The sequence below is a fragment of the Amycolatopsis sp. NPDC114478 genome (assembly GCF_055633805.1).
Genome location: NZ_JBVKDO010000027.1, coordinates 1 through 57,671, shown reverse-complemented (window position 1 = coordinate 57,671; position 57,671 = coordinate 1). Strand labels below are relative to the sequence as shown.

Annotated in this window: 28 protein-coding genes and 4 pseudogenes (1 of these 32 running past the window's edge); 23 read left to right on the top strand and 9 right to left on the bottom strand. The window is 71.7% G+C overall.

The features are described from left to right. Positions 1-3,544: pseudogene (locus ACZ7OH_RS44685) on the top strand (SDR family NAD(P)-dependent oxidoreductase); its annotated part reaches 4,910 nt to the left of the window's first position; the annotation flags it as partial. A 59-nt stretch (positions 3,545-3,603) separates the two neighbouring features. Here the strand turns inward: ACZ7OH_RS44685 and ACZ7OH_RS44680 are convergent. Further along, positions 3,604-4,341 carry a TetR family transcriptional regulator gene (locus ACZ7OH_RS44680; RefSeq protein ID WP_470286470.1) on the bottom strand — a complete coding sequence of 246 codons (738 nt, stop codon included), beginning with the start codon at positions 4,339-4,341 and terminating at the stop codon, positions 3,604-3,606. A 70-nt stretch (positions 4,342-4,411) separates the two neighbouring features. On the opposite strand from ACZ7OH_RS44680, the gene ACZ7OH_RS44675 reads away from it, so the two are divergent. From ACZ7OH_RS44675 to ACZ7OH_RS44620, 12 genes and pseudogenes are all read left to right on the top strand, one after another. Next, the gene (locus ACZ7OH_RS44675) at positions 4,412-4,819 is read left to right on the top strand and encodes a hypothetical protein (RefSeq protein ID WP_400902572.1); all 408 of its coding nucleotides are present in this window, start codon (positions 4,412-4,414) and stop codon (positions 4,817-4,819) included. Positions 4,820-4,917: 98 nt separating this feature from the next. Further along, complete coding sequence (locus ACZ7OH_RS44670; RefSeq protein WP_470286469.1) at positions 4,918-5,151, top strand: hypothetical protein; 234 nt, start codon at positions 4,918-4,920, stop codon at positions 5,149-5,151. A gap of 14 nt (positions 5,152-5,165) precedes the next feature. Further along, positions 5,166-5,924: an ABC transporter ATP-binding protein gene (locus tag ACZ7OH_RS44665; protein ID WP_470286468.1), complete on the top strand. Its 759-nt coding sequence runs from the start codon at positions 5,166-5,168 to the stop codon at positions 5,922-5,924. Then, entirely contained in the window at positions 5,921-8,470 is a 2,550-nt protein-coding gene (locus tag ACZ7OH_RS44660) for an ABC transporter permease (protein WP_470286467.1), read from the top strand. Before ACZ7OH_RS44665 ends, ACZ7OH_RS44660 begins: the two co-directional genes overlap by 4 nt. 196 nt (positions 8,471-8,666) lie before the next feature. Then, a complete protein-coding gene (locus ACZ7OH_RS44655; protein ID WP_470286466.1) occupies positions 8,667-9,488 on the top strand; it encodes a nucleotide disphospho-sugar-binding domain-containing protein in 822 nt (273 codons plus the stop codon). Between the two features lie 266 nt (positions 9,489-9,754). Continuing rightward, positions 9,755-13,234, top strand: a pseudogene (locus ACZ7OH_RS44650) (type I polyketide synthase); the annotation flags it as partial. 21 nt (positions 13,235-13,255) lie between these two features. After that, positions 13,256-14,101: pseudogene (locus tag ACZ7OH_RS44645) on the top strand (beta-ketoacyl reductase); the annotation flags it as partial. A gap of 384 nt (positions 14,102-14,485) precedes the next feature. After that, a pseudogene (locus ACZ7OH_RS44640) lies at positions 14,486-19,548 on the top strand (type I polyketide synthase); the annotation flags it as partial. 14 nt (positions 19,549-19,562) lie between these two features. Continuing rightward, positions 19,563-29,816 (top strand): SDR family NAD(P)-dependent oxidoreductase, encoded by a 10,254-nt coding sequence (locus ACZ7OH_RS44635; RefSeq protein WP_470286465.1) that lies wholly within the window; start codon positions 19,563-19,565, stop codon positions 29,814-29,816. A 183-nt stretch (positions 29,817-29,999) separates the two neighbouring features. Beyond that, the gene (locus ACZ7OH_RS44630; RefSeq protein ID WP_470286464.1) at positions 30,000-30,926 is read left to right on the top strand and encodes an ATP-binding cassette domain-containing protein; all 927 of its coding nucleotides are present in this window, start codon (positions 30,000-30,002) and stop codon (positions 30,924-30,926) included. Continuing rightward, positions 30,923-31,750 carry an ABC transporter permease gene (locus ACZ7OH_RS44625; RefSeq protein WP_400902589.1) on the top strand — a complete coding sequence of 276 codons (828 nt, stop codon included), beginning with the start codon at positions 30,923-30,925 and terminating at the stop codon, positions 31,748-31,750. Before ACZ7OH_RS44630 ends, ACZ7OH_RS44625 begins: the two co-directional genes overlap by 4 nt. A gap of 131 nt (positions 31,751-31,881) precedes the next feature. Further along, entirely contained in the window at positions 31,882-32,460 is a 579-nt protein-coding gene (locus ACZ7OH_RS44620) for a methyltransferase domain-containing protein (protein ID WP_470286463.1), read from the top strand. Positions 32,461-32,527: 67 nt separating this feature from the next. On the opposite strand, the gene ACZ7OH_RS44615 is transcribed toward ACZ7OH_RS44620, so the two are convergent. Further along, positions 32,528-33,244, bottom strand: a complete 717-nt coding sequence (locus ACZ7OH_RS44615) for an AfsR/SARP family transcriptional regulator (RefSeq protein ID WP_470286462.1) — start codon at positions 33,242-33,244, stop codon at positions 32,528-32,530. Positions 33,245-33,585: 341 nt separating this feature from the next. Here ACZ7OH_RS44615 and ACZ7OH_RS44610 point away from each other — a divergent pair, with 341 nt between their 5' ends. Continuing rightward, positions 33,586-34,206, top strand: a complete 621-nt coding sequence (locus tag ACZ7OH_RS44610; protein ID WP_470286461.1) for a ScbR family autoregulator-binding transcription factor — start codon at positions 33,586-33,588, stop codon at positions 34,204-34,206. A 122-nt stretch (positions 34,207-34,328) separates the two neighbouring features. Here the strand turns inward: ACZ7OH_RS44610 and ACZ7OH_RS44605 are convergent, their stop codons facing one another. Continuing rightward, positions 34,329-34,958, bottom strand: coding sequence for a ScbR family autoregulator-binding transcription factor (locus ACZ7OH_RS44605; protein ID WP_470286460.1), 630 nt, complete (start codon positions 34,956-34,958; stop codon positions 34,329-34,331). A gap of 230 nt (positions 34,959-35,188) precedes the next feature. Here ACZ7OH_RS44605 and ACZ7OH_RS44600 point away from each other — a divergent pair, with 230 nt between their 5' ends. Continuing rightward, positions 35,189-36,130: a ScbA/BarX family gamma-butyrolactone biosynthesis protein gene (locus ACZ7OH_RS44600; RefSeq protein ID WP_470286459.1), complete on the top strand. Its 942-nt coding sequence runs from the start codon at positions 35,189-35,191 to the stop codon at positions 36,128-36,130. Then, positions 36,127-37,347: an NAD-dependent epimerase/dehydratase family protein gene (locus tag ACZ7OH_RS44595; RefSeq protein WP_470286458.1), complete on the top strand. Its 1,221-nt coding sequence runs from the start codon at positions 36,127-36,129 to the stop codon at positions 37,345-37,347. Before ACZ7OH_RS44600 ends, ACZ7OH_RS44595 begins: the two co-directional genes overlap by 4 nt. Positions 37,348-37,392: 45 nt before the next feature. Here ACZ7OH_RS44595 and ACZ7OH_RS44590 read toward each other — a convergent pair whose 3' ends face one another. After that, the gene (locus ACZ7OH_RS44590) at positions 37,393-39,321 is read right to left on the bottom strand and encodes a putative Ig domain-containing protein (protein WP_470286457.1); all 1,929 of its coding nucleotides are present in this window, start codon (positions 39,319-39,321) and stop codon (positions 37,393-37,395) included. Between the two features lie 310 nt (positions 39,322-39,631). On the opposite strand from ACZ7OH_RS44590, the gene ACZ7OH_RS44585 reads away from it, so the two are divergent. Together ACZ7OH_RS44585 and ACZ7OH_RS44580 are read left to right on the top strand one after the other, a co-directional pair. After that, positions 39,632-40,624 (top strand): permease, encoded by a 993-nt coding sequence (locus tag ACZ7OH_RS44585; RefSeq protein ID WP_470286456.1) that lies wholly within the window; start codon positions 39,632-39,634, stop codon positions 40,622-40,624. Beyond that, positions 40,621-41,310: a TIGR03943 family putative permease subunit gene (locus ACZ7OH_RS44580; RefSeq protein ID WP_470286455.1), complete on the top strand. Its 690-nt coding sequence runs from the start codon at positions 40,621-40,623 to the stop codon at positions 41,308-41,310. Before ACZ7OH_RS44585 ends, ACZ7OH_RS44580 begins: the two co-directional genes overlap by 4 nt. Here the strand turns inward: ACZ7OH_RS44580 and ACZ7OH_RS44575 are convergent. Beyond that, the gene (locus ACZ7OH_RS44575) at positions 41,307-41,642 is read right to left on the bottom strand and encodes a helix-turn-helix domain-containing protein (RefSeq protein ID WP_470286454.1); all 336 of its coding nucleotides are present in this window, start codon (positions 41,640-41,642) and stop codon (positions 41,307-41,309) included. The two genes, ACZ7OH_RS44580 and ACZ7OH_RS44575, sit on opposite strands and share 4 nt — an antisense overlap. A gap of 69 nt (positions 41,643-41,711) precedes the next feature. Beyond that, positions 41,712-42,395: a TetR/AcrR family transcriptional regulator gene (locus ACZ7OH_RS44570; RefSeq protein ID WP_470286453.1), complete on the bottom strand. Its 684-nt coding sequence runs from the start codon at positions 42,393-42,395 to the stop codon at positions 41,712-41,714. 117 nt (positions 42,396-42,512) lie between these two features. Between ACZ7OH_RS44570 and ACZ7OH_RS44565 the strand changes: the two genes are divergently transcribed. Then, positions 42,513-43,235, top strand: a complete 723-nt coding sequence (locus ACZ7OH_RS44565) for a hypothetical protein (RefSeq protein WP_470286452.1) — start codon at positions 42,513-42,515, stop codon at positions 43,233-43,235. Between the two features lie 221 nt (positions 43,236-43,456). Here the strand turns inward: ACZ7OH_RS44565 and ACZ7OH_RS44560 are convergent, their stop codons facing one another. Further along, on the bottom strand, positions 43,457-44,347 hold the full coding sequence (locus ACZ7OH_RS44560) for a glycosyltransferase family 2 protein (protein WP_470286451.1): 891 nt from the start codon (positions 44,345-44,347) through the stop codon (positions 43,457-43,459). Between the two features lie 154 nt (positions 44,348-44,501). Next, a complete protein-coding gene (locus ACZ7OH_RS44555; protein ID WP_470286450.1) occupies positions 44,502-44,954 on the bottom strand; it encodes a hypothetical protein in 453 nt (150 codons plus the stop codon). Positions 44,955-45,230: 276 nt separating this feature from the next. Between ACZ7OH_RS44555 and ACZ7OH_RS44550 the strand changes: the two genes are divergently transcribed. Genes ACZ7OH_RS44550 through ACZ7OH_RS44540 form a run of 3 tightly spaced genes read left to right on the top strand, consistent with a single transcriptional unit; the run spans position 45,231 to position 56,492 of the window. Beyond that, positions 45,231-49,559, top strand: coding sequence for a LamG-like jellyroll fold domain-containing protein (locus tag ACZ7OH_RS44550; protein ID WP_470286449.1), 4,329 nt, complete (start codon positions 45,231-45,233; stop codon positions 49,557-49,559). A 37-nt stretch (positions 49,560-49,596) separates the two neighbouring features. Further along, positions 49,597-56,124 (top strand): RHS repeat-associated core domain-containing protein, encoded by a 6,528-nt coding sequence (locus ACZ7OH_RS44545; protein WP_470286448.1) that lies wholly within the window; start codon positions 49,597-49,599, stop codon positions 56,122-56,124. Continuing rightward, complete coding sequence (locus tag ACZ7OH_RS44540; protein WP_470286447.1) at positions 56,121-56,492, top strand: SCO4402 family protein; 372 nt, start codon at positions 56,121-56,123, stop codon at positions 56,490-56,492. The genes ACZ7OH_RS44545 and ACZ7OH_RS44540 overlap by 4 nt, the downstream gene beginning before the upstream one ends. A gap of 125 nt (positions 56,493-56,617) precedes the next feature. Here ACZ7OH_RS44540 and ACZ7OH_RS44535 read toward each other — a convergent pair whose 3' ends face one another. Beyond that, positions 56,618-57,229: an 8-oxoguanine DNA glycosylase OGG fold protein gene (locus ACZ7OH_RS44535; RefSeq protein ID WP_470286492.1), complete on the bottom strand. Its 612-nt coding sequence runs from the start codon at positions 57,227-57,229 to the stop codon at positions 56,618-56,620. Between the two features lie 158 nt (positions 57,230-57,387). Here ACZ7OH_RS44535 and ACZ7OH_RS44530 point away from each other — a divergent pair, with 158 nt between their 5' ends. Then, on the top strand, positions 57,388-57,666 hold the full coding sequence (locus tag ACZ7OH_RS44530) for a hypothetical protein (protein ID WP_470286493.1): 279 nt from the start codon (positions 57,388-57,390) through the stop codon (positions 57,664-57,666). Positions 57,667-57,671: the final 5 nt, after the last annotated feature.

The window sequence follows — 57,671 nt, the reverse complement described above, 5'->3', positions numbered from 1 at the left end:
CAGCCTGACCGCGACGCTCGTCTTCGACCACCCGACCGCGGGTGAGCTCGCCGCCCACCTGCACGAGTCGCTGCTGGGCGACCTCGCCGACGCGGGGGAGCCCGAGGAGGTCGTGACCGGCGCCGGTGCCGACGAGCCGATCGCGATCGTCGGCATGGCCTGCCGGCTCCCCGGCGGTGCCGACAGCCCCGACGCGCTGTGGCGGCTGGTTGCGGCGGGCGGCGACGGCATCACCGCCTTCCCCGAAGACCGCGCCTGGGACATGGAGTACTGGCTGCCCCAGGTTGCGCCGGACGGCGGCACGCCGCACGGCGGGTTCGTCCAGGACGCCACCGACTTCGACGCCGCGTTCTTCGGCATCAGCCCCAACGAGGCCGTGATGATGGACCCGCAGCAGCGGATGCTGCTCGAGTCCTCCTGGGTCGCGCTGGAGAACGCCGGCGTGGACCCGCTTTCGCTGAAGGGCAGCACCACCGGCGTGTTCGTCGGCGTGATGCAATCCGACTACGACCCGGGTGACGCGCTGGCCCACGGCGGCGGGCTCTACCGCGGGTCGGGCGCGCTGAGCAGCGTGGTCTCGGGCCGCGTCGCCTACGCGTTCGGCCTCGAAGGCCCGGCCGTTTCGGTGGACACCGCGTGCTCGTCGTCGCTGGTCGCGCTGCACCAGGCCACGCAGGCGCTGCGCGGCGGGGACTGCTCGCTGGCGCTGGTCGCCGGCGTGTCCGCGCTCGTCTCGCCGGCCCCGTTCGCGCAGTTCGTGGACGGCGCGGTGGCCCGCGACGGCCGCTGCAAGCCGTACTCCGCCGCGGCCGACGGCTTCGGCTGGGGCGAAGGCGTCGGCGTGCTGGTGATCGAGCGGCTGTCCGACGCGCGCCGCAACGGCCACGACGTCCTCGCCGTCGTCAAGTCCAGCGCCGTCAACGCCGACGGCGCGTCCAACGGCCTCACCGCGCCGAGCGGGTCCGCCCAGGAGCGGCTGATCCGCCGGGCGCTGGCCACCGCCGGGCTCGAACCGTCCGAAGTGGACGCCGTCGAGGGGCACGGCGCCAGCACCCCGCTGGGCGACCGGATCGAGACCGGCGCGCTGCTGGCCACCTACGGCAAGAACCGCACCGGCGAGCCGCTCTGGCTCGGGTCGGTGAAGTCCAACATCGGGCACACCCAGGCCGCGGCGGGCGTCGCCGGCGTGATCAAGATGGTGCAGGCGATGCGGCACGGCCTGCTGCCCGCCACGCTGCACGCGGCGGATCCGACAGCCGACGTCGACTGGTCCGCCGGGACCGTCCGGCTGCTCGACGAGCCCCGGCCGTGGCCCGAGGTCTCGCGTCCGCGTCGCGCGGCCGTGTCGGCGTTCGGGTACAGCGGCACCAACGCGCACGTGATCCTCGAGCAGGCCCCGGCCGCCGAGACCGTCGCGAGCGAACCGGCCGGGGACACCGGCGGCGTGCTGCCGCCGCTGGTCCTGTCGGCCCGGACCCCCGCGGCCCTGCCCGACCAGGCGCGGGCGCTGCTCGCGCGGCTCGACTCCTCGTCAGACCTGGTGGACGTGGCTTACTCACTGGCTCAACGGCGTCCGCTGTTCTCGCACCGGGCGGCGGTGGTCGGGGCCGATCTGGACGAGATCCGGACCGCGCTGTCCACTTTGGACGTCACTGGCCGGGCGCGTCCGGGTGGCACGACGGCCTTCCTGCTTCCCGGTGAAGGAACGCAGTGCGCTGAGCTGTACGCCGCTTTCCCGGCGTTCGCGCGGGAATTCGACCGGGTGGCGGGCGGGTTCGACACCTACCTCGGGCGCTCGTTGCGCGAGGTGGTGTTCGCTCCCGCGGGCACGGCGGCCGCGCAGCTGCTCCACCGGACCGAATTCGCGCAAGCCGCCGCGTTCGCGCTCGGCGTCGCGCTGGCCCGGCTGTTCGAAAGCTGGGGCCAGCGGCCCGACGTGTTGGCCGGCGTCGCCGTCGGCGAGATCGCCGCCGCGCACCTGGCCGGCGTGCTGTCCCTGGCGGACGCCGTCAAGCTCGTCGCCAACCGAGGTCAGCTGATGGCCGAGGGACCGCTCGACGACGACCTGCTCGAAGAGCTGGCGGAGATCGCGGGGGAGATGACCTACGACGAACCGCGGGTGCCTCTCGCGTTCGCGGCCGACTTCCGCGACCCGGCGCACTGGGCGCGGGTCGAGGCCCTCCCGGAGATCGAAGCGACGCACACCCTGGACCTGGGTGCGCTCCCGACGGTGCGCTCGGTGCTGCTGGCCGGCGCCCGGCTCCACGTGACGGGCGCCGGGCTCGACGTGACGCGGATGTTCGCCGGACGTTCCGCGAAGACGGTGCCGCTGCCGGACTACGCGTTCCACCGCGACCGCTACTGGCCCACTGTCGACATGGAGGCACGGAACGCGATCGGGGACCACGACCTGCCCGCGCCGCGCACCGAGGCCCCTGTCTCCTTCGAACGGACCGAAGAGGGCGTGCGGCGGTTCGTCCTCGCCGAAGCGGCCGGGCTGCTCGGGTACGCCGGCGCGGACGCGATCGACCCGGACGCGCACTTCCTGGAGTTCGGCTTCGACTCCCTGACGGCGTTGAAACTGCGGAACCGGATCACGGAGGCGGCCGGGGTCACCCTGGCGGGGTCGGCGGTGTTCGACCTCGGGACCCCGGCCGCGCTGGCCGCGCACCTGCTGGAGCTGCTGACCAACGCGCCGGTCGTGACGACCGGGGACCCGGTGAAGGAGCTGTTCGTCGAGGCGGTCCGCGGTGGCCAGGTCGAGAACGGCATCGCGCTGCTGGGTGCCGCGGCGAACCTGCGGCCGAAGTTCACCGGCGTCGCCGGGCTCGGATCGGTGCCCCGGCCGCTGGAGCTGGCCGACGGCCCGGACGGCCCGCGGCTGCTGGCCGTCCCGTCGCCGGCGGCGCTGGGCGGGGAATACCAGTACGCGAAGCTCGCGGCCCGGTTCCGCGGCCGGCGCGGGGTGTCCGCGCTGCCGACGCCGGGGTTCCGCACGGGCGAGCCGGTGCCCGCCGACGTCGACGCGCTGCTGGAGGTCTTGGAGGAGAGCGTCCGGCTCGGCGCGGGCGACCAGCCGTTCGCGCTGCTGGGGTATTCGTCCGGCGGGGTGCTGGCGTACGCGCTGGCGGCCCGGCTGGAGAAGGCCGGCATCGCCCCGGCGGCGGTGGTCCTGCTGGACAGCTACGAGATGGACAGCGGCGGCGACGCGACCGCCGACACGGTGGCGGACATGGCGTCGGGCATGATCGAGCGCGAGGAGCAGTTCGGCCCGTTCGACCGCGACAAGCTGACGGCGATGGCCCACTACCTGGGTCTGCTGGAGTCGGCGGTCCTGGGCGAAGTGGCGGCGCCGACGGTGCTGGTCCGGCCCGAAAACCGGTTCGCGGCCGGCGACCCCGCGCCGTCCGACGACTCGTGGCGCTCGACGTGGAGCCGGGCGGACGCGAAGGTGACGGTGCCGGGCGACCACTTCAGCCTGGTGGACACCGACGCCGAGACGACCGCGGAAGCCGTCGACACCTGGCTGGGATCACTGTCCTGACCGGCCGAAGCCAGGGCGGCGCCCCTCCCTCCCCCTCGGGGCGCCGCCCTTCCCACCGCTCAGGCGCGGGAGGCGGTCAACAGCCCGGCGATCCCGTCCAGCACCCGGTCCAGCCCGAAGTCCACCGAAGCCGCCCCCGGGTACTCGCCCCGGGCGACGAGCGCGGCCAGACGCGGATAACCGCCGTCGACCAGCAAGGGCCGCAAAAACGCGCGAACGTCGCCGGCCCGCACTTCGGAGTCCGCCGAGTCCGGATCGGCGCGGGCACGCAGACGGTCAGCCGTCGCGCGGGCGAAGTCGGCCACCAGCAACGCGCACCCGAGAGCGTCCACATCGGACAGACCCGCCCCGGAGAACGCCGCCAGCAGCTGCTCGGTCCACCGCAGCCGGTGCGGCGTGATCGCACTGCCCCGCGACGGCAGGTCCAGCAGCCACGGCCGGGCCCGGTAGCGCTCCAGTGCCGCGTACGTCCAGTCCCGCGCCGCGGTGCGCCACGGACCGGGTGACGACGGCGGCGGTGGCCCGAACCCCGCGTCGCCCAGCAGCACCAGCAGCTCGTCCTTCGAACCGACGTACCGGTACAGCGCGTTGGTGCTCAGGCCGACCGAAGCGGCGATGTTGGGCAGCGACGCCGCCGCCAGGCCGTCGGCGTCGGCGAGCTCGACGGCGGCGGCGACGATCCGGTCCAGGCTGTGCGACGGCTTGGGGCCGCGGCGGGGCCGCGGCGCGGCACCCCACGCCGGGGCCAGCCCGGGCGGCAGGTCCGGACGGTCGTCCGGCTCGGGTTCGGTCGGCATCTATCGCTCCGCGGTCCGTTTCAGTAAACTGTGCAAGTCTTACACTAATCGGAGCTGGGGGCGAGTGCTTGTGAGCGAGAGCAGCCGGTTCGGGCTGGGCCGGGTCACCGAGCTGGACCGGAAGCTGGCGGCCACCGAGATCGAACACGGCCGGTCGACCGGCGGCTACGACGGCGGGGAGGCCGCCCGGCGGCTCGCCCGCGTCCGGCTGGCCACCACCCAGGCCGCGCTGCGGGCCGCCGTCGCGGGCGAGACGGGGTCGGTCGCGCCGCCGGCGCTCGAAGCGGCCCCGCGGATCGCGGGGGCGCTGTGGGCGTTCGTCAGCGTCACCAACTTCGTCGTCTGGCTGCTCATCGGGCTGATCGGCGGCCAGTGGGACCCGTTGTGGCTGGTCTGGGTGGTGCTCGGCGGCGGCGTCCTGGCGGTCGGCGTGTGGGGGATCCGGGACTGGGACCGCCGCATGCGCGTCGCCCCCTAGTCGGGGCCCGCTTCCCCGTTCGGCGGCCTTGCGCTAAACTGTGTAAGGCTTACACGATTAATCCGACCGTGCGGCCGGACGTCGACAGGGGGAGATGGATGCCCGAAAGCACCGAAAGAAGCCGGTTCTCAGGCGGTCTCGCCCGCCGCGTCATCACGGTCGTGTGGGCGGTCGTCAGCGGGGTCCAGTTCGTGATCTGGCTGCTCATGAGCCTGATCAGCATGTCGTTCAAGGCGCCGTTCTGGCTGTGGACGATCGTCGGCGGCGGGATCGTCCTGGCCGCGTGGTGGTACCTCGACCCGGCGCGGCGCGCCCGGGAAGGATCGGAGTGAACGACGTGCCCACGATGACTTCCGTCGAGTCGCCGGTCCAGCTGGACTCGGTGCACAAGACCTACGGCTCCGGCGAAAGCGCGGTCGAAGCGCTCGCCGGGGTCACCGTCAGCTTCCCGGCCGGCACGTTCACCGCGGTGATGGGCCCGTCGGGGTCCGGCAAGAGCACCCTGCTGCACTGCGCGGCGGGCCTCGACAGGCCGAGCTCGGGCCGCGTGACGCTGGTGGGGACCGACCTGAAGGGCAAGAGCGAGACGAAGCTGACCGAGCTCCGCCGTCAGCACGTCGCGTTCATCTTCCAGTCCTTCAACCTGATGCCGGCGCTGAACGTCGAGCAGAACGTCACCTTGCCGACCCTGCTGGCCGGCCGCGAGCCGGACCGCAAGTGGGTCGACGAGGTGATCGCGCGCGTCGGGCTGACCCAGCGCGTCAAGCACCGCCCGGGCGAGCTGTCCGGCGGCCAGCAGCAGCGCGTCGCGATCGCCCGCGCGCTGGCCGGCCGCCCTTCGGTGGTCTTCGCCGACGAGCCGACCGGCGCGCTCGACACGAACACCGCGCTCGAGGTGCTGAACCTGATGCGCGAGCTGGTCAGCGCGGGCCAGACCATCGTCATGGTCACCCACGACCCGGTCGCCGCGTCCTTCGCGGACAACGTGCTCTTCCTGGTCGACGGCCAGATCGTCACGCAGATGGCGACGCCCAGCGTCGAGGCCGTCGCGTCGACCCTGGCGCAGCTGGGCGCGCGGGCCAAGCAGGCACGGGGGCAGCGGTGAGTTCGCGGCGGGTGGTGCTCAACCTGGCGCTGGCGAGCCTGCGCTACCGCGCGGCCGCGTCGCTGGCGTCCTTCGTCGCGATCCTGATCGGCTGCGGCCTGCTCATCGCGTGCGCCGGGCTGTTCGAGACGGCGATCGTGCTGCAGGCCCAGCCGCAGCGGCTCGCCGCGACGCCGGTCGTGGTCGGCGGTTCGTCGGCGTTCAAGCTGCCGGACGAAGAGTCCGAGGCGGTGCCCTACGCCGAGCGCGCCGGGCTCGCCGCGGACCAGCTCGTCAAGATCGGTGCGGTGCCAGGCGTCCAGCGCGTCGTCCCGGACGTCTCGTTCCCGGCCGTGCTGCTGAAGGACGGCGCCCCCGAGGGCACGTCCGTCCTTTCCGGACACGGCTGGGACTCGGCCGCGCTCGGCGGGTACGTCCTTCGGGACGGTACCCAGCCGCAGGCCCCGGGCCAGGTCGTCGTCGACTCGGCGACGGCGGAAGCGGCCGGGCTCAAGGCCGGCTCGCCCGTCGACCTCGCGGTCGACGGCCGGAAGCTGACCTTCACCGTCGCGGGCGTCGCGGAACCGGGCCAGACCGTGAAGGCGCCGGCGTTCTTCTTCTCCGCTCCGGACGCGCAGCAGTTCTCCGCGCACCAGGGCCGTGCCGACCTTGCCGGGGTGTTCCCGGCCGAGGGCGTCGACGCGGGTGAGCTCGCCGCGCGCGTCGCGGAGCAGGTGCCGGGCGTCAGCGTGCTGACCGGCGACGACCGCGGTTCGGCGGAGTTCCTCGGCGTCGACGGCAGCCGGCTCCCGCTGATCCTGCTGGCCGCGGTGTTCGGCGGCATGGTGCTGGTGGTCATGGCGCTGGTCGTTTCCGCGACGATCAGCCTCACCGTGCGCCAGCGCCAGCAGGAGCTCGCGCTGCTGCGGGCCACCGGGGCGACGCCGAAGCAGGTGCACCGGATGGTGGTCGCCGAGACCATGGCCGTCGGCGCGGTCGCCGCGTTGTGCGGGGTGGTCGCGGGCAGCCTGCTCGGCAACCGGATCTTCGCCACCAGCGTGTCGATCGGCATCGTGCCCGACGAACTGGTGTTCCGGCAGGACATCATCGCGTTCGGCGCGGGGATCGTCGCGACGCTCGTGATCGTCTACGCCGCCGCGTGGTTCGCGGCGCTGGCCGCGTCGCGGGCCCGGCCGATCCAGGCGCTGGCCGAGGCGTCGATCCCGAACGCCAAGGTGAACCCGTTGCGGCGCATGGGAGCCGTGGTCTTCGGGGTCGCGACGGTGCTGCTCGCCGGCACCACGCTGTTCATGCCCGCCGACACCGCCAGCGCGATCGGCGGCCCGGCGGTGCTCACCGGCGCCATCGCGGTGGCGCTGCTGGGCCCGGAGATCATGGCGTACGTGGCGGACCGCTTCGGCCCGTTCGTCCGCCGGGTCGCGGGCCGGGACGCCACGCTCGCGGTGATCAACTCGCGGGCGCGGGCGGTGGCTTTCGCCGCGGTGCTCACGCCGATCACGCTGGCCACGGCGGTCGCGCTCGGCAACGTGTACTCGGAGACGACGGCGCAGAAGGCGCAGGTCGCCGCCTACGCCGACCAGCTGAAGGCCGACGCCGTGGTCAGCACCGCGGCCGGCGGTATCGCGCCGGAGGCACTGGCGCAGATCCGGAGCACGCCGGGCGTCGCGACCGCGTCGCCGCTGGTGACGAGCTCCGGCTGGATCGAGCAGCCCTACGACGGCAACGGCAGCGACCCGCTGCGCCTGCTCGGCGTCGCCGCCGAGGACCAGGGCGGCACGGTGCTCGCCACCGAAGTCACCCAGGGGTCGCTGAAGAACCTCACCGGTGAGTCGGTCGCGCTGCCGGCGTCCGTCGCCGACGACCTCGGGCTCAAGGTCGGCGACAAGATCACCATGCGGCTCGGCGACGGGGCGCAGGCGCAGGTCACGGTCGTCGCGTTGCTCGACAGCCCGTCGAGCTACGCGAGCATGGTCCTGCCGGTGGACCTGCTCGCCGCGCACACCACGAGCGGGATGGCGACGCAGGTGCTGGTGAAGGCGGCCGACGGCAGCGACGTCGTCTCCGCCTTGACCGACCGGCTGAAGGACTGGCCGGGCATCGCGGTCGGCGGTGACGACGCGCTGCTGGAGAGCTTCCAGGCCGGCGCGGACGTCGAGGCGATGATCAACTACCTGCTGGCGGTGCTGGCGATCGCGTACGCGGCGATCGCGGCGGTGAACACCCTCGCCGTCGCCGTCCTGGCGCGGCGCCGGGAGTTCGGCGCGCAGCGGCTCGCGGGCGCGGACCGCGGGCAGGTCCGCCGGATGCTGTTCATCGAGGGCGGCATCGTGGCGGTGGCCGGGCTCGTGCTCGGCGTCGTGATTTCGTTGTTCACGGTGCTGCCGATGGCGATCAGCACGGGCCAGATCATCCCGTCGGGGCCGATCTGGGTGTTCCTCGGCGTGGTGCTCGCGGTGTTCCTGATCATCTGGCCGGTGACTTCGCTATCCGCGCGGCTGGCGATGCGCAAGAGCCCGATCGAAGCGGTGACATTGCCGGGGCAGTGACTGTTACCAATCCGACCGGAAGTAGGCCGACCGCCGAGCGGTACGCAACCGTTGCAGCGCAAGTCATCGGCCGTGGCTGTAGTCGGATTGGTAACTAACGGCACAGTAGGGGTTCGCGGGCCGGGCCGGCGTGGATAGTGTCGAATTCGACTATCCGCACCGGGCCGGCCCGGTTTCCTTTTCTGGAGTGGATCCCATGCGCGTACTCCTGGCCGCCCCGTCGTCGACCGCGCGGCTGCACAACCTGGTCCCGCTGGCGTGGGCGCTGCGGACCGCGGGCCACGACGTGAAGATCGCGGGCGAGCCGTCGTTCGTCGCCGAGATCCTGACGACCGGCTGCGTGGCGGCCGGCTTCGAGCCGGCGGAGTTCGCCGAACTGTGGCGGCCGGCGGTGGTGGTCTCCGACGCGGCGGTTCCGGCGGGGGCCGAGGCGGTCCGGCTGCGGGGCCCGCTGGACGAGTCCGGTCCGGGTTTCGACACGGTGCCGCCGTCGCTGCGGGATCCGGTCGCCGACGCCCGCCCGATCCGGCACGTGCCGTACTTCGGGCCGGTCGAGGTGCCGGGCTGGTTGCGCCGCAAGGCCAGGCGGAGCCGGGTGCTGCTGTCGCTGACGGACGCGACACCGGCCGGGCCGGTGTTCGACGCGGTCGCGGGCCTGGACGCCGAGGTCGTGTGGGCGACGGACCCGGCGAGCATCCCAGCGGGGGTGACGATGCCGCCGAACGTGCGCCTGGTCGACGCGGCCCCGCCGGCGGCGGTCCTGCCAACGTGCACGGCGCTGATCCACGACGGCGACGCCGAGCTTGCGATGGCGGCGGCGGCGTACGGACTGCCGCAGCTGTCCCTGACGGAGACGCCGATCACCGCGCGCATCGCCGCGGTGGGGGCAGGGTGGGTGGGTCCGGCCTCGGCGGTAGCCGAGCTGGGTTCGTTGCGGGGGGCGGCAGAGGCGCTGCGGGACGAGATCGCGGCCCTGCCGGCGCCGCGCGCGGTGGCGGCGGAGCTGACCCGCGTCTAAGCAGACTGCCGTGGCTGGTCGTGAGTGAGAAACAGGGTCAGAACACTGTTTCTCACTCACGAGCCTGTGTGCGCCGGGGCCGGGCCGCTGATTGTGGGGCCGTTAGGGGTGGGGCGGCCCGAACTCCCTCGGTAGCGTTTTCGGCGTGGCACCTTCCACCCCATTCGCGGTTAGGTGGTCGATTACGTGAGTACCGTTTTTCCTGCCATTTCCCGGCCTCGCGCCGGAACGGGGGTAATGGCGTGAGCGCCGAAAACGAGCGGAAACTGCTCGACTACCTGAAGCGCGCCACCGCCGATCTGCGCGAGGCCAAAGGTGCCCTGCACGAGGTCCGGCGGCGCGATACCGAGCCCATCGCGATCGTCGGCATGGACTGCCGGTATCCCGGGGGCGTCGAGAGCCCCGATGACCTCTGGGAGCTCGTCCGCACCGGGACCGACGCCATCGGCGCGTTCCCCACCGACCGCGGCTGGCCGCTCGACCGCCTTTACGACCCGGCGGGGGAGAAGCCCGGCACCACCAACACCCGCGAAGGCGGCTTCCTGCACGACGCCGCCGAGTTCGACCCCGAGTTCTTCGGCATCTCGCCCCGCGAGGCGCTCACCATGGACGCCCAGCAGCGGCTGCTGCTGCAGACGTCCTGGACCGCCCTCGAGCGCGCCGGCATCGTGCCCGAAACCCTGCGGGGCAGCAGCACCGGTGTCTTCGCCGGCGTGATGTACCACGACTACCTCGGCCACGCGGCCGCCGGCAGCGTCGTCTCCGGCCGGGTCGCCTACGCGCTCGGGCTGGAAGGCCCGGCCGTCAGCGTCGACACCGCGTGCTCGTCCTCCCTCGTCGCCCTGCACTGGGCCGCGCAGGCGCTGCGCCGCGGCGACTGCTCGCTGGCCCTCGTCGGCGGCGTCACCGTCATGGCCACGCCCGAGACCTTCGTCTACTTCACCGAGCAGCGCGGCCTGTCCGACGACGGCCGCTGCAAGGCCTTCGCCGCCGGTGCCGACGGCACGGGCTGGGGCGAAGGCGTCGGTGTCCTCGTCGTCGAGCGCCTGTCCGACGCCCAGCGTCTCGGCCACGACGTCCTCGCCGTCGTGCGCGGCAGCGCGGTCAACTCCGACGGTGCCTCCAGCGGCCTGACCGTCCCCAATGGACCCGCGCAGCAACGCGTCATCCGCCAGGCCCTCGCCACCGCCGGACTGTCCACAACGGACGTCGACCTCGTCGAAGGCCACGGCACCGGCACGAAGCTCGGCGACCCGATCGAGGCGCAGGCCCTGCTCGCGACCTACGGGCAAAGCCGCGAGGAGCCGCTGTGGCTCGGCTCGCTCAAGTCCAACATCGGGCACACCCAGGCCGCGGCCGGGGTCGGCGGCGTGATCAAGGTCGTGCAGGCCATCCGGCACGGCGTGCTGCCGGAGACTCTGCACGTCGACAAGCCGTCGCCGCACGTCGACTGGTCGGCCGGCGCCGTCGAGCTGCTCACCGAGGCCCGCGACTGGCCCGCCGCCGACCGGCCCCGCCGCGGCGCGGTGTCCTCGTTCGGCATCAGCGGCACCAACGCCCACGTCATCATCGAACAGGCCGAACCGGCGGAAGAAGAGCCCGCCACCGAGGTTCCCGTGGTCGCGTGGCCGGTTTCGGCGGACTCCGCCGACGCCGTTGCCGCGCAGGCGCAGCAGCTCCTGGACCACGGCGGAAGCCCGACCGACATCGGGTTCTCGCTGGCCACGACCCGCTCGGCGCTCGACTACCGGGCCGTCGTCGTCGGCACCGGACCCGACGAACTGCGCGCCGGCCTGACCGCGCTGGCGAACGACGAAGACGCGCCGAACGTCGTCCGCGACCGCCGCGGCACCGGCCGGACGGCCTTCCTCTTCACCGGCCAGGGCGCCCAGCGCGCCGGCATGGGCCGCGAGCTGGCGAAGTACCCGGTGTTCGCCGAGGCCCTCGACGCCGCGTGCACCCGGCTCGGCCTCGACCGCGCCGTCCTGGACGACGCCGATGCCTTGGCGCAGACCGGTTCCACGCAGCCCGCGCTGTTCGCGTTCGAGGTCGCGCTGTACCGGCTCCTCGAGTCGTGGGGCCTGCAGCCCGACCACCTGCTGGGCCACTCGATCGGCGAGCTGGCCGCGGCGCACGTCGCCGGCGTCCTCTCGCTCGACGACGCCTGCACGCTCGTCGCCGCCCGCGCCCGGCTCATGCAGGCCCTGCCCGCGGGCGGGGCGATGGTCGCGCTCCCGGCGGCCGAGGCCGAGGTGACCCCGCTGCTGACCGACGGCGTGAGCATCGCCGCGATCAACGGCCCGGCCTCGCTGGTCGTCTCGGGTGCCGAGGAAGCGGTCGACGCCGTCGCCGCGCACTTCGAGCGCGCCAAGAAGCTGCGCGTCTCGCACGCCTTCCACTCGCCGCTGATGGAGCCGATGCTGGCCGAGTTCGCGGCCGTCGCGGCGAAACTCACCTACGGCAAGCCGGAAATCCCGATCACCAGCACGGTTTCGCCCGACGCCGACCTGACTTCCCCGGAGTACTGGGTGGAGCAGGTCCGCGCGACCGTCCGGTTCGACGACGGCGTCCGCGCCCTCGCCGAGGACGGCGTCCGGACGTTCGTCGAGATCGGCCCGGCGCCGGTCCTGACCGCCGCCGCGAGCACCGCCCTGGACGACGACACGCTCGCTTTCATTCCGGTCGTCCGCCCGGACCGCGACGAAGCCCAGGCCGTCGTCACGGCGGTCGCCGCCCTGCACGCCCGCGGGATTCCCGTGGACTGGCAAGGGTTCTACCCCGGTGCCCGACGCGTCGAGGTGCCGACCTACGCCTTCCGCCGCACCCGCTACTGGCTGCCCGCCACCACCGCGACCGGCGACGCCGGCGACCACGGCCAGCAGGCCGCCGCCCACCCGATGCTCAGCGCGGTCGTCCGGGTACCGGAGACCGACACCGTGGTGCTGACCGGCCGGCTGTCCGCGGACACCGTGCCGTGGGTCGCCGACCATGTCGTCCTCGGCACGATCCTGTTGCCCGGCACGGCGTTCGTCGAGCTGGCCCGTGCCGCCGCCGACGAGGTCGGCTACGCCGGGCTCGACGAGCTGACCCTGCACGCCCCGCTCGCCCTGGCCACCGGAGCGGCACTCCAGGTCACTTTGGAAGCCGAGGAGGCCGGCCGACGGCGGCTGACTGTCCACTCGCGACCCGACGGCGACGACGCGTGGACCCGGCACGCCGAAGGGTTCATCACGGCCGAAGCGGCCGCGCCGGCGTTCGACCTCACCGAATGGCCGCCCGCCGGAGCCACCGAGATCCCCCTGGACGACCCGTACGCGCGGCTCGCGGACCTGGGTTACCACTACGGCCCGGCGTTCCAGGGCCTGCGCGCGATGTGGCGGCGCGGTGAGGACGTCTACGCCGAGGTCGAGGTCTCCGAGGACGCTCGCGACTACGGCCTGCACCCGGCGCTGTTCGACGCCGCGATGCACGCCCAGCTGCTCGGCCCCGCGTCCGACGACGGCGACGCGAAACCGATGCTGCCGTTCGCGTTCAGCGGCACGACCTGGCACGCCGCCGGAACCGGCGCGGTCCGGGTCCACGTGTCGCCGACCGGCCCGGAGACCATCGCGCTGCGGATCGCCGACTCGACCGGGCTCCCGGTGCTGACGGTCGATTCCCTGGCCGCACGGGCGATCTCGCTCGACAAGCTGACTCCGAACGCGCTGTTCCGCACCGCCTGGGAAGCGGTTCCCGCGGGCACCGCGACCGCCGCGCGCGTCCTGGAGGTGTCCACTCCGGACGGTTCGGTCCCGGAGCGGGCCCGCGCGGCCGCCCGCCAGGTGCTGACCGCCATCCAGGACTCGAAGGACCGACTGGCCGTCGTCACGCGCGGCGCGGTGTCGGTGAACGGTGAAGACGTCGACCCGGCACTCGCGACGGTGTGGGGCCTGGTCCGCGCGGCTGAAGCCGAGAACCCGGGCCGATTCGTGCTTATCGATGGCGAGGACGTCGAAACCGCGCTGGCGACCGGCGAGCCGGAGGTGGCTGTCCGCGAGGGGACGGCCTACGTCCCCCGGCTGGTCGCGGCGACGCCGTCCGGCGAGCTGGGCTGGAACGCGGGTGGCACGGTCCTGATCACCGGCGGCACGGGCGGCCTCGGCGCCGTCGTCGCGAAGCACCTGGTGACGAACCACGGCGTCCGGCACCTGCTGCTGACCAGCCGCCGCGGTGCGGACGCCCCGGGAGCGGCCGACCTGCGCGACGAGCTGACGCGGCTGGGCGCCGAGGTCACCATCGCGAGCTGCGACGTCACCGACCGGGCATCGGTGGCCAAGCTGGTCACGGGCGTTCCGCTGACCGCGGTGGTGCACGCGGCGGGCGTCCCGTCCACCGGCCGCGTCGAGAACCTGACCGACGACGAACTCGACCGCGTCTTCGCCCCGAAGGTCGACGGCGCCTGGCACCTGCACGAGCTGACCGAGGGCCTCGACGCGTTCGTCCTGTTCTCCTCGGCCGCGAGCTCCGTGCTGGCCGCCGGGCAGGCCGGGTACGCCGCGGCCAACGCGTTCCTCGACGAACTCGCCCGCCACCGCCACGCGCACGGGCTCCCGGCGACGTCGCTGGACTGGGGCGCGTGGGCCGACGACGGCGGTATGGCCGGCGAGCTGACCGAAGCCGACTTCCGCCGCCTGCGCCGCCTCGGCACCCCGCCGCTGGCGACGGCCGACGCCCTCGCGCTGTTCGACGCGTGCCTCGTCGCCGACGACGCCGTCCTCGCGCCGGTGAAGCTGGACCTCGCGGCGCTGCGGTCCCGCGCGGACTCGCTCCCGCCGGTCCTGCGCGGGATGGTCCGGCAAGCACCCCGCCGCACGGCCGCGAAGACCGACGGCGCCGTCGCGGCGCGCCTGGCCGCGCTGCCGGAGTCCGAGCGCGAGGCGTACTTGCTGGAGGTCGTGTCCGGGCAGGTCAAGGCCGTGCTGGGCCTTGGGTTCGTCGAGCCCGGCCGCGCGTTCCAAGAGATGGGCTTCGACTCCTTGACGTCGGTGGAGCTGCGCAACCAGCTGGGCGCCCTGACCGGCCTGAAGCTGACGGCGACGATCGTGTTCGACCACCCGACGCCGACGGCGCTGGCCAAGCGGCTGCACGCCCTGCTGGGCCCGGCCCGCGGCGCGGCGGACTCCCTGCTGGCCGAGATCGACCGCCTGGAGGCGCTCCTGACGGGAGCGGGTTCGCTGAACGGCTCGACGGCGAAGGTCACGGCCCGCCTGGACGCGCTGCTGCGCAAGTGGACCGAGGCGAACACGACCACCACCGAGTCCGCCGACCTGGACGAAGCCACCGACGACGAGCTCTTCGCCGTGCTCGACGAGGAACTGGGGATCTCATGAGCAACGAGGACAAGCTCCGCGACTACCTGAAGCGCGCGACGGCGGACTTGCAGGCGGCGCGTCGCCGGGTGCAGGAGCTGGAGGGCCGGCACACCGAACCCATCGCCATCATCGGCATGAGCTGCCGCTACCCCGGGGGCGTCCGGACGCCGGACGACCTGTGGGACCTGGTCGACCAGGGGCGGGACGTCATCGGGGAGTTCCCCGCCGACCGCGGGTGGGACCTCGAGGGCATCTACGACCCCACCCCCGACCGGCCGGGCAAGACCTACACGCGGCACGGCGGTTTCCTCTACGACGCCCCGGGTTTCGACGCCGAGTTCTTCGGCATCAGCCCGCGGGACGCCCGCCGGGCCGACCCGCAGCAGCGGATCCTGCTCGAAGCCTCCTGGGAGGCCTTCGAACGCGCCGGGCTCGACCCGCACTCGCTCAAGGGCAGCCCGACCGGGGTCTACGCCGGCGTCATGTACCACGACTACAGCGGTGGCAGCCCCGACGGCAGTCTCGTCTCCGGCCAGGTCTCCTACACGCTCGGCCTCGAAGGCCCGTCGGTTTCGGTCGACACCGCGTGCTCGTCGTCACTGGTCGCGCTGCACATGGCCGCCCAGGGCCTGCGCGACGGCGACTGCTCCCTCGCGCTCGCCAGCGGCGTCGCCGTCATGGGCACCCCCGAGATGTTCGTCGACTTCAGCGGCCGGCGCGGCCTCTCCGCCGACGGCCGCAGCAAGTCCTTTTCGGACGACGCCGACGGGACGTCGTGGGCCGAGGGCGTCGGCGTCCTCGTGCTGGAGAAGCTTTCCGACGCGCGCCGCAACGGACACCGCGTTCTCGCGCTGCTGCGCGGTTCCGCGATCAACCAGGACGGCGCCAGCAACGGCTTCTCGGCCCCGAACGGGCCCTCGCAGGTCCGCGTGATCGAGGCCGCGCTGGCCGACGCCGGGCTGTCGCGGTCCGATGTGGACCTCGTCGAGGCGCACGGCACCGGCACCGCGCTCGGCGACCCGATCGAGGCGCAGTCGCTGATGGAGACCTACGGGCAGCGCACCACCGGCGAGCCGCTGCTGCTCGGCTCGATCAAGTCCAACATGGGCCACCCGCAGGCCGCGGCCGGTGTCGCCGGCGTGATCAAGATGGTGCAGGCGCTGCGCCACGGCAAGGCGCCGCGGACCCTGCACGTCGGCACGCCCTCGACGCACGTCGACTGGACGGCGGGCGCGGTCGAGCTGCTCACCGAGCCGCGCGACTGGCCCGAGGTCGGCCGGCCGCGTCGCGCCGCCGTGTCGTCGTTCGGCGTCAGCGGCACCAACGCGCACGTCATCCTGGAGCAGGCACCCGAGAGCGACGCCGTCGAGCCGCCGCTGCCCGCGGTGCACCCGCTGGTGCTGTCGGCCAAGACCCCGGCCGCGCTCGCCGAGGCCGCCGGGCAGCTCGCGTCCCATGTGGACGGCAACCTCGTCGACGTCGCGCACACCCTCGCCACCGGTCGCGCGCAGCTCGACCACCGCGCGGTGGTGCTGTCGACGGACGCCAAGCAGGCCTTGGAGACGCTGGCTGCGGGCGGTTCGCGTCCCGACGTCGTCACCGGGACCGCCGACGTGCGCGGCAAGACCGTGTTCGTCTTCCCCGGTCAGGGCTCCCAGTGGACCGGCATGGCGACCGAGCTGCTGACGCAGTCGCCGGCGTTCGCCGCCCGGATGGCCGAGTGCGACGCCGCGCTGCACGAGTTCACCGGCTGGTCGGTGCTCGACGTGCTGCACGGCGAGCCGGGCACGCCGCCCGCCGACCGCGTCGACGTCGTGCAGCCGATGCTGTGGGCGGTGATGGTCTCGCTGGCCGCGCTGTGGCGCGCGCACGGCGTCGAGCCGGACATGGTGATCGGCCACTCGCAGGGCGAGATCGCCGCGGCGAGCGTGTCCGGTGCACTGTCCCTTCAGGACGGTGCTCGCGTGGTCGCGTTGCGCAGCAAGGCGATCGGGGACGTCCTCGGCGGCCGCGGCGGGGGCATGCTCGCCGCCGGCCTGCCCGCCGCCGAGCTGCTGACCCGTCTCGACGCCTGGGACGGCCGGATCTCCCTGGCCGCCGACAACGGCGCCACCTCGGCCGTGCTGTCGGGCGACGGCGATGCCCTCGACCAGCTGCGCGACCAGCTCGTCGCCGAGGGCTTCCGCGCCAAGCGCGTCCCGGTGGACTACGCCTCGCACTCCGCGCACGTCGAGCACCTCGCCGACCGCCTGCTGGCCGACCTCGGCCCGATCACCCCCGGCGTCGGCAGCGTGGCGATGACGTCCACGGTGACCGAGGAACCCGGCGCCACCATGGACGCGCGGTACTGGTTCACGAACCTGCGCACGACGGTCCGGTTCGCGCCGGTCGTCGCGCAGCTCGCCGAGGCGGGCTACACCCGGTTCGTCGAGGTCAGCCCGCACCCGGTGCTCGCGATGAGCATCCAGGAGACCCTGGACGAGGGCGGGCACAGCGGGTCCGTCACCGGCACCCTGCGCCGCGACGAAGGTGGCATGACCCGGTTCGCGACGTCGCTGGCCGAGCACTCGGTCCGCGGCGGCGCGGCGGACTGGGCGTCGCTGGTGCCCGGCGGCCGGATCGCCGACCTGCCGACCTATCCTTTCCAGCACAAGCGTTTCTGGCTCGAAGAGGAAGCCACTCCGGCACCCGTCCTCCAGACCGATCAGGACTTCTGGCAGGACGTCACGAGCGGCGACGTCGACGCGCTGGCCACCAGGCTGGGCGTCGAAGCCGCCCCGCTGGCCGAGGTCGTCCCGGCCCTGGCCGCGTGGCACGGCCGCCGCACCGAGCTGTCCACAGTGGAGGCCTGGCGCTACCGCGTGTCCTGGGCGCCGGTGACCGCCACCGGCGGGCTGATCGGCACCTGGCTGGTCGTCGTCCCGGCTGACGTCCCCGAGGCGGCCGAACTGGCCGACGCACTCGCCGAGCAGGGCGATGTCGTCCGGGTGATCGCCGAGCACGGGGAACTGGCCGAGGCGCTCACCGAAGCGACGGCGTTGCGGCCGCTCGACGGCGTGCTGTCGCTGCTGGCCTTCGACACCCGCGAACACCCGGAGCATCCCGCGCTCAGCACCGCGGTTGCCGCCACCATCGCCCTGCTGCAAGTCCTGCGTGACAGCGACGCTCCGGTGTGGGTCGTCACCCGCGGCGCGGTCGCGGTGGACGCCTTCTCCGACGCCGACCCGGCCGCCGCGGCGGTGTGGGGCCTCGGCACGGTCGCCGCGCTCGACCAGCCCGCCACGTGGGGCGGCCTGGTCGATGTCGACGGCCCCGCCGACGCCGCCCGCCTGGGCGCCATCGTGTCCGGTGTGGACGGTGAAGACCAGGTTGCGATCCGGCCGTCCGGGGTGTTCGCCCGGCGCATGGTCCACGCCCCGCTGACCGGCACCGCGGACGAGTGGAAGCCACGCGGAACCGTCCTGGTCACCGGCGGGACCGGCGCGGTCGGCGCGCACGTCGCCCGCTGGCTCGCCGGCCGCGGCGCGGAAAAGATCGTGCTCACCAGCCGTCGCGGCCTCGACGCCGCGGGTGCGCGGGAGCTGGTCGACGAGCTGGGCGTCACGGTCGTGGCCTGCGACGTTTCCGACAAGCAGCAGCTCGAAGCCCTGCTGGCCGAGCACCCGCCGACCGCGGTGGTGCACGCGGCCGGCGTGCTCACCGCCGAATCGCCGCTGACCGACGTCACGCCCGCCGAGTTCGCCGCGGCCACCCGGGCCAAGGTCACCGGCGCCGCGCTGCTCGACGAGCTGCTCGGCGACACCGAGTTGGACGCCTTCGTGCTGATGTCCTCCGGGGCCGCGGCGTGGGGCACCTCCGGCCAGCCCGCGTACGCCGCGGGCAATGCCTACCTCGACGCGCTTGCCCGCCGCCGTCGCGCCGCGGGCCGCACGGCGACCGCGATCGCCTGGGGATCGTGGGGCGGCGGGGGCATGGTCAACGCCGAAGCGAGCGACCTGCTGCGCCGGATGGGCCTGGCCGAGATGGCGCCGGAACTCGCCGTCCAAGCACTGGGCCAGGCACTCGACCACGACGAGACCCACTTGGTCATCGCCGACATCGACTGGGCCGCGTTCGCCCCGGTGTACCAGCTCGCCCGCCCGCGGCCGCTGCTGCGCGCGCTGCCCGAGGTCGCCGAGGACAAGACCGAAACCCCGGCCGACAACGGCGACCTCAAGGCGAAGCTGGCCTCGCTCACGCCCGCCGAACAGAAGCGGACGCTGCTGGAGCTGGTGCGCGGCGAGGTCGCCGTGGTCGCCGGCTACGACGGCGGCTCGGCGGTCGAACCCGCGCGGGCGTTCAAGGAGCTGGGCTTCGACTCCGTCACCGCGGTCGACCTGCGCAACCGGCTCGGCGGGGCCACCGGCCTGAAGCTGCCGGCGACCGTCGCGTTCGACCACGTCAACCCGCAGGCGCTCGCCGAGCACCTGTGGACCCAGCTGGGCGGCGGCGAGGCCGCAGTCCCGCTGGAGGTCGAGCTGGACCGGCTGGAAGCCGTCGCGGCTGCTTTGGACGCGGCCGAGATCGACCGGTCCCGGATCGTCGCCCGGCTGCAGGCGATGGTCACCACCCTGCACAAGACCCTGTCCGGCGCGAAGGCCACCGACGTGCTGGAGACCGCGACCACGGATGAGCTGTTCGCCCTCATCGACAACGAGCTCGGCGCCTGAGAGGTATGTCCACGATGACTGACGAAAGCAAGCTGGTCGACTACCTGAAGCGGGTGACCGCCACCCTGCAGGAGACGCGGGAGCGGCTGCGCGAGGTCGAAGCCGCGGACGCCGAGCCGATCGCCATCGTCGCGATGGGCTGCCGATACCCGGGCGACGTCCGCTCCCCGGAGGACCTCTGGGAGCTGGTGGCGCAGGGCCGCGACGCGATCGGGCCGTTCCCGGCCGACCGCGGCTGGGGCCTGGACACCAAGTTCGACGCCGACCCCGACAGCCCCGGCACGAGTTACGTGAGCGAGGGCGGCTTCATCCACGACGTCGCCCAGTTCGACGCGCCCTTCTTCGGCATCTCGCCGCGCGAGGCGCTCGCGATGGACCCGCAGCAGCGGCTCACGCTGGAGCTGGCCTGGGAGACCTTCGAACGCGCCGGCATCGCCCCGCATTCGCTGGCCAAGCAGCAGGTCGGCGTCTTCCTCGGCAGCGGCGACCAGGACTACTACGACGAGCTGCCCCCGGCGGTGCTCGCCGGCGAGGTGCAGGACTACCTGAGCACGGGCAACGCCGGCTCGGTCATCTCCGGCCGGATCGCCTACGCGCTGGGCCTGGAGGGCCCGGCCATCACGATCGACACGGCGTGCTCGTCGTCGCTGGTCGCGCTGCACCTGGCCGTGCAGGCGCTGCGGCAGCGTGACTGCGCGCTGGCGCTCGCCGGCGGCGTCATGGTGATGTCGCGCCCCGGCCCGTTCGTCGCGTTCAGCCGCCAGCGCGGCCTCGCCGCCGACGGCCGCTGCAAGCCGTTCTCCGACAGCGCCGACGGCACCGGCTGGGCCGAGGGCGCGGGCACGCTCCTGCTGGAGCGGCTGTCCGACGCGCGCCGCAACGGCCACCCGATCCTCGCCGTCGTGCGCGGCACGGCGGTCAACTCCGATGGCGCGTCCAACGGCCTCACCGCGCCCAACGGGCCGTCCCAGCAGCGCGTCATCCGCCAGGCGTTGGCCAACGCGCAGCTTTCGGCGTCCGATGTGGACGCTGTCGAAGGCCACGGCACCGGCACCACGCTCGGCGACCCGATCGAGGCGCAGGCCCTGCTCGCCACCTACGGCCAGGACCGCGACCGCCCGCTGTGGCTCGGTTCGATCAAGTCGAACATCGGCCACGCCCAGGGCGCGGCGGGGGTCGGCGGCGTGATCAAGATGGTCCAGGCCCTGCGCAACGGCCTGCTGCCGAAGACCCTGCACGTCACCGAGCCGAGCACCGAGGTCGACTGGACCGCCGGGAACGTCGAGCTGCTGACCGAGCAGCGGCCGTGGGCCGCGGGCGAAAAGCCGCGCCGCGCCGGGGTTTCCTCGTTCGGTGTCAGTGGGACCAACGCGCACGTGATCATCGAGGAAGCGCCCGCCATCGACGTCGAGGACGTCACGCCGAGCTGGCCGGCGGACGTGCCGGTGCCGTGGCCCCTCTCCGGGCACGGTGCCGCCGCTCTGAAGGCGCAGGCCGCCCGGCTGTCCGATGTGGACGCCTCGGCACTCGACATCGGGTTCTCCTTGGCGACGTCACGCTCGCCGCTGAGCCACCGTGCGGTGGTTTTCGACGGCAAGGCGGGTCTTACGACCGTGGAAGCCGGCGAGCTGGTCGAAGGGCGGACCGCGTTCCTGTTCTCCGGCCAGAGCGCGCAGCGCGCGGGCATGGGAGCCGAGCTGGCCGCCGCATTCCCGGTGTTCGCCGCTGCGTTCGACGAGGTCTGCGCGGAACTGGACCCGCACCTCGACCGTCCACTGAAGACGGTCGTCTTCGACAAGCCGCGCCTGATCAACCAGACCGGCTACACCCAGCCCGCGCTCTTCGCGATCGAGGTCGCGCTGTTCCGGCTGCTGTCCTCATGGGGCATCGAGCCCGACTTCCTGCTCGGCCACTCGGTCGGCGAGCTGGCCGCCGCGCACGTCGCCGGGGTGCTGTCCCTGGCGGACGCGTGCACGCTGGTCGCCGCCCGCGCGAAGCTGATGCAGGCGCTCCCGACCGGGGGCGCGATGGTCGCGCTGCAGGCGACCGAGGACGAGGTCACGCCGCACCTGACCGACGGCGTCAGCATCGCCGCGATCAACGGTCCCGACTCCGTCGTGCTGTCCGGCACCGAGGACGCCGTCACCGCCGTCGTCGCGCAGTTCGAGGGCCGCAAGTCGTCGAAGCTCAAGGTGTCGCACGCGTTCCACTCGCCGCTGATGGAGCCGATGCTGGCCGAGTTCGGCGAGGTCGCCCGCACGCTCACCTACGCCCAGCCCGAGATCCCGCTGGTCTCCAACGTCTCCGGCGCGCTCGCCGGGGGAGAGGTCGCCACACCGGAGTACTGGGTCTCGCACGTCCGCGCGGCCGTCCGGTTCCACGACGGCCTCACCGCGCTGAGCGCCCAGGGCGTCTCGCGGTTCGTCGAGGTCGGGCCGGACGGCGTGCTGTCCGCGTTGGCTCGCCAGAGCTTCGACACGGTGGTCGTGCCAGTCCTGCGCAAGGACCGTCCCGAGCCCGCCACCGCGCTCACCGCGCTGGCCGAGCTGTACGTCAGCGGCCTGACCCCGGACTGGGCCGCGGTCTTCGCCGGCCGCGGCGCCCGGCGCGTCGACCTGCCGACGTACGCCTTCCAGCGCAAGCGCTACTGGATCGACGCCCGCGCCAACCGCGACGAGGTGTCCGCCGCCGGCCTCACCTCCGCCGGGCACCCGCTGCTCGGCGCGGCCGTCGCGCTCGCCGACACCGACGGCGTCGTCCTCACCGGCCGCCTCTCGCTCGAGACCCACGCGTGGCTCGACGAGCACCGGCTCGGCGACGTCGCCACCGTGCCCGGCACGGCTTTCCTGGAGCTGGCGATCCGCGCCGGCGACCAGGTCGGTTGCGGCCGCATCGAGGAACTGACGCTCGGCAGCCCGCTGGTCATCCCGGACCGCGGTGGCGTCCAGGTGCAGGTCACGGTCGGGGCCGCGGGCGAGAACGGCGTCCGCGCCGTCAGCGTCCACTCGCGGCTCGAGGACACCGACGAGCCGTGGACGGCGCACGCCGACGGTACCGTTGCCCCGCAGGCGCACCGCGGGACCGAACTGACCGAGTGGCCGCCCGCCGGCGCCGAGCCCGTCGCGATCGACGGCCTCTACGACGACTTCGCCGGCACCGGTCTCACCTACGGCCCGCTCTTCCGCTCGTTGCGCGCGGTCTGGAGCCGTGGCCGCGAGGTCTTCGCCGAGGTCGCCCTGCCCGAGGACAGCGACGCCGAGCGCTTCGGCCTGCACCCGGCCGCGCTCGACGCCTGCACGCACGCCCTGCGCGTCGCGGGTGGCGGCGACGGCGGAGTCGGTCGCGTCCCGTTCTGCTGGACCGGCGTCGAACTGCACGCCACCGGCGCTTCGGCGCTGCGGGTCAAGTTCACGCCGACCACCGAGGACGGCTTCGCGGTCGCCCTCGCCGACTCCACCGGGGCGCCGGTCGCCACCGTCGCCGAAACCGTGTTCCGCACGTTCACCGCGCCGGTCGCGACCGAGGCCCCGCTCTACCGGGTCGAGTGGCAGCGCATCGCCGCCGAGTCCACTGTGGACGTCTCGAACGTCGAGGTCATCGAGTGCGCGGACACCGACACCCACGAGCTGACCCACCGCGTGCTCGTCGCGCTGCAGGACTGGCTCGCCGAGGAGCACCCGGAGGACGCGCGCCTGGTCGTCGTCACCCGGGGTGCCGTCGCGGCGGCCGGGGGCGTCACGGACGTCGCCGCGGCTGCGGCCTGGGGTCTCGTGCGCTCGGCGCAGGAGGAGAACCCGGACACGTTCGTGCTCCTGGACCTTGACGTGGACAGCACTGTGAGCACCGCGGCCGAGGTCGTCGGGCAGGTCCTCGCCACCGGGGAACCGCAAGCCGCCGTCCGCTTCGGCGCGGTCCTCGTCCCGCGGCTGGTGCGCACCTCGGCGGCCGCCGAACCGGCGTACTTCCACCCGGGCGGCACGGTCCTGGTCACCGGCGCGTCCGGCGCGATCGGCGGCGCGCTCGTCCGGCACCTGGCCGGAAAGCACGACGTCCGGCGGTTCCTGCTGGTCAGCCGCCGCAGCACGCCCGCGCTGGAGGGCCTGGGTGCCGAGCTGGGCGTGCACGTCGACATCGCGCTCTGCGACGTCGCCGACCGCGCCGCGCTGGCCCGGGTCCTGGCCGCGATCCCGGCCGAGCACCCGCTCACGTCGGTGGTGCACGCCGCCGGCGTCCTCGACGACGGCGTCGTCACCGCGCTGACGCCCGAGCGCCTCGACACCGTGCTGCGGCCGAAGGCCGACGGCGCGCTGAACCTGCACGAGCTGACCCGCGACACCGCGCTCTCGGCGTTCGTGCTGTTCTCCTCGGTGTCCGGCGTGCTCGGCGCGCCGGGCCAGGGCGGGTACGCCGCCGCGAACGCGTTCCTCGACGGCCTCGCCGCCCACCGCGTCGCGCACGGCCTGCCCGCGTTGTCCCTGGGCTGGGGCCTGTGGGGTGAGGTCGGCGGCATGGGTGGCACCCTGACCGAGGCCGAGGTTACGCGCCTGGCTTCGGGCGGCATCGTGCCACTGTCCACTTCGGACGCTCTCGACCTCTTCGACCGCGCGCTGGCGTCCCGCCAGGCCGCCGTCGTACCGGTCAAGCTCGACCTGCCGGCGCTGCGGAAGCTGGACCGGATCCCGAAGACCCTGGAGGAGCTGACCGGCCGGCCGACCCGGCGCGTCGCGGCGAGTGCGTCCGCGGCGGCCGAGGACTCCTTCGCAGCCCGCGTCCGCGCCCTGCCGGAGGCCGACCGGGCCGACGCCGTACTGGACCTCGTCCGCGGCCACGCGGCCACCGTCCTCGGCTACGGCGGCGGGCACGAGATCGAGCCGGCCGCGCAGTTCCAGTCGCTCGGCTTCGACTCGCTCACCGCGATCGAGCTGCGCAACGGCCTCACCGCGGCCACCGGGCAGCGGCTGCCCGCGACGCTGATCTTCGACAACCCGACGCCGTCGGCGCTGGCCGCGCACCTGCTCACCGAGCTGACGGGCGGCGTGGCAGAGATCGCCACGGCGTCGTCCAAGGCGTCCGACGAGCCCATCGCGATCGTCGGCATGGCCTGCCGCCTGCCCGGCGGGGTCACCTCGCCCGAGCAGCTGTGGGACCTCGTCGCCGGCGGCCGCGACGCCATCGGCGACTTCCCGGCCGACCGCGGCTGGGACGTCGACGGCCTCCTCGACCCGACCGGCCGCCGCCCCGGGACCACCTACGTGGCCCGCGGCGGGTTCGTTCACGACGCCGGCGACTTCGACGCCACCTTCTTCGGCGTCTCGCCGAAGGAAGCCCCGGCGATCGACCCGCAGCAGCGGCTGCTGCTGGAGGCCTGCTGGGAGGCCCTCGAGCGCGCGGGCATCGACCCGACCTCGCTCAAGGGCAGCCCGACCGGCGTCTACGCGGGTGTCCAGTACCACGACTACGTGGGCGCGAACAGCGCCGGCTCGATCGTCACCGGCCGGGTGTCCTACACCCTCGGCCTCGAGGGCCCGGCGGTCAGCGTCGACACGGCGTGCTCGTCTTCGCTGGTCGCGATGCACATGGCGGCCCAAGCCCTGCGCGGCGGCGACTGCTCCCTGGCCCTCGCCGGCGGGGTGACCGTGATGGCGACGCCGGAGACGTTCGTCGAGTTCAGCCGCCAGAAGGGGCTGGCCGCCGACGGCCGCTGCAAGGTGTTCTCCGACGACGCCGACGGCACCACCTGGTCCGAGGGCGTCGGCGTGCTGGTGCTGGAGCGGCTGTCCGAGGCCCGGCGGCTCGGCCACCCGGTGCTCGCGGTGCTCAAGGGCAGCGCGGTCAACCAGGACGGCACGTCCAACGGCCTCACCGCGCCCAACGGCCCCGCGCAGCAGCGCGTGATCCGCGCGGCACTGGCCGACGCCGGCATCACCGCGGCCGACGTCGACGCCGTCGAGGCGCACGGCACCGGCACGAAGCTGGGCGACCCGATCGAAGTCCAGGCGCTGCTGGCCACCTACGGCAAGGAGACCTCGGCCGACCGTCCACTGTGGATCGGCTCGGTCAAGTCGAACCTCGGCCACACGCAGGCCGCGGCCGGCGCGGCCGGTGTCATCAAGATGGTGATGGCCATGCGCCAGGGCGAGCTGCCCGCGACGCTGCACGTCGGCCGCCCGTCGAGTGAGATCGACTGGTCGTCCGGTGGCATCCGGCCGCTGGTCGAGCCGGTGAAGTGGCTGCCCAACGGGCACATCCGCCGGGCCGGCGTCTCGTCGTTCGGCGTCAGCGGCACCAACGCGCACGTCATCCTGGAGGAGGGCGACCGCCGCGAGGTGACCGGCGGTGGGCACGACCACGACGGCCCGGTCGCGTGGCCGGTCTCCGGCCGCGGCGCGGCGGCGTTGCGCGCCCAGGCCGAACAGCTCATGTCCTATGTGGACGAAGACCCGGAGGGCAGCCTCGCCGACATCGGCTTCTCGCTGGCCACCACGCGCGGCGCGTTCGACCGCCGCGCGGTGCTGATCGGGCAGCGCTCACCGCAGTTCGTCCGCGGTCTCGCCGCGCTGGTCGACGAAGAGGAGGCGCGCGGCGTCGTCAGCGGCATCGCTACCGCGGGCGGACGCACGGCGTTCCTGTTCGCCGGTCAGGGTGCGCAGCGCGTCGGCATGGGGGCCCGGCTCGCCGAGCAGTTCCCGGCGTTCGCGGCCGCGTACGACGAGGTCTGCGCGGAGGTCGACCGGCATCTGGACCGTCCGATCCGCTCGGTCACCGGCGAGCTGGACGAGACCCGGTACACCCAGCCCGCGCTGTTCGCGCTGGAAGTCGCGCTGTTCCGCTTGGTGCGGTCGTGGGGTGTCAAGCCGGACGTCCTGCTCGGCCACTCGATCGGCGAGATCGCCGCGGCCCACTGCGCGGGCGTGTTCTCCCTGGCGGACGCGGCCAAGCTGGTGGTCGCCCGGGGTGCGCTGATGCAGGCGCTGCCGACCGGCGGCGCGATGGTGGCGATCGAAGCGACGCCCGACGCGGTGCGCGACGACCGCGTCGACATCGCCGCGGTCAACGGGCCGAACTCCGTCGTGATCTCGGGAGCGGCCGACGCCGTGGCCGCGGTGGCGGCGAAGTTCGAGCGCACCAAGCAGCTGAAGGTGTCGCACGCTTTCCACTCCCGCCTGATGGAGCCGATGCTCGAGGAGTTCCGCGCGATCGCCGCGGAGCTGACCTACGCGTCGCCGCGGATCCCGGTCATCTCGACGGTCGCCGAGGGCGCCGACCTGACCTCGCCGGAGTACTGGGTCCAGCAGGTGCGCGAAGGCGTCCGGTTCGCCGACGCGGTCACCCGGGCCGCGGCCGAGGGCGTCAACCGGTTCCTGGAGCTGGGTCCGGACACGACGCTCGCCGCGATGACGGCAGCGTGCTTCGACGAACGGCCGGAGGTCGTGGCTTCCCTGCTGCACAAGGAGAACGACGAAGCCGTCGCCGCCCTGACCGGTATCGCGCAGCTGCACGTCAGCGGCGTCGACGTCGACTGGAACTCGGTGTACGAGCCCACCGGCGCCCGGCCGGTCGCGGTGCCGACCTACCCGTTCCAGCGGCAGCGCTTCTGGCTGGAGAGCACCACCGGCGCGGTGAGCCAGGAGGACCACCCGCTGCTCGGGGCGGCCCTCGAACTGGCCGGCGCCGACGGGCTGCTGTTCACCGGACGGCTGTCCGTGGGCACCCACCCGTGGCTGGCCGACCACGTCGTCGGCGGCGCGATCCTGTTCCCCGGCACCGGGTTCGTCGAGATGGCGATCCGCGCGGGCGACGAGGCGGGCTGCCCGCGGCTGGACGAGCTGACCCTGGAGTACCCGCTGGTCGTGCCGGAGCGGACCGGCGTCCGCGTCCAGTTCGCCCTCGAGGCGCCCGGCGCCGACGGCACCCGCGCGTTCAGCGTGCACTCGCGGACCGAGGGCGCGAGCGGCGCGTGGACGCGGCACGCCACCGGCAAGCTCGCCAAGGCCGGTCCGAAGGCGGGCTTCGACTTGACGGCCTGGCCGCCCGCCGGCGCCGAGCAGGTCGACCTGGACGGCACGTACGACGAGCTGGCGGCCGACGGGCTGGCCTACGGTCCGGCGTTCCGCGGGCTCGTCGCGGCCTGGAAGCGCGACAGCGAGGCGTTCGCCGAGATCCGGCTCCCGGCTTCGGTGTCCGATGTGGACCGTTACGGCGTCCACCCGGCCGTGCTCGACGCGGCGCTGCACACCATCGGCGTCTCCGGCGCGGCGGGCAGCGAACCCGCCCTGCCGTTCGCGTGGGAAGGCGTGCGCCTGCACGCCGTCGGCGCGACGACGCTGCGGGTCCACGTCCGGCCGGTCGGCACCGGCGCGGTCGCGCTGGACATCGCCGACGGCGCCGGGGCTCCGGTCGCGTCGGTGGAGTCGCTGCTGCTGCGCCCGATGTCCGCCGTTCCGCAGCCCGCGCCGGCCGGCGGCGGCGACACGCTGTTCCGCGTCGCCTGGGAACCCACCGAGCTGGACGCGGTCGCCGAGGTCACCGACTGGTCCGTGCTGGGTACCGACGCCTTCGGTCTCACCGAAGCCCTGGGAGCCAAGGCGGAGGCGACCGGCCCGGCCGTGCTCCCGGTGGCCGGCGACGACCTGCACACCGAACTGCACCGCGTGCTCGGCCTGCTGCAGTCCTGGCTGGCCGGACCGGGGGAGTCGCTGATCGTCGTGACCCGCGGCGCGGTGGCGACCGAGACGGACGAGAATCCCGACCCGGTCGGGGCCGCGGTGGCCGGCCTGGTCCGCTCGGCGCAGGCCGAGCACCCGGACCGGATCACCCTCGTCGACCTCGGCGCGGGCACGCCGGCGGGCCGGACGCTCGCCGCGGTGGCGGCGTCCGACGAGCCGCAGGTGGCGCTGCGGGCCGGCACGGTGCTGGTGCCGCGGCTGGCCAAAGCGCCCGACGCGGTGGCGGCCCCGGTGTGGGACGCCGAAGGCACGGTCCTGGTCACCGGCGCGACCGGCGCGCTGGGCTCGGCCGTGGCCCGGCACCTGGTCACCGAGCACGGCGTGCGCAACCTGCTGCTGGTCAGCCGCCGGGGCGCCGACGCGCCCGGGGCGGCCGAGCTGGCCGCACTCGACGCCGACGTCACCATCGCCGCCTGCGACGTCGCCGACCGCGACGCCGTGTCGGCGCTGCTGGCCGGGATCCCGGCGGAGACGCCGCTGCGGGCCGTGGTGCACGCGGCCGGCGTCCTCGACGACGGCGTCCTGACGTCGCTGACCCCGGAGCGCCTGGACACGGTGCTGCGCCCCAAGGCGGACGCGGCCTCGGTGCTCGACGAACTGACCCGGGACTCCGACCTCAGCGCGTTCGTGCTGTTCTCCTCGGCCGCCGGCGTCCTCGGCGCACCGGGGCAGGGCAGCTACGCCGCGGCCAACGCGTTCCTCGACGCGCTGGCCGCCCGGCGGCGGGCCGACGGCCTCGCCGGGACGTCGCTGGCGTGGGGCCTCTGGGCCGACGGCATGGGCGAAGCCCTGGACGACGCGGACGCGCACCGCATCGGCGAGACCGGCATCACCGCACTGTCCACTGAGGACGGACTGCGGCTGCTGGACGCGGCGGCCGGCGGCGCGGAGGCGCTGCTGGTGCCGATCGCGCTGGACACCCGCGTGCTGGCGTCGTCGGGTGACGACGACCTGCCCGCCGTCCTACGCGGCCTGGCCGGCACCCCCGGTCGCCGCGCGGCGCAGGACGCGGCCGAGGACACCGAGTCGCTGGCTCGCAAACTGGCGGGCCTGCCGGTGGCCAAGCGCGTCCCGACCGTGCTGACGCTGGTCCGCACCCACGCGGCGACGCTGCTGGGGCACGCCGGGCCGGAGGCGGTGGAACCGGACCGCTCGTTCAACGAGGTCGGCTTCGATTCGCTGTCCGCCACCGGGTTCCGCAACAAGCTCAGCCTCGTCACCGGCCTGAAGCTGCCGGTGAGCCTGATCTTCGACTACCCGACCCCGCGGGTCCTCGCCGAGCACCTGGTCGGCGAACTGGCCCCGGCCGAGGTCGAGGTTGTCGAGGAAGCCGTTACCGAGCAAGGGGTTCGCGAGGCGCTGGCGGGCATCCCGCTGGAGAAGCTGCGCGCCGCCGGGCTCCTGGACGGCCTGCTGGAACTGGCGGGCGTCCGCCTGCCCGAGGAAACCGCAGAGCCGGAAGCCGTCGAAGAGGCCACGATCGACGACCTCGACACCGACGCGCTGATCAGCATGGCGATCGGCGGTGGTGACGACGATTAGTCGACCCCTAACTTCGCCCGGCCCGGCCATTATTGCCCGGCTCAAGCCGGATGTGGCCCACTGGTACGGACAGCGACATCCGGAGCTTCGCCCCGGGCCGGGGGCTCCGCCACCCGGAACCCCCGAAAGAAGTGGTTTCCCCGGCTTCACCACGATCTTGACCCGAACGAGGAGAGGTAACCCATGGTCACCGGCTACGCAATCGAAGCACGGGGGCTGCGCAAGTCCTATGGCGACGTGGACGTCCTGGAAAGCGTCGACCTGAGCGTGCGGCGCGGCACGATGTTCGCGCTGCTCGGCCCGAACGGCGCGGGCAAGACCACGACGGTGCGGATCCTCAGCACCCTCCTGGACGCCGACGGCGGCACCGTGACGATCAACGGCCACGACCTCGCCGGGCCCAAGCGGAAGGTGCGCGAGCAGATCGGCCTCACCGGCCAGGACACCGCGGTCGACGAGCTGCTCACCGGCCGCGAGAACCTGGAGATGATGGCGCGGCTGTTCCACCTGGCCACGCCAGCGGCCAAGAGCCGCGCCACCGAGCTGCTCGCGCAGTTCGACCTGTCCGAGGCCGGCGACCGCCCGGTCAAGACCTACTCCGGTGGCATGCGCCGCCGGCTCGACCTGGCGATCAGCCTGATCACCTCGCCGCCGGTGCTGTTCCTCGACGAGCCGACCACCGGTCTCGACCCGCGCAGCCGTTCGGCGATGTGGGACGCGATCCGCGAGCTGCTCGACGGCGGCACCACGATCCTGCTCACCACGCAGTACCTCGAGGAAGCCGACCAGCTCGCCGACCGGATCGCGGTGATCGACAAGGGCCGCGTGGTCGCCGAGGGCACGGCGGCCGAGCTGAAGCGCAAGGTGGGGACCGAGCGGCTGAAGCTCACCTTCGCCACCGCCGCCGAGGCGGCGCGCGCGCACGACGTCACCGGCGGCGTGCTGACCGACGACACCGTCAGCGTCGGGATCGACCAGCCCGCCCAGGTCCGGCTGGTGCTCAACCGGGTCGCCGACGCGGGCCTCGAGACCACCGGGCTGGAGCTCTCCGAGCCGACCCTGGACGACGTTTTCCACACCCTTACCGGAACCGCGGGAGAGAAGCGATGACCCAGACCCTGTCCAGGGAGGTCGAAGGGACGCAGATCCCCGACACCCCGAGCCGCTCGTCCTTCGCGCTGGCGCTGTCCGACTGCCGCGTCCTGATCGGGCGCAACGTCAAGCACATCGCCCGCAACGCGGAGATGCTGATCCAGGCGGTCTCACTGCCGATCGTGCTCCTGCTGCTGTTCCGCTTCATGTTCGGCGGGGCCATCAACCTGCCCGGCATGGCCTACATCGACTACCTGGTGCCCGGCCTGGTGGTCGTCAGCATCGGCTTCAACTCGACGACGACCGTCGTCGGCGTGGCCGCGGACCTGACCCAGGGCCTGGTGGAGCGGTTCCGCTCGATGCCGATGGCCGGCCCGGCCGTCCTCGTCGGCCACGTCGTCTCCGGCGTGCTGCGCAGCATGCTTTCCCTCGTCGTGATGGTCGCGGTCGGCCTGGCCGTCGGGTTCCGCCCGGCGGGCGGCGTGCTCGGCTGGCTCGGCGCGATCGGCCTGCTGGTGCTGTTTGCCTCCGGCATCTTCTGGCTCGCCACGCTGCTGGGGTCGATCGCCAAGACCGTCGAGGGCGCGGGTGGCCTGGGCATGATCCTCGTGTTCATCCCCTACGCCACGAGCGCGCTGGTGCCCACGGCGTCGATGCCGTCGGTGCTGCGGGCCGTCGTCGACAACCAGCCGGTGACGGTGCTGATCGACGCCGTCCGCGGCCTGATGAACGGCACGGACCTGGGCTCGACCGGCTGGCTGGCGCTGGCCTGGTGGGGCGTCATCACCGCCGGTGCCGCGTACCTCGCGATTCGGAAGTTCCACCAGCGCTCCCGCGGCTGAGCGTTCCTGCGTCACCGAAGCGGCCCGTGCCCCGCGCACGGGCCGCTTTCGTGCGCGCAAGGTCGACTTTAGGTCGGTCGGGCACTCTGCGTAGAGGAGATCCGACCAGTCCGTGAAGTGAGGTGGCCCCGATGCCGACCCGCATCGCCGAGAACCCGGCCGTGACGCTCGACCCGTGGTCCGCCCCGCTTGCGGCCGATCCGGCCGGCGCAGCGGCGTTCCTCGCCGAGGTCGCCGACCGCGTCGCGAGCCGCCCGCGGGTGCTCGTCCTGAACGCGGGCCCGGTGGCGGACGAGCTCGCGGAACTGGGGTACGCCGTCACGGAAGCGGGCTTCGACAGCTTGCCCGTGCAGCGTTTCGACGTCGTGTACGCCGGTGCGGACGTTCTTTCCCGGCTGCTCGTGCAGCGGGAGCAGGTGCGCGCGGTCCGCAAGCTGGCGGCGCTGCTGCGGCCCGGCGGCGCCCTCGTCGTGCAGGGCCACCACCCCGACCCGGCCCGCTGGGCTTCGCACCCGCTGGTGACCGGGCACGACTGCGCGCGTCAGACGCTGTTCCTGGCCGACGCGCGGGTGCCGCTGCGGTACGTGTGGCCGTCGGAGCTGGACCTCATGGCAGAGCTGGCCGAGCTGGCGCTCGACAGCCGCTGGGGTGGCTGGTACGGCGAGGCCGCCGCGTGCGGCTCGCCGGTCGTGTCGCTCTACCGCAGCTGACGTAGAAGCGGCCCGGTCCTCCGCTGATGGCGGAGGACCGGGCCGCTGGGGCCGGACGCGGACCGGGTCAGACCGCGTCCGACATCTCGCCGACGAGGATGCTGTGGTGCAGCTTCCGCAGCGAACTGCCGGGCTCGATGCCCAGCTGCTGAACCAGGTGCTGCCGGGCGGAAGCGAAGGTCTCGAGGGCCTCCGCACGGCGGTTCGAGCGCAGCAGGGCGGTCATCAGGTACTCGTAGAACGTCTCGCGCAGGGTGTGTTCCTTCGCCAGCGCGGACAGCTGACCGACGACCTCGCGGTGCCGTCCGATCAGCAGCTCGGTTTCCATCAGCAGTTCCAGGCACTCCAGCCGGCTTTCCTCCAGCAGCGTGGCGTAGGCCTGGACGTCGGGGGAGTCGGTGAAGCCGCCGAACGCCTCACCGCGCCATAGATTCGCGGCTTCGCGCAGGACGGCCGCGGCCTCCTTGTAGTTGCGGTCCCAGTACAGGGCCCGGCCGCGGTCGTAGCGGCGCGTGAATCGGTCGGCGTCGAGCTCGCCGTCTTTGACGTGCAGCGAGTAGCCGCGCGGGCTGGTGACGACGGGGCTGTCGTCGGCGTCGTCACCCGTGCCGCGCAGCAGCTTCCGCAGCTGCGAGACGTAGACGTACAGCGCGGCGCTCGCGCGGGCCGGCGGGTGCTCTCCCCAGAGCTCGCCGATGAGGTGTTCGGTGGTCGCCACCTGGTTGCGCTTGACCAGCAGCACGGCGAGCAGCGTCTCGATCTTGCGTGCCCGCGGGGCGCTCACGCCAGGCCGCCCTTCGACTCTGATCTGCCCCAGTATCCCGTAGTCCATTTCCAGTGCCCTCCGGTGTCCGCGTCGATCGGATCTGCCCGGCCCGGCGCCCCCAGTGTTGTCCTCCAGCGCCCAACTGCCCGGTCCCACTCCGGCAGCGTACTAAACCGACCTCCCGGTTTTCAAGACAAAACCGGGAGGTCGGTCGGTTTGTTCTGTGAGCGGTCGCGAACTCCGTTGTCTGGGGCCGGTTTCTGGGGTTCCCCTAGTTGTAAACCGGGCGGTTGGTATGTAATCATGATCGGGACGCGCAGGGTCCCTGCGCCGGACGGCTCGAGCGGAGGGGACCGACGGTGACCAAGCAGGCACGCTCGGAACACACGCGGCGCCTGTTGCTGGTAGCCGCGGCCGAGCTGCTGCACCGCGACGGGTACGCGGCCACCAGCATGGTGGGCATCGCCCAGGCGGCGGGCGTCACCAAGGGCGGCCTGTACTTCCACTTCTCGTCCAAGGACGAGATCTGCGACGAGGTCCAGGAAGCGGCGACGGCGGTCCTGCGCGAGCACGTGAGCAGGCAGCTGGCGGTGTCCCGCCCGGCGTTGCCGAGGCTGGCGGACCTGAGCCGGGCGTTGATGCACTGGCTCGACGCGGACCCCAAGGTGGGCGCCAGCTTCCGCATGGCCCGCGAGATGGGGTCGGTGGACGAGCGGTTCGTGGTGTTTTCCCGCACGTGGCTGGCGCAGGTCCACGAGTACGTGACGGAAGCACTGGCCGGCGGCGAGCTGGGCGCGGACGTGCCGATCGAGACCGCGGAGCTGCTGGTGGTGGTGACGTGCGTGGGTCTGGAGTCGGTGGTGTCGAGCCGGATCGTGGTCCCGGACAGCGACTTGGCCTCGACACTGGGCAAGTTGTGGCGGCTGCTGGAGCTGTCCGACCGCCCGGCCGCGGCCCCGGCCCGCGCGGCCCGGACCTGAGGATCCGGCTCGCCCGGCACACCGCCGAGCGACCCGGCCGATCCACCTTGCCCCATCGCCCTGCGCCAGGGCGTGAAAAAGGGCGGCCCGCAACCCACCGGACCGCCCGTTCCCGCGAAACCTCAGACCGCGGCCGTCACCTGCGCCGTCCCCTCCGGGACGAACCGGTGCAACCGCCGCGGCGGGACCACCGAGCTCAAGATCGTGGTCCACATGAACGTCACCCGCTCGAGCAGGTCCATCCGGCCGGTCAGCACCTGGGAGCTCAGCTGGATCCCGGTGAAGGACGCCTGCACGAACACCGCCAGGTCGTACGCGTTGACTTCCTTGCGCAGGTCGCCCGCGGCCTTGGCCGCGAGCAGGCAGCCGTGGATCGTGTCGATCCACCGCTTGTACGCGCTGCCCGCCGGCGCGATGAACGAGCCCTGCTCGATGACCAGCCGGATGCTCGCCCGGACGCGCACGTCGGACTGCAGGCTGGCCGCCATCTCCTGGGTCAGGTCGATGACCGTCTGCAGCCCCGGGTTCTCGATCTCCGCGAGCGGGTCCCAGACGGTGAACTGCTCGTCGATCAGCGCGTCGGCGAGGTCTTCCTTCGACTTGAAGTGGAAGTACAGCGCACCCTTCGTGACACCCGCCTCCGTCAGGATGTCCGAGAGGCTCGCGCCGAGGAAGCCGACGGCGTCGAACCGCGAGGCGGCCGCCTCGAGGATCGCGTTCCGTGTCTGCTCCGCACGCTCTTGGCGAGCCACGTCAGCCCCTCTCACTCTGGCCGATCAGTCCACAGTAGACCATTCGGCGGTACTCCCGGGTCAGAGGGACAGTCTACGTCCCCAGGGCCGGGAAAGCCATCAAAAAAAACCGCTCGGTTGGTATGGTTTTACGTGTCCGATTCCGCTAAAACTGATGCGGGGGGCACTGGGGTACTGGGGTTGGACATTCTAGGAGGACCGTCATGGTCGGCATGATGCTTCAGGAGTCTGTGCGCGAAATACCGGAAACCAAGATCGACACGATCCCGTCGGTGAGCTCGGTCGACTTCCAGCAAACGATTCCGCGGAGCCTCGTGCACCGCGCGGCCGTCTCGGAAGTTTTCGTCACCGACCTGAACATCCTCGGCGAAGGCCGGTTCGAAGTCGGTGCGCAGTGGCCGCGCCGGCACAGCTTCTTCGGGCCGCGGACGCCCGTGTTCCACGATCCGATGCTCTACGCGGAGACCGTCCGCCAGGCCGCGCTGCTGATCGCGCACCGTGCGTACGGTGTTCCGCTCAGCCACAGCTTCCTGTCGGACCACAAGGCGTACGACGTCGACGAGCAGGGCCTGGCCACCCGGGGCCGGCCGGTCGACGTGGTCCTGCGGGTCAGCGCGCACGAGGTCGAGTTCCGGGGCAAGAACGTCGGCGGCATGCGGCTGGACTTCGAGTGCTTCCGCGACGGGCGCCTGATCGGCACGGCGTCGGAGCGCTGGCGCTGCGTGTCCTCGGCGGTCTACCGCCGGGTGCGGGGCGACCACTTCGCGGCGACGCCGTTCCAGGCCGAGGTGCTGCCCGCGGTCGTGCCGGCCTCGGTCGGCCGCGACCGCGTGGAGGACGTCCTGGTGGCGGCGACGCCGACGGACGGCACGTGGGCGCTGCGCTTCGACCCGGACCACGCGGTGCTCTTCGACCACCCGGTCGACCACGTGCCGGGCATGGTGCTCCTCGAAGGGGCGCGCCAGGCGGCGCTGCTGGCCGTCGGCGACCCGTACGCGCTGCCCGAACGCGCGGACTTCCGCTTCGACTCGTACGTCGAGTTCGATTCGGAGTGCCTGCTGGTGGTCGACGCGGACCCGGCCGGCCCGGGCCGCACCCGGACCGTGCGGGTCGACGTCCGTCAGAAGGGCGCCACGGCCGCGAGCTGCACGCTGGCACTGCACTTGTCGTGAGAACCGGTGAGCAGGACCTCCTGGTCACCGGCGCGACCGGCTTCGTCGGCACGGCGGTGCTGCGCGAGCTGGTCGCCCGCGGCGAGGGCGCGCGGGTCCGCGTCCTCGCCCGTCGTCCGCTGCCGGGGTGGATGACCGACGCGGGCGTGACGACCTGGCGCGGCGACGTCACCGACGCGGCGGGCCTGGTGGGGCTGTGCACCGGCATCACGACGCTGGTGCACCTCGCTTCGCAGGTGGGGGGTGACCAGGAGCTGTGCACGGCCGTCAACGAGGACGGCACGGCCAACCTCCTGGCGGAGGCCCGCCGAGCGGGCACGGCGGAGGTGCTGTACCTGAGCACCTGCGCGGTCTACCGGGACGGGGTGCACCGGGGAGCGCTGGAACCGGCGAGCGAGCACGGGGGTAAGGGGGCTGGGTCCGGTCCGGGGACGGACCCAGCGTTGGAGGTCGGTCGCGGCGGGTCGGGGCCCGATCTGGGGGCGCTGGCCGGTCGCGATGGGCGGGAGAGCGAGTTCAGTTCGGGTTCGCCAGCAGGTCGCGGTGGGCTGGGGTTTGCTCCAGGGTCGCCGACCGGCGGCGGGCCGGACTCGACCCCGGGTTCGCAAGCCGGCGGGCCGGAGGGCGAATTCGACCCGGCCGGCGGGTCTGCGCCCGCGACCGGGCCCGCGTCCGCCACCAGCCGCAGCAGGCTGGCCGGTGAACGGCTCGTCCTCGCCGCCGGTGGGGTTGTGCTGCGGCCGCACCTCATCCACGGGGCCGGTGACCGGCACGTCGTGCCCGCGCTGGCCCGGTGGATCAGCGCGGTGCCCGCGTGGGCGGCGGGCGGCGAGGCCCGCACCTCGCTCGTGGCGGTCGCCGATCTGGCCGCCGCGATCGTGGTGCTCGCCCTCAACCCCGGCACCGGCGGGACGGGCGAGGTCTACCACGTGGCCGACCCCGACCCGGTCCGGCTGCGCGGCCTCATCACGGCCGTGTGCGAGCTGCTCGACCTGCCGGTACCGGTCGCGGACCTCTCGCTGACCGAGCACCGGGACCGCACGCGCGCGGCCCTCCCGGCCCTCACCGACCACCAGTACTCCCTGCTCACGCGGGACCACTGGTACGACAGCACCCGCATCTGGGCCCTGACGGGCGTTTCGCCGGGCCCGGGCTTCGGCCCGCGCCTCGCCGAGGCGGCCGCCTGGTACCGCGGGTCACTGGGGGCGGCCCGGTGAGCGAGGTAGACCGTCCATTGCGGACGGTCTACCTCGCTCACGCAGTCAGCTCAGCGTCACCGCCGTGTCGTCGACGCAGAAGGACGTCTGCAGGGACGAGTCTTCGGTGCCGGTGAACGTCAGCGTCACGGTCTGCCCGGCGAACGCCGAGACGTCGACCGTGCGCTGCTGGTAGCCGGTCGCCTTGTCCAGGTTGGAGTAGGTCGCCAGCGTCGTCGACCCGGCCTTGACCGTCAGCTTGTCGTACTGCGTCGTGGTCGTGGTCTCCGCCGAGTCGATGTGCAGGTAGAAGCTCAGCGAAGCGTGGCACCCGCTGGGGATGGTCACCGCCTGCGAGAGCGTGTCGGTGTGCGTGGTGCCGTAGCCGTTCAGGTAGGCGAGGTACGTGCCGGAGTGCGGCGCTTCACCGTCGGCGGACGTGGTGATCACGCCGCTGGACGCCGTCCACGCCGTCGCACCGCTTTCGAAGCCGGGGTTGGCCAGCTTCTGGCCTGAGCAGCCGCCGCCCGGGGACGTGATGGTCCACGTGAACGTCGTGCTGCCGGTGGCGCCGGAGGAGTCCTTGGCGGTGGCGGTCACCGAGTACGTCCCTGCCGTGGTCGGGGTGCCGGAGATCAGCCCCGAAGAGCTGATCGACAGCCCGGCGGGCAGGCCGGTGGCGGTCCAGGTGTAGCCGCCGCTGCCGCCGGACGCCGACAGCTGCAGGCTGACCGCGGTCCCGGTGACGCTGCTCTGGTTACCCGGGTTCGCCGCGGTGACCCCGCCGGAGGACGTCCCGGCGGTGAAGGCGGCGGTCCCGTTGGGCGTGCCGAGCCCGGTGGGGCCGTCCCAGCCGGGGCCCGCCTGGCACTGCACGGTCGTCGAGCAGCTGCCGTTGCTGCCGGAAGTGACGTCGTTGAGGTTGCCCGCGTGGGAGTAGGGGTAGGCGGCGGCCGTGTCGGACGCGCCCGGGGTGCCGGCGAGCGCGTAGACCGACGCGATGATCGGGGAGGACGCGCTGGTCCCGCCGTAGACGGCCCAGCCGCTGCCGCCGTAGGTCTGGTAGACCGCGACGCCGGTCTGCGGGTCGGCGACCGCGGAGACGTCGGCGTTGGCGCGCTTGGCGCACCCGGTCGTCACGTTCTGGAACGCCGGCTTGGGCACGCTGGTCGAGCAGCCGCTGCCCGCGCCGCTCCACGCGGTTTCGGTCCAGCCGCGGGTGCCGCCGCCCTGGGTGAGGGAGGTGCCGCCGACGGCGGTGACGTACTGCGACGAGGCCGGGTAGCTGATGCCGTAGCCGTTGTCACCGGTGCTCGCGGTGATCGCGACGCCGGGGTGGTGGAAGTAGCTGGAGTCGGAGGTGTTCTCGGTGCCGTCCTCGCTGCCGCCGTAGCTGTTGGAGACGTACTTGGCGCCCAGGGAAACGGCGGTGTTCACCGCGGTGCCGAGGTCCGCCATGCTCGGCTGGTTCGACTCGACGAGCAGGATGTGGCAGTTGGGGCAGATCGCCGAGACCATGTCGACGTCGAGGGAGATCTCACCGGCCCAGCCGCTGTCCGCCGTCGGAAGTGGGCTGCTTTGCCCGTTTTCGTTGACCTTCTTGAAGCAGCCGTTCGCGGTGGTGCAGGCGGGCAGGCCGTAGGTCGACCGGTAGGTGGCGAGGTCGGCTTCGGCGTTCGGGTCGTCGTTGGAGTCCACAATGGCCACGGTGGCCGACGCGCTGCCGCTCGCCGTGAGGTTGTACGCGGAGCGCAGCCCGCTCGGCCCGAACCCGCTCGGCAAGGCGTTGGGGGCGAGCGCGGCGCGCATGGTGTCGGTCTGGCGTTCGGCGAAACACGTTGCCATGCCCGGTTTCGCGGTCTGCGCGCACACGCGGGCCGTCGGGTGGACGGTGGTGCTCGTGGCGGACGCCGCGGTGGCCGGGAGCGCGGGGGTGGTCAACGCCAGTGCCGCGAAGCCGGCGACGGCGAGGATTCTTCGGGGTGGACGGCGCATCGAGCCCTCCTGGAGGGAAGTCGTGCGGACGGGGGACCCATGGGTGTCCTGTTTATACATTCCGCCGGGCGCCGGCGGTCCCTTTCCGAAGGGGGGCAATCAATTGCCCGGCCGGGACTGCGCCGAATGGCCCGCGGACCAATCGGTTAGCGCGGCCCGTTCCCGCCCGATCGGGACGAATCGGCGGGTGTGCGTGGCCGACTTTCGTCGCGAACCGCCCGCGACTTTAGTCGGGCCGGGCGCGGTGAACCCCGTGGCGCCGCCGTCCGTGTCAGGAACGGGGTACGGAGCGGAAGTACGGGAGCCTGTGGTGACTGCCATCGACGAAGACCGGGACCGGCGCGGGCAAGCGGGCTGGAACGTCGACCCGGTCCTGATCTTGACCTTGGTGCTGCTGCTCGGGTTCCTGGCCCAGGGGCCGGTGCGGCGGTTGCTGGCCACCCCGGTGCTGCAGAGCTGGCTGACGGTGTTCGTGGCGGTGGTCGTGCAGGCGCTGCCCTTCCTGGTCGTCGGCGTGCTGCTGTCGGCCGGGCTCGCGGTCTTCGTCCCGCCGTCGTTCTTCACCCGCGTGCTGCCGGAACGGCCGACGCTGGCGGTGCCGGTCGCCGGGCTGGCCGGGGCGGTCCTGCCGGGGTGTGAATGCGCGTCGGTGCCGGTGGCCGGCGCGCTGGTGCGCGGCGGCGTGACGCCCTCGGCCGCGGTGGCGTTCCTGCTGTCGGCGCCGGCGATCAACCCGGTGGTGCTGACGGCGACCGCGGTCGCGTTCCCCGGGCAGCCGCGGATGGTCGTCGCCCGGTTCGCGGCGAGCCTCGCGGCGTCCTGCGTGATGGGCTGGCTGTGGCAGCGGCTCGGCCGGCCGGACTGGCTGCGGCCCCGGGCGCACGCGCACGGTGCCGGCGAGGGCCGCGGCGAGGCGTTCTGGGGCTCGGTCCGCCACGACGTCATGCACGCGGGCGGGTTCCTCGTCGGCGGGGCGATGGCCGCCGCCACCCTCAAGTCCGTGGTGCCCTCGAGCTGGCTGTACGCCGCGGCCGGCAACCCCGTGGTGGCGGTCTTGGCGCTGTCGGTGCTCGCCGTGCTGCTGTCGATCTGCTCGGAGGCCGACGCGTTCGTCGCGTCCTCGTTGACGCAGTTCTCGCTCACGGCGCGGCTGGCGTTCCTGGTCGTCGGCCCGATGATCGACCTGAAGCTGTTCGGCATGCAGGCCGCGACGTTCGGCCGCGGGTTCGCGCTGCGGTTCGCGCCGGTGACGTTCGTCGTGGCCGCGGGGACCGCGGTCCTGACCGGCGCGGTGCTGCTGTGAACCGCACGGTGCAGGCGATCCTGCTGTTCCTCGTCGGCGGGGTCCTGCTCCACGCCGGCGCGACCGGGCTGTACCTGCGCTACGTCAAGGCCGGGTTGCGCCCGCTGGTGCTGGCGGCCGGGGTGATGCTGGTGGTCGCGGCCGTCGCCACCGTTCGGTACGCGCGGCGCCGCCCGGCCGGGCCGCCGGGGCCGCGGATCTCGTGGCTGCTGGTGCTGCCGGTGTTCGCGCTGGTCCTCGCCGCGCCCCCGGCGCTGGGCTCCTACAGCGCGATGCGCACGGGCACGGCGGTGACCGCGCCGCGGATCGTCGCCCCGCTCCCGGCCGGCAACCCGGTCCCGTTGACGGTGATCGGCTACGCGGACCGCGCGGTCTACGACCACGGCCGGTCCCTGGCCGGGCGCACCGTCACGCTCACCGGGTTCGTGGCGTTCGACCACGACGGCGCGCCCTACCTGATCCGCATGCTCCTCAACTGCTGCGCCGCGGACGCGCAGCCGGTCAAGGTCGGCCTGACCGGGCAGGTGCCCCCGGTGCTGCAGCCCGATTCGTGGCTGGAGGTCACCGGCGCCTTCACCCCCGCGCAGGCGAAGGACCCGGTGAACGGCGGCACCATCCCGTTCCTCGACGTAGCGCGGGCCCAGCCCGCGCCGGTTCCGGACGACCCGTACGAAAGCCTCGGCTAAGAAGTCCCTTCGACGCCGTACCGGGCCGCCAGCTCGGTCCGCGACCGGATGCCGAGCTTCGCGTACACCCGGGTCAGGTGGTACTGCACGGTTTTAACCGAAAGGAACAGCTCCGCGGCGACTTCCTTGTTCGACCACCCCTGGGCGACCAGCCGGCTGACGGCCTCCTCCTGCGGTGTCAACCGCGAGCCGGAGCGGGCGAGGTGCACCCCGCCCGCCTTCAGCTCGCGGTCGCACCGCTCGACGTACGTCGTCGCGCCCATCGCGGCGAAGCCGTCACGGGCCGCCGTCAGCACGACGTCCGCGCGGGCGCGGCGGCCCAGGCGGCGCAACGTCTGCCCGTAGCCGAAGTCAGCACACTCAGCTCGGCATGAGCGGACGTTGGTGTGGGGTCGATGTGGTCATGGCGCGGCGCCGGAGGCTTGCTGAGGCATCCGGCTGAGGCCGTCGAGGATGAGGTCGAGCCCGAATTCGAACTCGTCGGCGAACGTGAACCCGGTCTTCGCCAGTTCGGTGACCACCTCCGCGAGGTAGGGGTAGTCCTCGAGTCCCGACGGCTGCCGGTCCACGACGGCTTCCTGCCGCCGCGCGGCTTCCGCCGGGATGTCGCCGGCGAGGTTCTTCTCCTGGAGAGCGAACCCGTAGACGTAGGCGTCCATCAGGTTGTACGCGTGCACGGCCATGCGGAAGGGAAAGCCCGCGTCACGGCGGAGGCATCGCATCACGGCGTTGTGGTGGTGCAGGTTCGCCGGTCCCGGAGTGCCCGTCTCCATCCGGCCGACCGCCCACGGGTGGCGGAGCAGAGCCAGCCGCATCGACGCCGCACGGCGGTGCATGGCGGTCCGCCAGCCGACGTCGACGGGTACCTCGACCTCGGCGAAGACCAGGTCGACCATGCCGTCGAGGAGCTCGCGCTTGTCCGCCACGTGCTTGTAGAGCGCCATGGGTACGACGCTCAACCGGGCCGCGAGCCTGCGCATGGTCAGGGCCTCGAAGCCGCCTTCATCCGCCAGTTCGACGGCGGCGCCCAGCACTTTGGCGCGGTTGAGCCGCTCCCGGCCGCCGGCCGCGGCGGTGTCCTGCATCGGGGTCCTCCACCTCCTGACGGGGGTCCGGTCTTGACAGGTGTACATCGTACGCCTAGCTTGAGTGTCGTAAAGGTGTACGTTGTATACCTCCTATTCCGCTCGGAGGAGCAAGGCATGAGCGCCACGCCAAGACCCGGCAAGACGAAGCAGTTCTCCTTGGCGCCCAGTGAAAGGAGCCTTTCGCAGGCCGCCGGAATCGCTGCCGCGATCGCGGGGGCACTGTTCATCGCGGTCCAGATCGGCCACCCGGCCATGGACGTCTCGCTGGTCACCACCACCGACTGGGCCGTGCGCAGCGCGGCGAAAGCGCTCATGGCCGCGCTGGCGCTCGCCGGCATCACCGGCATGTACCTGCGTCAAGTCCGACGGACGGGAATTCTCGGCTTCCTCGGCTACGCGTTGTTCGCCGTCGGCTACCTGCTCATGTTCAGCATCGAGGTCGTCGCCGCCGCCGTTCTGCCCGCGCTGGCACCCACGGCGCCCGGCTATGTCGCCGATGTCCTCGCCGTCGCCTTCGGCGGCACCGCAACCCATGGCATCGGCGGCATGCAGACCGTCATCGCGGTCAGCTCCGTCGGTTATCTCGCGGGTGGATGCCTGTTCGGAATCGCGTTGTTCCGGGCCCGCGTCCTCGCCCGGTGGGCGTCGGCACTGCTGGCCGCGGGCACTGTCGCGACGGTCGCGCTCGCGGTGCTCCCGGAGTCGTTCAACCGGCCGTTGGCCGTTCCGACCGGAGTGGCGTTGATCGGCTTGGGCATCTCGCTGTGGCGGGCCCGACCAGCCACGGGCAGCGACAACTCGCCGCCTCCCCCTGTGGAACACGTCGCCGCGCGATGATCATCGACGTCGGCACCACCCGCACTGCGCGGCGGAATGCGCCGCTCGGCAGAGATCGTGAGCAACACCGCGGGTGCGGCCGCCTGGTACGCGTGGCGGGGATGAGGCAGTATCCCGGTCCCCACGACTCACGCTCGTCGGCATGACCGGATGCGAACGCCAGGACCCTTTGTTGCCCGGTGTCGACGCCTTCGCCTCGATGAGGTCCGCGCCCGCTGAGGCTACGGTTCGCGGAGGACGTCTTTCAGAGCGTCGGGGATGACCGCGGTCGGCAGGAGTTCGGTAAGCCGGTCCGTGAGCCGGCTGTCGCGGACGAGGGTTCCCTCGGCGAGGCCGGCGCTGACGGCGGCCGCGTCCGGCTGCCGCTGAGCCCAGGCTCGCGCCAGGTCGTCGTCGAGCAGAAGTTGGTAGTCCTCGCGCATGTGCCACCCGATACCCGGGTCAAGTCGCGTGTTGGCGGCAAACGCGGAACCCGCATTGGCGACTTTGCGCGTGAACTGTTCCAGCCCGCGGTCGGGCACGTGCAGGATCGCCAATGGCCGCTCGGCGGCAACTCCGCCCGGAACCCCGGTCGCGCTGTGGTTGCCGAAGCCGACCGTCACCCCGGGGTCGGCTCGGTGGCACACCTTGTTCCCGATCCGGGTACCCCGAGCCGACAACGCCAGTGTGTCGCGCAGGACGTGCGTCGACGGCCACGGGCCTTTGCGGGCGGGGTCGGCCACGAGGTTGTCGCGGACCATCTCCACGGTGCCGCATCGGCTGTCGATGGTGGCCAGCGCGTCCGGGATGGCGGTGCGGTTGACATCGGTGGCCGTGCCGGGCCAGAGGAACTCGTCGGCATCGCCGTTGATCACCCAGTCGGCGCCGTGCGACTCCGCCGCGCGCCGGGCCATCGCCGTGACCCATCGGGCCTGCTCGTAGTCGCGGCCTGGCTCGTGCCGCAGCTCGAGTACCCCGGCGTCGCGGTAGCGTTCCAGGATTTCGGTGGTGCCGTCGACGGATCCGTTGTCCGTCGCCACGATGAAATCCACTCCCGCGGCGAGATGGTGCTCCACCGTGGCGGCCACGATGTCGGCCTCGTCGCGCACCAGCAACGTCATCACGATCCGCACTCGCCAACCCCCAGTCGCTTGGAACGGCGATCAGCATACAAAGTCGGAAATCAAGCGAGTCAACGGCTCGTCCCTATGTTCGAGGAGACGGCGGAGCAGCGAATGCGTTCGAAGAACCACTGCCCCGGCGCGTTCCTCTGTGCTCTTGCTTCAGTTACGTCCTGCGATTGCGCAGGAGAACGATCAGCGCGCCGACAAGCACAACACCTCCGGCCACCATCAGTACCGTGCTGACGACGTCGACAGCCTCACCGGTGTCGGGTGAGACCCGCAGCAGCGTGAAGACCGCAGCCAGCACGATCAGCATGCCGATGGTGACGCTCAGGAAGACCTTGCGTTGCCGCGTACCCATGGGTTCGCCTGGTCCATCCCGGTAGCCGCAACTGCCTACGCTCTCGGCGCGTTCGGCATCATGCTGTGGAACGTGCGGGCCGTGGTGAGCCGCCAACAGCTCATCCCCCGCGAGTTGATGGGCCGAGCCACCAGCAGCTACCGGCTGATCGACTGTGGCGCCGGACCCATCGGTGCCGCTCTGGGCGGCCTCCTCGGCTCCGTGCTCGGGGTGCGAGCGCCGCTCATCGTCGGCGGGCGGCCCTGGCGCTGTCATTTACTGGTCTCGCGCCTGGCCGCGTTGGAGCCCAGCGGGCCGGGTCCAGCCTGGCCGGCCTCGAGTTGTTGGCGACGAAGGCCGGCTATGTAGACAACTTATGTCAATTGGTCGCAAATGATCTCGGATGCCGCATTGTCGGATTTGCCGGTATTGGTGACTTTCTCGTGAATACCCCGCTTGGCCTATTCCCTTTCGCGATCTGATCAGTAAGGGTGATCTTGGGTTCGTCGGGGGCCCGGCTGTGTGCTGGTGCTCTTTGGCGAGGGGGATCTCGTGAGTGTATTCGGCGTGCCTTCGCGCGCGCTTTTCCTGGCAGCTGTCGTCGGTATCGGCGGTCTGTCGGTGCTGGTGGCTCCGGCCGCGTCGGCTGCGGTTTCGGCGCCTGACCAGGCGCCGGATGAGGCGACGGCCTCGGCGTGGGCGCGTGCGGCCGGCAAACAGGTCTTGGTCACGTCGATGACGACGGAGACGTCCCAGACGGTGGCGAATCCGGACGGCTCGTGGACGTTGACCGAGTACACGCACCCAGTGCGGGTCAAGCACGGTCCTGCGTGGACACCGATCGACACGACGCTCTTGCGCAACGCCGACGGGGCGGTGACGCCGAAGGCGACGGTGCTGGACCTCGCGCTGAACGCGGGTGGCACCGGGTCCGTGGCCAAGCCCATCGTGCAGGCCGGCGAGGCGGGCAAGGAGGTCGGTCTGAAGTGGACGAAAGACCTCCCGGCACCGTCGTTGTCCGGGGACACCGCGACCTACGCCGAAGTACTTCCGGGAGTGGATCTGACGGTCCGGGCGCTGCCGGAGGGCTACACCGAGAACCTCGTCGTCAAGACGCGGGACGCCGCGCAGAACCCGCAGTTGCGCGAGATCCCGTTCGGGCTCCACACCAAGAACACCACGGTGTCCGTGGCGCCGGGCGCGGGGCGCGGTACACCGAACTCCGGTGCAAAGCCCGCAGACGGGCTGGAGGTCAAGGACACCAGCGGAGCGGTTGTCTTCGCCGGTGACGCGTCACGCATGTGGGATTCCTCCGGTGCGGGGTCCGAGGCCGAGCGGCAGCTGGGTTCAGGTGGTGGTCACCGCGAGGCGGTCATGGGGGTGAAGCTGTCCTCGGACACGGTCGCGATCACGCCCGACCAGGCCTTCCTCGCCGACCCGGCGACGCGGTACCCGGTGGCCCTCGATCCGGACACCTGGTGTTCCACCTGCGGGATGCAGGCGCATGCGGTGGTGCAGTCCGGGTTTCCGGACGCGCGCAACTACAACGCCTCCGACGGTGCTCTGTCGGATCTCAAGGCGGGTTACGAAACCGACGACCGGGCGGGCACCTCGCGGTCGTACCTGCAGATGAACACCGCGCAGATCGCCGGGACCGTCGTGCATTCGGCCAGCCTGAACACCACGGTCACGCACACCTACAACTGTTCGAACGCGGCGGACACCGACCTGTGGCTGACCGGCCCGTTCGGCGGGGACATCACGTGGAACAACCAGCCGGGCTGGAGCTACTACATGTCGTCGGTGAATGTCGCCAACTGCGGCAACGCGCCGGATGTGAGCGGGCAGTTCGATGCTACGCACGCGGCGCAGGACGCGGCGGCGGGCCGCTGGCCGAACGTGTCGCTCGCGCTGGTGGAGGACGGGCAGGGCGGCGGCGTGGCTACCTGGCGGCGGTTCGCGCTGAACCCGTACCTGCAGGTGAACTACGACTCGGCGCCGAACCCGCCGACGGCGTTGTCCATGCAGAACGGGTTGCTGCCGTGCACGAGCGGGACGAACCGGCCGTGGGTGTACACGAAGAACCCGCAGCTGGCGGGGAAGGTGTCCGACCCGGACGGTGGCACGCTGTACGCGAAGTTCGCGGTCGCGTACGGCGCACTGGGGCACAACGTGTACGCGCACGACAACGGCGGGAACATGGTCGCGGTGGGCACACCGGGCCAGAACCAGCAGGCGACCGCGCAGCTGGCCGCGGTCCCGGCGGGCTGGATCAACGAGGACGGCATCTACAACTGGTCCATGCAGGCCACCGACGGTGAGCTCTGGTCGAGCTGGGTCGGCAACTGCGAGTTCACCGTGGACAGCAAGGTACCCGCGCAACCGGTGGTGGCCATGCCGTCCTGGACGCATCCGGCGGTGCAGGGTGATCCGGTCGAGTTCAGCATCTGGACCGGGATGGCCACCGACAACTTCTACGACATCGACCACTTCATCTACACGACCGACGGATCCGAACCACAGGTCCAAGGATCGCCGAGCGTTCCGGCGACGCAGTCGACCGACGGTGCCGGGAAGATGGTCGCGGTCGGCGGCATCAAGGCGACCGCGCTCAACGGGAACCAGAACATCATCAAGGTGAAGTCGGTGAACAAGGCCGGCACTGCGAGCCCGGACGCCCAGTGCGTGGTGCTCACGGATTCGAACCCGACACTGGACCCGGCTTCGTGCTCGTACCACGTGGAGCCGGTCACGCCGGGCAAGAACCTCACGGCCGCGTGGAGTGCCGACGAGCCGTCGGGCACGACGCTGGCGGACACGGCTGCGGGCACGCCGGGGAACGCGGGTCTTGCCGCGCATCCGATGACGACCGTCGGCGGGGTCACTTCGGGGCCGGGCTACGACCACGGGAACAGCTGGACGCACCCGGACACCAACGGCTACGGCGAAGGCACGAAGGGCGCGATCGGTCTCGACGGCACGACCGGCTACGCCAGGACCGCGGACCAGGCGATCGACGCGTCGAAGTCGTTCACCGTGGCTGCCTGGGCGAAGCTCGCCGATACGACGCATTCGCAGACCGTCATCGCGCAGGACGGGACCCAGGCGATGCCGTTCGCGCTGCAGTACAACAAGGAAAACAACGCCTGGGCGATGCGCGTCACGGCGGGAGATTCGGCCACGCCGGCGGCCCTCTGGGCCTTCTCCGGCGGACCGCCCCAAGTCGGCGTGTGGACTCATGTGGCGGGGACGTATGACGCGTCGACCCAGGTCGCCACGCTCTACGTCGACGGTGCGAAGCAGAGCACGGCGATCGCCCAGCCGTGGGCCGCGACCGGACCGGTGGTGCTGGGCGCGACGAAGTGGTCCGGGACTCGCGCCGACTTCTTCCACGGCGCGCTCGACGACGCTCAGGTGTGGCAGCGAACGTTGTCCGCGGCGGACGTGCGAGACCTCGCCAACACCGCGGCGCCGGTGGCGAACTACGGCTACGCCGAGGGCTGCGCGCCGGAGCTGACGGCGGGAACGTCGCGGGTCACGTCGTTGCAGGCGGCGTGGATGCTGGGCGAGAAGGCCGGTTCGATCGCGAAGGACGCGACCGGCAACGCGAACGCGATCACCCTGACGGGCGGGTACACCTGGACTACCGGACGCAGCGGCGGCGGGGTGCAGCTGGACGGCACCGGATCCGGCTCCACCGCCACGTCGGTGGTGGACACGACGCAGTCGTTCACGGTGTCGGCCTGGGTGAAGGCCGACGACCTGAACAGCGACTACACGGTCCTGTCCCAGAACGGCGTCAACACGCCGGGTTTCGTGCTGCGATACGCGAAGAGCAGCAACCGGTGGGCGTTCGGGATGAACCCGTCGGACACCGCCGGCGCCGCCACCCAGTGGGCGACCGGAACCTCGGTGCCGCAGGCCGGCGCGTGGACGATGGTGACCGGCACGTTCGATCGCGGCGCGCTGCGGATCAGCCTGTCGGTGAACGGGAAACGTGAGGCGAGTGCGGACGTTCCTGCGGCGTGGAACGCGGCGGGCGCGTTCGTCCTCGGCGGTGAACCCGGGGCGAAGAACCTCTTCAAGGGCGTCTTGGATCAAGCCCGGGTGTGGGGCAAGGCGCTGAGCGGCGACCAGATCGCGGCCATGGCCGGCGCCCGGTACTACGACACGGTCACGCAGGGCAGCGCCACCGCGACTGGCGGCGTCGCGCTGGCCACGGAACAGGACAGCGGCGGCAATCCCGCTGACTGCGCGGCGAAGTTCGACAGTTCCTGGACGGGCCACATCGACGCGGCCAAGCCGACGGACCTGCGTACCGACAAGTCGTTCACCGTCGAAGGCTGGGTACGCCACGACTGGACGGCCGCGGACGCCTCGGCACGCGGTGCGGTCGACAACGTCGCCCGCACCCTCGTCAGCATGGACGACGGCCAGGCATCGCCGTTCATCCTGGGGTACCAGCCGTGGACGGACTCCGGTGGTGCGGTGCACGGCCGGTGGTCGTTCCTGCTGCCGAGCGGGACCGCGGACGGGAACGGCACGTCGATCGAGTTCAGCGACTCCGACGTCGTGAACAACACGTGGACGCATCTGGCCGCGACCTATGACCTGAGCACCAAGACGATGGCCCTCTACGTCAACGGCGTCCGTCAAGCGGGTCTCCTCTACACACCGTCGGGTAATGCCTCCGGGATCACGGCTCGCGCGGCGACGGGTGGCCTCCTGGTCGGCGAAGCGGTGTGGACGAAGGTGCACACCAACTACTTCTACGGTGGTATCGCCGGAATCCGCGTCTACTCCGGGGTTCGCAGCGACACCGGAATCGTCATCGACAAGAGGATCGACGACCCTGGCGCCCTCTTCGGCGTCCGCCACTGAATCTCGTACCGGCTTCCGCACACAGGGGTAGGTTCACATGATCGTCAGACGTGCGCGTTTCCGCTTGCGGGCGACCGCGGCCGGCGTCGTCCTGGTGCTCCTCGGCTCGGCGCAGTCGGCTGCTGCCGCGACCGGCACGGGATGGCACGGACTGGGCTGGGATCTCCCGCCCCTGCAACAGACCGCTTCGGTCAAGGGCGCCGACGGCGGCTTCCTGCCGGTGACGAAGCCGAAGGCGATGGCGCCCGCGGCCGTCGCCCAGGCCAGCTGGCCCACTGCCGGGAGCAGTGACGTCGACCTGTCCGCGCCGAGCGGCACCGGCCACGTCAAGGTGGCGCGAGCCGGGCAGAAGCAGGCACGGGCGGCGACCGCGAAGGGGACGGTGAAGGTCACCACGCTCGACCAGACGGCTGCGGCCAGGGCCGGGATCAAGGGCGTCCTCATGCAGGTGGCACCGGTGTCCGGCGACACCGGCGGCCCGCTGCAGCTCGACCTCGACTACCAGAGCTTCGGCGCCGCGTACGGCGGTGGCTTCGGCGACCGGCTGCACCTGGTCCAGTACCCGTCCTGCCTGCTGTCCACTCCGGACCGGCCCGAGTGCCGCGTCGGAACGCCGCTGGCGTCGGACAACAACAGCCGCACGCACCATGTGACCGGCGAACTAGCGCTGCCCGCGACCACGGCCCAGGCCAACACCGCCGAGGCGAATACCGCCGCCGCGAAGTCGGCGGTCGTCGCGGCGGTGGCGGGAACGGCCGGTGGCGGCGGGAACTTCGGCGCGACCGATCTCAAGCCGGCCGGGTCGTGGACGGCGGGCGGCTCCTCGGCCGACTTCCGCTTCTCCTACCCGATCACGACGCCATCCTGGCCGGGTGGCTCGGTGCCGTCGATCAGCCTCGACTACTCCTCCAGCGCGGTCGACGGGCTCACCTCGGCGACGAACAACCAGGCGTCGGGCATCGGCGACGGCTGGGGGCTCAGCGGCGGCGGGTTCATCGAGCGGTCGTACAAGGGATGTTCGCAGGACCTCGGCGGCAACAACGGGCAGACCAAGACCGGCGACCTGTGCTGGTTCAACGACAACGCGACCATCTCCTTCTCGGGCGCGAGCGGTGATCTGGTGCTCGACAAGGCGACCGGCACCTGGCATCCCAAGGACGACGACGGGACGCGCGTCGAGCGGTTCACGAACACCGTGAACGGCGACAAGTTCAACGAATACTGGAAGGTCACCACCCCGAACGGGACGCAGTACTTCTTCGGCCTCAACCGCCTGCCCGGCTGGGCGAGCGGCAAGGCGGAAACCCAGTCGACGTGGACGGTTCCGGTGTTCGGCAACAACTCCGGCGAACCATGCAACGCGGCGACGTACGCGGCTTCGTGGTGCCAGCGTGCGTGGCGCTGGAACCTCGACTACGTCGTCGACCCGCACGGCAACGCGGTTTCCTACTACTACCAGCCCGAAACCAACAACTACGGGCTCAACCGCAACGCCTCCACCGCGAACGACCCGGGGACGCCCTACACCCGTGGCGGCTATCTCACGAAGATCGAATACGGCTTCAACACCACCCTCGGCGATGTCTTCGGCCATGCTCCGGTGCAGGTGCTCTTCGACACGAGTGAGCGGTGCGTGCCCAGTGGCACTGTCACGTGCGACCCCGGCCAGCTGAACTCCGGCACCGCGACGTCGTGGCCGGACGTGCCCTCCGAGCAGATCTGCGCGCAGGGCGCGGTGTGCGTCTACGGCTCGCCGACCTTCTTCTCGCGCAAGCGGTACACGAAGATCCGGACTCAGATCACCGACGGCGGCTCAGGCTGGAAACCGGTCAACGACTGGGCACTCGGCCAGTCGTTCCCGGCCGGCGGCGACGGGAGCCCGGCGGCGCTGTGGCTGGATTCGATCACCCAGACCGGCCGGGTCGCGAGCCCCTCCACGGTCGGCAACGCGATCACGCTGAATCCGACGACGTTCCACGGGGTCCTGAAGGCCAACCGCGTCAACGCCAACAGCCAGTACACGGCGATCACGCGCAACCGCATCGATGCGATCACCAATCCGCAGGGCGGGCTCACGACGATCACGTACGCGGACCCGGAATGCGTGCCCGGCGTGCAGATGCCCGCCAGTCCGGAGTCCAACACACTGTCGTGCTACCCGGTCTACTGGACCCCTGGCGGTGCGACGGACCCGGTCCTGGACTGGTTCAACAAGTTCCGCGTCACCGACGTGCTCGAAGACGGCCGGACCGTGTTGTCCCAGGTCAAACGCACGCACTACGAATACCTCGGCGGCGCGGCGTGGCACCACGATGACAACCCGCTGACCGATCCGAAGTACCGGACGTGGTCGGACTGGCGTGGCTACGGCGACGTGAAGACGACTGTCGGTCAGGCAGGCAGCGATCCCGCTGGGCCGCCGGTGGTGTCCGAGTCGATCTACCTGCGTGGCATGGACGGGGACACCTTGCCAGGCGGTGGCACGCGCAGTGTCAGCGTGAGCAGCGACAACTGGAAGGAGTCGATCGCCGACCGGAAGGAGCTCCGCGGGTTCGTCCGCGAGACCGTCTCCTACCTGAACGGCAAGCCGCTCGGCGGAGCGCTCAACGATCCCTGGGTTTCGGGCCCGACGGCCACCGATGCCGACGGGCGCGCCGCCGCCTACGTCGGCACCGAGACCAGCCGCACCCGCACCTGGCTTGACGCGGCCAACACCTGGCGCGTCGCGCGCACGCACACGACGTTCGGCAAGTACGGGCTCGCCACGCACGTCCAGACGGAGCCCGACACGGCCGATCCCAAGCAGACGACCTGCAGTATCACGCAGTACCTGGAGAACACCACCGACTGGCTGCTGACCTCCTCGAGCGAGGTGCAGAAGGTTTCGGGGCCGTGTGACGAGACGGCGAACCCGCCGGGCCCGGACAACATCATCACCGACACCCGGACCTACTACGACGATCAGGCCCTGGGCGTGGCGCCCAAGAAGGGCAACGTGACCCGGATCGACGGCTTGCAGTCCTGGGCCGCGGGGAGCGCGGAAACGTTCAAGGCGCCCGCCTCCACGTCGGTGTACGACGTGTACGGCCGGGTTACGAGTGCCGCGGACGCACTCGGCCTGACGACCACGACGGCATACACCCCGGCGACAGGCGGCCCGGTCACCCGGATCGTCACCACCAGCCCACCGATCAGCGCGACCAACACCACCAAACTCACCGAGATCAAGGACTTCGACCCGGTCTCCGGGGCGCTGACCGGCGAAGCGAACCAGAGCGGTCTGCGCACGGACGCGACGTTCGACGCTCTCGGCCGCACGCTGGCGGCCTGGAAACCGGGCCACAGCAAGGCGGCTAACGCGCCGGCCGACGTGACCTACTCGTACACGGTCAGCAACACCGGTCCCAGCACCATCGTCACCGCAGGACTGCTCGCGAACGGGCAGTACGCGAGCTCCTACAGCCTGGTGGACGGGCTCGGCCGGACCGTGCAGGCGCAGAACCCCGCACCCGACGACAGCGGCGGACGGGTGGTCACCGACTCGATCTACGACTCCCAGGGCCGGGCCTGGAAGAACCACAACTCCTACTGGAACAGCACCGCACCCGGGTCGACACTGCTCGTCGTTCAGGACAACGCGGTGCCGAACACCAACGCCACGACCTACGACAGCGCCGGGCGCGCAATCGCGACCGCGTACCTCGCCAAAGGCACCGAACAATGGCGCACCACAACGATCCCGGACGGCGACCGCACCACGACGCTCCCGCCGGCGGGCGGCACCGCCACGACCACGATCACCAACGGCCTGGGCCAGCGGACCCAGCTGCTGCAGTACAAGGACCCGACGAGGACGTCTCCCGGGTCGCCCACGGACACGACGACGTACACCTACACGCGCAGCGGTCAGCAGGCGAGCATCACCGACACCACGGGCAAGAACGTCTGGACGTTCGCCTACGACTTGAACGACCGCAAGATCTCGTCGTCCGATCCGGACACCGGGACGACGACGTTCACCTACGACGACGCCGGGAAGCTGACCAGTACGACCGACGCCCGGCACCGGCAGATCAGCTACACCTACGACAACCTCGGCCGGAAGACCGCGGAGTACGACGGCGACGTCACATCGGGCACGAAGCTGGCCGAGTGGACCTATGACACGCTGCTGCCCGGGCTGCCGACCGCGGCGATCCGGTACGCGGACGGCAAGACGTACCGGAAGGATGTCGCCGGCTACGACACCGCCGGGCGGTCCACCGGCACCACCGTGACGATCCCGGCGGGGGAGACCGGGCTGGCCGGGACGTACCAGTTCGGGGTCACCTACGACCCGAACTCCGGTGCTGTGCGCACCACGACCAGCCCGGCGGTGGGCAGGCTGCCCGACGAGGAGATGTCGTTCGGCTACTCCACGTTGGGCGTGCCGCTGACGATGCTGGCCGCCGACTCGAGCGGTGGCGCGACGCAGCTGGTCTCGCAGACGAAGTACAACCCGATGGGGCAGGTGCTGCGGACCAACTACCAGGACGCGGCGAACCCGAATCAGGTCTCCGTCACCAACACCTACGAGGACGGCACGAACCGGCTGGCCACCACGCAGGCCCAGCGGGCCACGTCGTCGAACTATTGGATCGCCAACCGCGTCTACACCTACAACCCCTCCGGCGGCATCACCAAGATCACCGACACCCCGGCCGGCGCGCCCGCGGACACCCAGTGCTTCCAGCAGGACTACCTCCAGCGGCTCACCCAAGCCTGGACGCCGTCCGTGGGCGACTGCACCACCGCACCCACCACCGCCGGCCTGGGCGGCGCGGCGGCGTACTGGACGTCCTGGACGTTCGACGACATCGGCAACCGGAAGACGCAGGTCCAGCACACGGGCGCGGGTGACATCACAACGACGTCCACTTACCCGGCCTCGGGTGCCGCGCAGCCGCACGCGGTTCAGGCGACGAACACGACCGGACCGGCGGGTACGACGCAGTCGGCGTACAGCTACAACGAAAGCGGGAGTACGAAGAGCCGCGGTCCGAACGGCGCGGCGCAGACGTTCACCTACGACGCCGAGGGGCACGTCGCCACCGCCACCGAGGCCAATGGCGCGGCCAGCAGCTACCTGTACGACGCCGACGGCGCGTTGTTGATCGCTCGCGAGCCGACCGGGACCACACTGACCGTCGGCGACACCGAGCTGAACGTCCCCACCGGTGGGACGAAGGCGCTCGGCACCCGGTTCTACAGCTACAACGGGCAGGTGATCGCCACTCGCAAGGGCGATGTCGGGCTGACGTGGAAGCTGTCCGATCACCTGGGCACGACGTACGCCACGGTGGACGCGGGGAACCTGGCGGTGTCGAAGCGCTGGCAGGACCCGTACGGCCTCACCCGGGGTGCGCCGCCGTCCACCTGGCCGGACAAACACGGCTATGTCGGCGGCTACCAGACCACGACGGGACTGACCCATCTCGGCGCGCGTGACTACGACCCGGCGACCGGCCGGTTCCTGAGCGTCGACCCGGTGCTGAACCCGGCCGACCCGCAGTCGATGAACGGTTACGGCTACAGCGACGCCAATCCGGTCAACCTTTCCGACCCATCGGGTTTGTATGTGGTGGGTGGTGAGGACCCGAATACCGGGGTGCCGTACGGCGTCAGCTACAACGACCACGGCGGGGCGACGCTGGTCGGGATCTTCCCGGAGAGTGAGCTGGCCGGTGCGGCGTTGCTCAATCCGGGGCAGGCGAGGCAGCAGCGTGCGTATCACGCGCGTGTGCGTAGGGCGGAGCTCAATCGTCATTTGTCGAAGTATGCGCCGACAACGAATGACTATGTCCGCTTGCAGAACTACTGGTCGATGATAGGCACTGCTTACAATGACCGGGATTTCTGGGACACGGCGACCGGGGCCGGCAGCGAGCACGCGTGTTTCGGAGCGCGTGGGTGTCAGATGGCGTGGATTCACCTCGAGGAGAACCCGAACGACATCGAGGGCGCCAAGAGTATTGCTGCGTTCTACTGTGTCGAGAACTACGAAGAGTGCGCGCATACGAAGTTCTGGGACGACAACGTCCATCAGATGTTCCAGGACTTGCTGATGCTCGGCGCGATGGGTCTCGGCGGCGCGGGGAGCGCGGCGGACGGCGAAGCCGCAGCGGCGACCGGGGTCGGAGGCGCGGCCAGAGCCGAGGTGGAAGCCGAAACAGCAGCCGCAGCCCAACGGGCCGTCAAGACGGACGAAGCGGGTGTAGGCGCGGGTTGGTATCCTGAGACCGGAGGTAAACTGCCGGAAGGTTGGGGCGAAGGGAAGCCCAACAAGAAGGGCGTGGGTTTCCGCTGGCAGGATCCCAAAAACCAAGGAAACGGAGTTCGTATCGATCAGGGGAATCCCAATTCTCCTTTCCCGAGTCAGCAGGTCGACCATGTGATTGTCCGCGTCAACGGCAAGGTGATTGGACGTGATGGTAATCCGATTAGCGGTGCCATCGATCAGGATCCCACTAACGCGCACATACCGCTTAGTGAATGGCAGAACTGGTCATCTTGGAGTAGGCCGTGAATGACGTTCGATTTCCGGCCATGCGGAACGAGATCGTTCGAGCGGTGAAAGCTCTGGCGGATCCCGAGTATCAGTGGTCTGCGTGGGTTCGGCGAGAGTTGCCGCCTGGGCAGTACGATGAGTTTACTCATCGAATCCATATCCTTTACGACGATACGCAAGTGTTGGAAGACCCGGCGGCTGCCGTCGGCGTCTATCTTTACTCTCGCGAGGAAGCCGATGCGATGGCAAAATTGGCGGCAGCGCTGGACGCCCTGTTCGCTGAGTTGGGAACCGAGCTTTCCGACGAGGACTACCTTCGGGCGCGAGCATGGTCGTCTGTCGTGGCGGCAGCGAGGGAGGCGTTGGGCTCGCTGGAAAAACACTGATGCGGCCTGTCTGTGGTTGACGACTGCTACGGCGGGTTGAACTGTTGTCTGAGTCCCTGCGGTGGCGGGCGCCTGCTCGCCATGGACGATGCGGTTCCGTGCAGTCGAAACCTGCACTGACGGGACTATGTCAGTCGCGTGGCCGGCCCCGTGTTGAGCTGCCGAGCACCACTTGCCGAGGCACGCACTGCGGCATGAGCGTGCGTTCGTCCGGACGACAGCCAGGAGCAGGGTAAGGGCGAGCGGAAGTCATGCGACAAACGGTGCGTCTTTTGCGACAGTGGGCCGTACCCGACCGGTCCGTAGCCCCAGATCATCGCGACCAGGAACGCCTGCTCAGCGCCCTCGGCGGTCCTGGCGTGCGCCGCGTGGCGGGTGGCTTCGGCCCGATCGATCCGCTCGGGCAGGGCGTTGAGGAAGGCGTGATGCTGCGGGAAGTGCCGGAGCCACGATGGACGCGACCAAACCGAAGGCGGCTGCGGCGGTTCATCGCGTTCCCGCCGTCGCTGAACGGCAGCTTTCAGCGCGTCTGGAACTGGCGCTTCGGAGTGTTGTCCACGCGTCCCTCGTCGGGTGTGCCGGGCTCGCCCCCGACGCGAGCCCGGCACACCGTATCCCCTGGTGGCCTCCCGTGGCTCCCCAGCCGTCGAGGACGCCGGTCCCCGTGCGCGGTCCCGACAACCGCGCACGCCGGTGAAACCCGCACCCCAGCGGTCCGTGACGAGATTGCAGATCATGAACACCCAATCGGGGGATGCTCGATCACCATGCCAAGGACAGTCCTGCGCGCTCGTTGCCGAGTTTCCGCAGTTAGACCGGGATGGTGCTCGGGTTGCGGAGTCGCGCAGCCGGTTACGGCAGTCGAGGGTGACTGTGGTCTATCCGGGTTACGTTGGTGACCTGCGAAGTCATGCGGCCTGCCGATCTGCGGGAGCTGGTGGCCGGGACGGAGGCGGTCATGGCGACACGAGGCGGCGCGGTCGGCGGGGTGCCGGTCTGGATCGAGCCGATGCTCGCGACACCGGACGGCGGCCGGCTGCCGACCGGCCCGGGGTGGGCGTATGAGTACAAGCTGGACGGAACCTTGATGCGCCCCGGGTTCTGTGCAGGCTCTGATCTCAGGGAGGATGCAGAGCATGCCGGCACCGAAGAAGTACAGCGACGAGCTGCGTGAGCGGG

Coding starts and splice junctions, on each gene's coding strand:
- ACZ7OH_RS44670 (WP_470286469.1), top strand. CDS start 4,918: ATGCCCGAAAGCACCGAAAGAAGCCGGTTCTCAGGCGGTCTCGCCCGC.
- ACZ7OH_RS44625 (WP_400902589.1), top strand. CDS start 30,923: ATGACCCAGACCCTGTCCAGGGAGGTCGAAGGGACGCAGATCCCCGAC.
- ACZ7OH_RS44545 (WP_470286448.1), top strand. CDS start 49,597: ATGATCGTCAGACGTGCGCGTTTCCGCTTGCGGGCGACCGCGGCCGGC.
- ACZ7OH_RS44680 (WP_470286470.1), bottom strand. CDS start 4,341: ATGCCGACCGAACCCGAGCCGGACGACCGTCCGGACCTGCCGCCCGGG.
- ACZ7OH_RS44620 (WP_470286463.1), top strand. CDS start 31,882: ATGCCGACCCGCATCGCCGAGAACCCGGCCGTGACGCTCGACCCGTGG.
- ACZ7OH_RS44535 (WP_470286492.1), bottom strand. CDS start 57,229: ATGATCTGCAATCTCGTCACGGACCGCTGGGGTGCGGGTTTCACCGGC.
- ACZ7OH_RS44655 (WP_470286466.1), top strand. CDS start 8,667: ATGCGCGTACTCCTGGCCGCCCCGTCGTCGACCGCGCGGCTGCACAAC.
- ACZ7OH_RS44555 (WP_470286450.1), bottom strand. CDS start 44,954: ATGACAGCGCCAGGGCCGCCCGCCGACGATGAGCGGCGCTCGCACCCC.
- ACZ7OH_RS44635 (WP_470286465.1), top strand. CDS start 19,563: ATGACTGACGAAAGCAAGCTGGTCGACTACCTGAAGCGGGTGACCGCC.
- ACZ7OH_RS44570 (WP_470286453.1), bottom strand. CDS start 42,395: ATGCAGGACACCGCCGCGGCCGGCGGCCGGGAGCGGCTCAACCGCGCC.
- ACZ7OH_RS44590 (WP_470286457.1), bottom strand. CDS start 39,321: ATGCGCCGTCCACCCCGAAGAATCCTCGCCGTCGCCGGCTTCGCGGCA.
- ACZ7OH_RS44665 (WP_470286468.1), top strand. CDS start 5,166: ATGACTTCCGTCGAGTCGCCGGTCCAGCTGGACTCGGTGCACAAGACC.
- ACZ7OH_RS44630 (WP_470286464.1), top strand. CDS start 30,000: ATGGTCACCGGCTACGCAATCGAAGCACGGGGGCTGCGCAAGTCCTAT.
- ACZ7OH_RS44565 (WP_470286452.1), top strand. CDS start 42,513: ATGAGCGCCACGCCAAGACCCGGCAAGACGAAGCAGTTCTCCTTGGCG.